Here is a 57671-nt window from a genome sequence, read left to right on the forward strand (position 1 = left end):
CCATTCCTGTTCCTATGGTTGTCGGGCATGAATATATCGGTGAAATTGTTGCGATAGGGCAGGAAGTGAAAGGCTTTAATATTGGTGATCGTGTCTCGGGTGAAGGGCATATCACTTGTGGTCATTGCCGTAATTGTCGTGGCGGTCGTACGCATTTATGCCGTAACACCATTGGTGTGGGGGTAAATCGCCCTGGCTGTTTTGCTGAATATCTGGTTATCCCTGCCTTTAATGCCTTTAAAATTCCAGACAATATTCCTGATGAATTAGCGGCGATTTTTGATCCCTTTGGTAATGCCGTTCACACCGCATTATCTTTTGATTTAGTCGGCGAAGATGTGCTGGTTTCTGGCGCAGGTCCAATTGGGATTATGGCGGCAGCAATTTGTAAACATGTGGGTGCGCGCCATGTGGTGATCACTGATGTTAATGAATATCGCCTTGATCTTGCGAAAAAAATGGGTGTTACCCGAGCGGTGAATGTCAGCAAAGAAAACCTAATCGATGTCATGAAAGAGTTAGGTATGACAGAAGGCTTTGATGTGGGATTAGAGATGTCAGGCGCACCACCTGCGTTTCGTACCATGCTGAATACGATGAATCATGGTGGTCGTATTGCGCTGTTGGGTATTCCTCCTTCTGATATGGCGATTGATTGGGGGCAAGTTATCTTTAAAGGGCTGTTTATTAAAGGTATCTATGGTCGTGAGATGTTTGAAACATGGTATAAGATGGCGGCACTTATTCAGTCTGGCCTTGATCTCTCGCCGATTATTACCCACGAATTCCCAATTGATGAATTCCAAAAAGGCTTTGATATCATGCGTTCAGGTCAATCAGGTAAAGTGATTTTAGATTGGCAGTGATATGTGATCATTAAGCTAAAAAAGAGCCTTCTAAGGCTCTTTTTTATTACGTTACTCTTTTACTTCACCAGTTTCATTTGGAGTAGGTGTTTTCTTTTTTTCTGCGGTGCTAAATCCACGGGATAATGTATTAATTAGCGTACTTTTTTTCATCGAAATAATCGCTTCTTGTGCTGGTTTTAACCATGAAGCGGGTTTTGGCTCTTGCGGCTGTTCTGTTGGAGGTGCAACTTTTGGCGGTTTTGGTTGTTCGGGCTTTTCTTGTTGTGGTTTTAACAAGCGACTTGGTGCCACAAGTTGAATATCTGCAGGTAATAAAGGCAACTGTTGTTGTAATGCTCTAACCGTTGAGGGATGAGGATGACCGATAGCAATTGCAGAGCCATTTTTTCGTGCTAAAGCAATGGCGCGAGCGAGTTGTTGCCTTGTTTCGGCTTCTGTTTGTACGTTATCGAGAAAAACATGACGACGTAAAGAAGGCACTCCCGCAGCTTTAGCCGCAATGGCTGCTTGTGTATTACCAATGGTCACGCTATCTAAAAAATAGAGATTAGAGTGATTAAGCGCTTTAATGACTCTATCCATCGCTTGTCTATCTGATGTCATCGCACTGCCCATATGGTTATTCATACCAACAGCGTAAGGCACATTATTAATAGCGTGTTGAATAATACGATTAATTTCAGCCTGATCCATGGAAGGTTTTAGGGTATCGCGCTCCAGAGGTTGCTTGCTAATGGGGGCCATTGGCATGTGGATCAGAATTTCTCGTCCTTGTGCATGCGCTTTAGTCGCCACCTCTTTACCATGAGGAGAATCAGGCAAAATGGCGATAGAAACTGCAGTAGGAAGTTGTAAAACTTGGTTATCCTCTTTTTTACGATAACCAAAATCATCAATCACAATGGCTAATTTAGCTGCAAATGCAGGCGTGCTCACAACGAGGCTTAGCAACATTAAACTAAGTAAAAAAGAGTGTTTGCGTTGTAATGTGCCAAGTAATTTCAAACCTACCTCCCAAGCCAAGGAACAGGGTTCACTGCTTTTCCTTGACGTCTGATTTCAAAATAGAGTGCTGAACGCTCTTGCCCACCACTGTTACCTACTAAAGCAATAGGCTGACCTGCTTTTACTTGCTGACCGACATTCACTAAAGCACTTTGGTTATAACCATAAAGGCTCATATCGCCTTTACCGTGTTCAACTACCACGACTAGGCCATAACCTTGAAGCCAATCGGCTAATAACACACGGCCATCAGCAATCGCTTTTACTTCTGTGCCTTGTGCTGCGGGTATGACAATTCCTTTCCAACGTAATTCACCAGAGCCAGAAATAGACTCACCAAAACGGTGTAATAAAGAGCCTCTGATTGGCCAAATTGCTTGTCCGGCGGGTTTACCTAAACCGCCAGTACGTGACATCAATGACTGTTCTTCAGCGGTTGGTTTATAGGTTGAACCGCGCTGTTGGGCTTCGCGTTGTTTTGCGGCAATACGTGCCGCTTCTCGGGCTTCACGCTCTGCGCGAGCTTTGGCTTCGCGCTCTGCTTGCGCAATTTTGTTTCTTAATTGTGCTTCGTTAGCTCGCATGGTGGCTAAGTTTTTCTGATCTGCTTTTAAGGTAGATTCAAGCTGAGTCAGTGTTTTTTGTCGTGCGGCTAAGGCATTATCAAGCTTTTGTTTTTCTTGCTGTTGTTTCGTTAAGACTTGTTTTTGTTCATTCTGTTTTGCTTGCTGCGCTGCTTTTTCAGCTTCAAGCTCTTTTGAGGTTTGAGCAAGCTCTGCCATTGTTTCTTTGCGTGCATCATTAATATAGCTGTAATACGCTAAAATACGCTCTTCACGTTGGCCTTCTTCTCCACGAAACAGAAGTTCTATACCTTGGTGTTTACCTTGACGATAAGCGGCATCCATTTGACGCGCCAATAATGCTTGCTGTGACTGATACTGTTTTTGCAGACGCGCAATATTTGCGGTAATGGTTTTTATCTCTTTACCCAATGTTTGTAAGCGGTTTTGGGTTTCATGCACCGATCGACCTGCACTAGAAATTTGGGTTTCTTGTGTTTTTAATTGATTAAGAAGGGCTGTACGTTGTTTTTGTTGTTCTTGAACCTGTTTTTCTTTTTCTGCAATCGTGGTTTGTAGATCTTTTAGCTGATTGCGGTTATCCGTTAATGTGTTAGCAAAAACAGGGGATGCAGAAAAGAGAGCGGTGCTAATAAGCAACGTGATTAACGGTAAAGAAAATACACGATAAGACGGATGTGTTTTTTTTTGAAGATCCATTTTCTCTGCCATCTGACCAACGTACCTTTCATAACAGTTTGTAAGATTATTCCATGCCATAAAACAACTGACCAGCTAACACGAAATAAAGCCGAAATTTCAGATAATACCTAACAGGTAATCTATTCAATTAATAAGAGATTATAAAGCAATAATCATAGGTGAGAGGAAAAAAGAGGTATTCTGTGTGACAGCGCAATAGAATATCACGCTGTCCACGAGAGAGATTATTCGACGATAGTACCCCAAAGGTCATATTCGTCTGCATGTTCAATAAGAACACGAACGATTTGTCCCGGTTCTACATCAAATTGCTCATTGAGATAAACTGCACCATCAATTTCAGGCGCATCAGCCATACTACGACCAATCGCACCTTCTTCATCCACTTCATCAATCATAACAAGCAATACTTTGCCGATTTTTTCTTGCAAGCGTTCCGTCGAAATTTGTTGCTGTAATTGCATAAAGCGATGATAACGCTCTTCTTTCACTTCTTCAGGTACTTGATCTGCCAATTCATTTGCTTTCGCTCCATCAACAGGGCTGTATTTAAAGCAACCTACGCGATCAAGGCGAGCTTCGGTGAGGAAATCCAACAACATTTGGAAATCTTCTTCTGTTTCACCCGGAAAGCCGACAATAAAGGTAGAACGTAAGGTTAATTCAGGGCAAATTTCACGCCAGCGTTTTACTCGCTCTAAGGTACGCTCAACGGCACCTGGGCGTTTCATCAGTTTTAAAATTTTAGGGCTTGCATGCTGTAATGGAATATCCAGATAAGGCAAAATTTTGCCTTCAGCCATTAAAGGAATAACGTCATCAACATGTGGATAGGGATAAACATAATGTAAGCGAACCCAAATCCCTAATTTTGCCAGTTGTTCACATAAACTGACCATACTGGTTTTGACAGGCATTCCATCCCAAAAGCCCGTTTGATGTTTAGTATCAACACCGTAAGCTGAAGTATCTTGAGAGATAACCAGTAACTCTTTTACGCCAGCATTCACTAATCTTTTAGCTTCGCCTAATACTTCACCAATTGGACGACTATCTAAATCGCCTCGCATTGATGGGATGATGCAGAAAGTACAACGGTGATTACAGCCTTCAGAGATTTTTAAATACGCGTAATGACGAGGCGTTAATTTTACACCCTGTTCAGGAACAAGGCTGAGAAAAGGATTATGATCAGGTTTGGGTACATAGTGGTGAATATGAGATAAAACTTGCTCATAACTATGAGGCCCTGTGATCTCGAGTACTTTAGGGTGCACTTCACGAATTTGGTTCTCTTTTGCACCTAAACAGCCAGTAACAATCACTTTACCGTTTTCATCGAGTGCTTCACCAATCGCTTCTAGCGATTCTTGTACTGCGCTGTCAATAAACCCACAGGTGTTGACGATGACTAAATCAGCATCATTATAGGTAGGAACAACTTGATAACCTTCTGTACGCAGTTCGGTTAGGATACGTTCAGAGTCCACTAAATTTTTAGGGCAACCTAATGAAACGAATCCAATTTTAGGCACTTGATTTGTTTGCGACATGCTCGTGTTCTCAATACTTTTAAATAAATAACAGATAGTTGTTGTATCTCAGACAGGTATAAATCTTACGTAATATGGGTGATTTTATACGTAAGTAGCCACTATTAGGGATGTTGATTTATTAATAGCTTGCCTGAAGAGGGATCCTGTAGAGTAAAAAGACAAGGCCTTTTCAATTCATCCTTTTTCACGGAACCGACGCTAATGGTACATAAATCCGTCAATAAAAAAAATGATTGTTGAGAAACTTTCCGCAAAAATAGAAAGAGAAAAGCAGGAATAGGCTGTAATTGCGCCATGACAAAGGTATACTTTGGCTCTTTGATACTATTTTTAACCAACGAGAGTGATTGCATCCTATGCTGCAAGAAGTAATGCAATTTTTCAACCGGCACACCCTGTTAAGCTTTGTCTGGGTCGCGTTGCTGGTGGCGGTCATTGTATTGACCTTTAAAGGGCTTTTTTCTAAGACGAAAAATATTTCCCGTACAGAAGCGATTTCTTTGATAAACAAAGAGAATGCGGTGTGTGTTGATATCCGTAGCCGTGATGAATTCCGTAAAGGACACATCATTGATTCTATCAATTTAACGCCTTCTGAAATCAAAAATAATAATATTGCTGAGCTGGAGAAATATAAATCACAGCCAGTTATTGTTGTGTCACCATCAGGTATTGAAGGTGCTAAACCTGCAGAAAGCCTAATTAAACTCGGTTTTGAAAAAGTCTTTATCTTAAAAGATGGTCTTTCAGGCTGGAGTGGTGAGAATTTACCACTGGCTAAAGGTAAAAAGTAACGAGCGGGCAGATTGAGTTCTATACTTACTGCTATTCAATTAATAAGGATATAAAAAGGTAAGATTATTATGTCAGAACAGCAAAACCAAGAGATGACTTTTCAAATTCAACGTATCTATACAAAAGATATCTCTTTTGAAGCGCCTAATGCCCCACAAGTTTTCCAAAAAGAGTGGCAACCAGAAGTTAAATTAGATCTGGATACTTCTTCTAATACTTTAGCTGAAAACGTCTATGAAGTTATTCTGCGCGTGACTGTAACCGCAACAATGGATAACGAAACAGCATTCCTGTGTGAAGTTCAACAAGCAGGTATCTTTACCGTTGAAGGTATCGAAGGCACTCAACTGGCACATTGCTTAGGTGCATATTGCCCTAACGTTCTGTTCCCTTACGCTCGTGAATGTATCACTAACTTAGTTAGCCGTGGTACTTTCCCACAACTGAACTTAGCACCTGTTAACTTTGATGCGTTGTTTATGAACTATTTACAACAGCAACAAACTGATGCGGCTAATGAAGGGGCTGAAGAAGCTTAATGAACGCTTCTATGACAGTTATCGGTGCCGGTTCATACGGCACCGCTTTAGCGATTACTTTAGCGCGCAATGGTCATGACGTCGTACTTTGGGGTCATGATGCTGAGCATGTTGCTGCGTTAGAGCAAGCTCGCTGTAATCAGGCATTTCTGCCCGATGTTTCCTTTCCTGATAGTTTATACATGGAAGCTTCTTTGCAAAAAGCCATTGAAGCCAGCCGTAATATTCTGGTTGTGATCCCAAGCCATGTTTTTGGTGATGTATTACAACAGATCAAACCCTTTTTACGTCAGGATGCGCGTGTTGTTTGGGCGACAAAAGGACTTGAGGCACATACTGGTCGCTTGTTGCAAGATGTAGCGCGTGAAGTATTAGGTAATGAAATCCCGCTCGCAGTTTTATCAGGTCCTACTTTTGCTAAAGAGCTTGCCGCTGGTTTGCCCACCGCGATTTCTGTGGCATCAACGGATAATACGTTCTCTGAAGAACTTCAACAGCTTTTCCATTGTGGCAAAAGCTTCCGTGTCTATAAAAATCCTGACTTTATCGGTGTGCAATTAGGTGGCGCGGTCAAAAACGTGATTGCTATTGGTGCGGGTATGTCTGATGGTATGGGCTTTGGTGCTAATGCGCGTACAGCGCTGATCACCCGAGGTCTTGCTGAAATGAGCCGTTTAGGTAAAGCATTAGGTGCAGATGCCGCAACGTTTATGGGAATGGCTGGCTTGGGTGATTTAGTGTTAACCTGTACCGATAACCAATCTCGTAATCGTCGATTCGGCATGATGCTAGGCCAAGGTTTTGACGTTGATACAGCCCAAGAGAAAATCGGGCAGGTAGTCGAAGGTTATCGTAATACCAAAGAAGTTCGTGCATTAGCTGAACAAGTTGGTGTTGAAATGCCTATCACTGAACAGATCTACCAGATTTTATATCAGCATAAAGATGCCAAAGAAGCGGCATTATCTTTATTAGGCCGTGCAACGAAAGATGAGATAGACAGCAATCTTTTCTAAGTCTATTTTAGATAATCGCCATGCATTTAGGTATTGGCTTAAGGCATCAGTCTAAGGTATCCATTTCGGTTTTAAACATAAGAAGCCTAAGTATTTACTTAGGCTTCAATGTAAAAAGAATGAGAGTGAGTATGTCGCTAGAAGAACTAAAAAAAGTCTGGGATCATATTAAAAATGAAGCAAAATGTTTGGCAGATTGCGAGCCGATTTTGGCAAGCTTCTTCCATGCGACACTACTCAAGCATGAAAATTTAGGCAGTGCCTTAAGTTATATGCTGGCAAACAAGCTGGCAACTCAAACTATGCCCGCGATTGCAGTACGTGAAATTGTTGAAGAGGCCTATCGTAGTGATGCTTCTATGATTGAATGTGCAGCTTACGATATTTCAGCAGTACGCTTACGTGACCCCGCAGTTGATAAATACTCTACACCACTGCTTTATTTAAAAGGTTTCCATGCATTGCAAGCTTATCGCATTGCGCATTGGTTATGGAGCCAAGATCGTAAAGCACTTGCTATTTACTTACAAAATCAGATATCTGTTACTTTTGGTGTCGATATTCATCCAGCCGCTCGCATTGGTCATGGCATTATGCTGGATCACGCAACGGGCATTGTGATTGGTGAAACCGCTATCGTTGAGAATGACGTTTCCATCTTACAATCTGTCACTTTAGGGGGAACAGGTAAAACGGGAGGGGATCGTCACCCTAAAGTGCGCGAAGGTGTGATGATTGGCGCGGGTGCTAAAATACTCGGCAATATCGAGATTGGTCGCGGCGCCAAAATTGGTGCAGGTTCTGTGGTATTACATGAGGTGCCTGCACACACTACAGTTGCTGGTGTTCCTGCCCGCATTGTTGGTAAGCCGACCAGTGACAAGCCTTCCCTCGATATGGATCAGCACTTTAATGGTGTTGTGCCCGGTTTTGAATGTGGTGATGGGATTTAATGGCATTAACCAAAGTTACACTTTCTGATCTTAAGGCTTGTTTACACGCTGAATATATTGGTGATAACAAGCCTTTTAATTGGATAAGACTTTTTCACCGCGTCTTTTTCTGCCAACGTTCTCGTTATCTGTTTTGGTGGCGCGTCGCCCAATTCTTTTATTTCTCTAAAAATCGGTTTCTTAAAAAATTAGGCATTCGTATTGGTGCTAAAAATAATCGTAAATATTGCAACGATATCTCATTAAAAACACGCATAGGTAAAGGCTTTTCATTACCTCATCCAATCGGGATTGTACTGACGAATTACTGCCAGTTAGGTGAAAATGTGACCTTGATGCAAGGCGTGACTATTGGTGTAAAAGAGAAAGACGGCAAAGCCAATATCCGAGTCGGTAATAACGTTTATATAGGTTGTAACTCTTCGATTATTGGTGGCGAGATAGAGATAGGCGACAACGCTGTGATTGGTGCTCACGCATTAGTATTAAAGGATGTGGGAAAAGGGTGTCGGTATATTACAAAAGTTGTTGCTGAAATAAAACGACTAAAAATAGACTAAACGAAGTTTTAATATCTTTGGATTAAATAGAAAAAAGCGCTTGCTCATTATTAATGATTAGCGCTTTTTGCATTTCAGTCTCTTAATAACGCACCAGGATAACCTAGCTGACGCCATGCCTCAAAAACGACAACGGCAACAGTATTTGATAGGTTCATACTGCGACTATCTGCAAGCATCGGGACTCTGATTTTCTGTTGTGTTGGCATATTATCCAACACATAAGGCGGTAAACCACGAGTTTCAGGCCCAAACAGGAGATAATCCCCATCTTGATAACTTACATTACTATGTGCAGGTGTCCCTTTCGTCGTTAAGGCAAATACACGCGCACCAGTGGGTGATTGTGCATTATCAGGGTTTAGACCTTCACTTTCTAAAAAAGCATAGTAATCGTGATGCTGCTTAATATCCGCAAATTCACGATAATCAAGCCCTGCACGACGTAGACGTTTATCATCCCAAGTAAAACCCAATGGTTGGATCAAATGAAGATGAAAGCCTGTGTTAGCACATAGGCGGATAATATTACCCGTATTCGGTGGAATTTCGGGTTCAAATAAGACGATATTGAGCATGGTTTATTTAACTTGATAATAATTTCTATACCAATCAACGAACTGTTTTACACCTTCATCTACACTTGTTTGAGGCTTATAGCCAGTTGCTTTAAATAAATCCTCAGTGTCTGCCCATGTAGTGTAAACATCACCCGGTTGCATTGGTAACATATTTTTATCTGCAACTTTTCCTAAGTGAGTTTCTAATGCACTAATATAATCCATTAAATTAACTGGAGAACCATTACCAATATTATAAACTTTATAAGGTGCAGAACTATTAGCTGGAGTTCCTATACTCACTTTCCAGTCTTGTTGTGGTGTTGGTATTACATCAGCGATGCGAGCCACACCCTCCACGATATCTTCAACATAAGTAAAGTCTCGTTTCATTTCACCATTATTATAAATATCAATAGGATCATCGTTGATAATGGCTTTTGTAAATTTAAATAATGCCATATCAGGACGACCCCAAGGGCCATAGACAGTGAAAAAGCGTAATCCAGTTGTTGGTATACCATATAAATGAGAATAGCTGTGAGCCATTAATTCATTAGCTTTTTTCGTTGCCGCATATAATGAAACAGGATGGTTAGCCTGATCATGAGGTGAAAATGGCAATTCATCATTTAAGCCATAAACAGAACTTGATGAAGCATAAACAAGATGCTTAACATTGTTATGGCGACATCCTTCTAAAATCGTTAAAAAGCCCGTTAAATTGCTATCAGCATAAGAAAATGGGTTAATTAGTGAATATCTAACACCTGCTTGTGCTGCTAGATGAATCACTCTATCAAATTTCTCAGTTTCAAATAGACTAGCCATTTTTTCCCTATCAGCTATGTCAATAAGAGAAAATGAAAAGTTATTTAATTGATTCAGAATGTTAAGTCTGGATTCTTTTAAGGAAACATCATAATAATCATTGAGATTATCGATGCCAACAACAGTTTCACCTTGTTGGATTAGTTTTTTTATTAGATGAAAACCAATGAACCCTGCTGCACCCGTGACTAAATATTTCATTACGTAATTAACCCGTATTTATTAATTAATCGTTACCAAAGAGGTCGCGAGTATAAACTTTTTCTTCAACATCGTTTAGCACTGATGACATTCTATTGGTAATAATAACATCAGAGATTGATTTAAATTCATTTAAATCACGAACCAATCTTGAGTTAAAGAAGGTCTCTTCTTTCATTTCAGGCTCATAGATTACCACTTCAATCCCTTTGGCTTTAATACGCTTCATAATGCCTTGGATTGAAGATGAGCGGAAATTATCAGAGCCAGATTTCATAATTAAACGATACACACCCACGATTTTTGGCGATTTGGCAATAATAGAGTCTGCAATAAAGTCTTTACGTGTGCGGTTAGCTTCAACGATAGCACTAATAATATTATTAGGAACAGAGTCGTAGTTTGCTAATAGTTGCTTAGTATCTTTTGGTAAACAGTAACCGCCGTAACCGAATGATGGATTATTGTAATGATTACCAATGCGTGGATCTAAACAGACACCTTCAATAATTTGTTTTGCATTTAGGTTGTAAGCTTGAGCGTAGCTATCTAACTCATTAAAGTAAGCAACACGTAATGCTAAATAAGTATTCGCAAATAATTTAATCGCTTCTGCTTCTGTGGAATCAGTGAATAGAACATCAATATCTTTCTTTAATGCACCTTGTTGTAAAAGGTCAGCAAATTTTTGCGCTCTTTCTGATTGCTCACCAATAACAATACGTGATGGATAAAGATTGTCGTAAAGTGCACGGCCTTCACGTAAGAATTCAGGAGAAAAGATAATATTATTCGTATTATATTTTTCTCTCATTTCTTTGGTAAAGCCAACAGGGATGGTTGATTTTATGATCATTGTCGTGTTTGGATTATATTCTAAAACATCACGAATAACTGATTCTACAGAAGAGGTATTGAAATAGTTCGTTTTAGGATCGTAATCGGTTGGTGTTGCAATGATAACAAAATCCGCATCTTTATAAGCAAACTCTTTATCTAATGTTGCAGTAAAATCAAGCTCTTTGGTTGCCAAAAACTCTTCAATTTCTTTATCAGAAATAGGAGAAATTTTTTTATTTAAGAGTTCGACTTTTTCTTTATTGATATCTAACGCAACAACTTTGTTGTTTTGGGAAAGAAGTATTCCGTTAGATAGACCGACATAGCCGGTACCGGAGATTGTGATTTTATACATAGCTTATCTTCTTAAAATGTTTGTTATTCAAAAATTTTCTTGCAAGTTTTATGGAGGGTTTTTCAATGAGAATATAAAGAAAGTAGGAAAATAATATACATAATAATGTTATTGAAAATAGTTTAAGTGTAGCATTCAATTGATTTATATATTTAAATAATAAAAAATTATCTTTTAATATTAATCTATATACTAATAAATGAGATAGATATAAAGAATACGATATATTCCCTAGTAAAATAAGTGGCTTTATAATAATAATGTTATTATTTTTCTCTAAAAAAATCAATGAAAATAAAAGAGCGAAACATCCTAAACCTATATTAAACACACCATGGCCTGAATTTGCAGGACTGATTATTAATACAATAGAAAATAAAAAAACGATACCAATAATTGGCATTAAATATAAGTTTATAGTTATATTTTTATAAATCACATACAGTATCATTCCCAAAATAAATTCAAATATCATTTGTGATGATAAAATTTTTAATAAACCACAAAAAAGACCATTGTAATTAATGGAACCATATGCGCTATAAGCATAATCATTGTTAAAGTATAAATTTATTATAGTAAATAGAAGAGCGATTAAGATAGTACAGATTATAACCCTATATTTATGTGAGATTGAATAAGAAATAAAAAATAAAAAATAAAAAATAATTTCATATGATAAAGTCCAGGCTGGAGTTATCATAGAATAGCCATAGAAAGGTGCTGATTTTAAATAATCAAGATGAATAAAAAATATTGACTTCAATAAATCGCTATTATTAATATGATTCCAATCAAGATATACATAAATAGACAGTATGAATAAATATACAGGGTAAATCCTGAATAGTCTTTTAATTATGAAGTCTTTTTTCTCTGATTTTTTTTCTGTGGATAGGACTATCACAAAACCGCTTATCATGAAAAAAAGATCAACCCCAAAATAACCATAATCAAAAAGAATATCTCCTAGTTTTTTAATTAATAAATTATCATTTAAATATATTCTAAAATGATATAATACTACGTAGATAGCAGCAATTCCTCTTAAATATTGAATAGATAAAAGCATTTTATTATAAATTCTCTTTTCCAATAATTATTTTAGTAATTTGAGGGTTAACATAATCTTTATTAAAATTTTCTTTAGCGAAATTATAGCTATTATTCCCCATCCGGATTATTTCTTGTGGTGATTCTATGAAATAAATCATTTTATCCGATAATTCACAAGGATCAAAAGGAGGAATAATAAAACCATTATACCCATTAATAACGGTTTCTTTACAACCAGGAACATGTGTGGTGATAATTGCTCTGCCTATCGCCATTGCTTCTTGAGTACTTCTAGGAAAACCTTCTCTATATGAAGGAAGAACGAAAACATGAGATGAAGAAATCCATTCATGGATATTTTTAACAAAACCAGGGTAAGTAATAAAATTTGAATTTATTAGCTCATCTAATTCTTCTTTTGATAAGCTAGATGGATTATTTATATCTAATTCGCCTAGAACAATGAATTCAGAAAAAGGATATTTTTCTTTCACAATTTTACAAGCTTCAATAAATTCAAAAATACCTTTCTCTTTTAATAATCGACCTATAAAAATAAATTTTATATTTTTTTTTATTTGAGGTTTTGAGTATTTATACTCAGTTAAGTTTAATCCAATTCCACCTAAAATATTAATCTTTCTTTTAGGAAGATAACAGCTTTTAGATAGATCTACTGGATCATCCTGATTTAAGAAAATTATATCATCAGCTAAGTGAAAACTAATAGAATAAAGAATACCTTGAATAAATTGTAAGATTCTTTTTTTTATATTAAATCCAGTTTTTGTTTTTGTATGAACATATCCTAATCCTTCAAGCATTGGGATTATTCTTGGTACATTTGCTAACTTGGCTGCAATAGTACCAAAAATTACCGGTTTTGAAAAATAGGATAGGGTAATTTCTGGGGAAATATTTTTTATAACTTTAGAGAGTTTAAATGTGTTATTTATATCACTAATAGGATTCAAACCTGTTCTACTAAATTTATATTTTATAGGTACAGCTCCTAGAGATAATAATTTTTTTTCTGCTTCAGCATCTAAATCAATAGCTAGAACAAATACATCATGTTTGTTTTCCACTAAATATAAAATTAAGTCCTTTCTAAAACCAAGTAAACTAGCTGAAGTAGTGCCAATAATAACAATTTTCATTTGTCACCCCAAATTTTATAATAATTTAAAATCATTTTATTGATACTGAAATTATTTAAAATATGTTCTCTACATCTTTTTTTTCTATTTTTCCATAATTCTTTATTATTTTTAAATTGAAAAATAGCATCTTTAATTGCACGTGCTAATTCAATATCATTCATAGGGGGAGTTACCCAGCCTGTATCAGCAATAATTAAAGCTGCATCACCTACATTTGTAGAAATACAGGGCGTGGAGCACGCCATTGCTTCTGCTATGACATTGGGGAATGCTTCTCCAAAAGAGCTAGATAAGACATGTATATCTAGCATGTTCATAATATTAGCAATATTATTTTGTTGATCCAGTAAGATAATATTATTTTCTAGATTTAAATTATTAATTTCTTCATTTAATAACTTGTTATTTAAATTTATATCTCGTCCTACTAGTAAAAATTTAAATTCAATACCTTCATTTTTTAGTAAGTATAATGAATTTAATAAGCCAGTATGATTTTTTTGAGAATCATATCTTCCCACCATACCTAAAATAGGAATGTTTTTATTAATGTTATATTCGTCAATTAGTTTGGTGTTAGCAATAAAACTTTTATATATATTTAAATCATATCCATTAGGAATAATAAAAAATTTATTTTTGTCATAACCGATTTCCTCATGTATTTTTTGAGAGCTTAATGCACAACATATGATTTTTTTTGGTAAATAATAGCTTAAAATAGAGCATGCTTTAGATATTAATCTTGTGGTTATTTTTGATTTCTTTTTATCTAGATTAGTATGTCTAATGTTCCAATAAATGTTTTTTATTCCAGCCATTCTTCCCAATATACCGCCAATTAAATCAGCATGATACATCCATGTTTGAATTATATCGGGAGATGAGTTTTTAATTATCCTATATAGAATAATTATTTTTTTTATATTTTTAAAAAAATTTTTATTTAAACCTAATTCTATTACTTCAATCCCATTTTTTTGTAATAGGGTGCCGTATTTTCCATTTGTTGTTAAAGATATTACTTTATGATTATATTTTTCAACTGTTGATATACATAGACGGTATAGAACGCCTTCTGCTCCACCATTTCCTAATCCTGAAATTATGTGTAAAATATTATTTTTCATCTTTATCTTCATTAAATATTGATGTTTTTAAATTAAAAAACTTTATTATCATTGCTGATATTAATCCATATATAATAACATTAATAAATGTACTAACCCATCCTACTAGAAGAGTAAATATAGCTAAATATAAAACTAACAAATGGTAGTTATATATTTTTTTTAGTATTGGAATATTATGAGCTATTATTAAAAGAGCAGAAAAATATATAATTAAAAATATCGATTGGAAAGGTGATATTATGAACCAAGAGCTTAGTCCTACTTGTACATTCCAGCCAGCATTATTATCTGCTATAAAGTTTTGAACAATATATTGGTTTAGAAGAATATAATCTGTACCTAATAGATTATGAAATAATCGTTGGGGTAAGCCTTCAGAGTAAACAGAAAGAAAGTTATTTTTTAATGGATAAATAGAATCTGAAATATCATATATATAGCTGATTATTGTTATATGCTGTAATCTGTTTATAATATAATTAAAAGTATCAAAAAGAGCTTGAAAATATCCCGTAGAAAAACTAAATAAGTTAACCATTAAGTCCCAATTTATATCTGAAATATTATGTTCTCTAAAAAACCATTTAGCATTAAATAAAAAAGGAAGATTAAGGAAAAAAAATATAGCTAAAGGAAATATTATTCGGATATTTATTTTTGAGGTGCAAAAAAGATAAGTAATAATTGGTAATATTCCCCCCATCCATCCTCTCGAGATTGTTGAAATTAAGAATATTGTTATATTGGTTTTTTTTAATAAGGATTTTTTAGCTATAAATATATAAATAAGACATAAGCTATCGGGATTAAATAATATGAAAAAATAATTTAAATACCAGGGGGAAAGTCCTTTACTATTGTATCCAGCAGTATTTATTTGATATATATAATTGAAGACTACAAATAAACATTGAAGAGTTAAAATAAACAATCCCAGCCTAAAGCTAACTTTATTATTAAGCTGATAACTTACTCTCATTTTTTGAATAAAAAATATAGAAATTAATAATAATAATAATAATAATGATATATATAGAAGAAGAGAAACTATAATTGATTCATAGCTAACTTCGAAAGTTTTATTTTCTAATAAAATAAAATTATTTAACAATGATTGAAATGTTATAACTATATTTGGAATAAAGCTAATTAATAAAATAACTAAAATTAATTTATAGAGTTTTTCTTTGTTCATAGTAAAGGCAACTATAGTTTTATATAATATTTCATCAATAATAAAAATAATTTAAAGTCTAAATGTTTAATTGAAACAAGTATAGATATTAGATTACTTCTAATAAAGGAAATAAAAAAAGATTTTTTATACTTAGGATATTCCTTTAGTAAAAATTTATACATGTTGTTAGATTTTTCTCGATGAGAAATTATTCTATCATGAGAAAGATTTGATTCAGACCATGATCCTATTGATAACTTACGATACACTGAAGATACTATAGGTAAATATATAGCTCCATTATCTATTGAACTCAAGATTTGAAGATAATAATCTCCAATAGGGGCGCTTTTAAACCAATTTGGAATGTTATTGAAAACGTCTTTATTAATAAATAGACTAGCAGTTGGCATGAAAGCCCCTCCATTTATAATTACATCTTCAACAGAAAATATTTTTGCTTTTTTATTATGAAATGCTATAACAGAATTATCATTTTCTGATGATTTTATTGCAGCTGTAAAGCATATTTTAATTCTATTATTTTTTTCTAAAGCTAATACTTGCTTTTGTATTTTATTTTCGTCAATCCAATAATCATCACCTTCACATAAGGATATATATTTCCCAGATGAAAATGATATTGCATTTAAACCAGGATAATTAGCACCATATTCTGAATAAATATTTTTAGCTGGCCTAATTATTTTTATTATATTTTTAAATTTTGATTTATATGAAGAAAGTATTTGTTCAGTTGTATCTGTAGAGCAATCATCATGTATGATGATTTCAAATTTATAGGTTGTTTTTTGAGATAAAAAACTATCTATTGCGTCAGAAATATATTTATCTTGATTAAAAGTACAACATATAATTGACACATAAACTATATCCGTATAAATCCATGATTGCATTATTTCTGTTTCTGATGATGGGGGGGGGAGTTTATTTATTTTCATTTTTTAAATATTCAGTCTCTAAAAGTAATAAGCTTTTTTTTCGTTCTTTAATTCTTTTGGCTGGATTACCAAAATAAATACCCCATGGCTTTGTACTTTTTGTTATCATCGATAAGGCACCGACTGCGGTTCCTTCAGCAATATTTACGCCAGGCATAATAATTGAATTTGTGCCTATAATTGAGTGTCGCCCAATAATAATATTTTTCTCTTTTAATCCTTTATATTCTAATGGTATGGTTGGATTTGTCATTGTTCTGCCACTATAATCATCGGTTCCTGTAAAGACATGACAGCCATATGCTAATCCTGAAAAATCTTCAAATAGAATACTGCATTCACCAGCACTTAAATTACAAAATGCAGCAATGTGAATGTTATTTCCTAAGTGGATTTTGCCAGATAAAATAACAAAATCATCAATACGACAATTATTACCTATCTCAATTTCCTCGGGTCTATATATTGAAGCTTTGCTACTTATTTTACAATTTTTTCCGATATTTTTAAATCCAATCTCTAAAAGTTGCTCTTGTGTATAAAATGACATATTTCACCTATATAACTGTATAATTATTTAGTTGGTTTATTATTTCATCTTTACTACAATTCATTAAAATATCGATCATTGAAGCATTTTTTATAAACTCATTTGAATTTATCTGAGTGTAAGGAGTTGGTATGGAATTTATAAAACCTAACTCAATATTTCTTTTTTTAAATTCATCTTTATCATAAAGAGACATTCCTCCATATGCATTTACATATTTATCTGCATTATTTATTTTACATAATTCATATATTTTTTCTTGGGCACTATTTTCCCGGTTATAATTTATTTTAGAAGAAAAATCATGATACAATTTTAAACCGATATATTGAAAAACTTCAATTATTGATCTTGATGTTATATGTGCAACATTTCTATTGTTGTCATTTAATATTTTTTCAATAAGAGGAAAAATAGAGGAAAAATATGGGGCTTTAGAATACGTTTGAGATATAGAGGTTAGAATTTTTCGAGTGTCTTCTTGAAAAGAAAGTTCATTTATTTTTTTAAAACTAGACGCTTTAATTATAGGAATAGTAAATAACTGAAAACCATTTTTTGTTAGAATATTATTACGATTTATGTATCCACCTTTAATATAGTTTACATCATCATAAAATATAAACATATCACTATGATAGGCAAGTTGATAATACCCTATATATGGAAAAAGGTATGGTTGCATAACAGCTAAAATCATTATTTTAAACTACCTTTAATTATCTCAATAATAAAATTAATATTATTTTCAGTTAAATTATGATGCATAGGTAAGCAAATAACATTATCTGATGTTTTTTTAGAAATACTAAGATCGTATTTTTTATAATCGTGGTTTTTATAAAAATCAAAATCGGTAATTAAAGGGTGAAAATATCGTCTTGATAAAATATTATTATCTCGTAGTCTGAAATATAAACAATCTCTAGATTCACCATATTCTTTTGAATTAACGATAATAGGGAAGTATGAATAATTTAATTTCACATCATCCTGTATATCTAAACAAGAAATACCCTTGATATTAGATAATTCTTTTCTATATAATTCTGCAGAGCGTTTTCTTGAAGCTATAGCATTATCTATATATTTTAAACTAGCTAGTCCATATGCTGCTTGGATTTCATTTACTTTAGCATTAGAGCCTAGCATTGGAATTTCAGTTTCTGATTCATAGCCAAAATTTTTTAACTGATCTAATTTTTTTTTCATTTCAGGGGTATGACAGATAATTGCACCACCTTCAATTGTTGAATAAGCTTTCGTTGCATGGAAACTTAAAATTGATAAATCTCCCCAATTTAGAATAGATACACCATCTTTTTTAACACCAAATGCATGAGCTGCATCATAGATGACTTTTAAGTTATGTTTATTTGCAATTTTTTGTATTGCTTCATTATCACATGGTGTTCCATATACATGTACAGGAAGAATTGCTGATGTTTTATCTGTTATTGCTTCTTCAATTTTTTTAGGATCAAGATTATAAGTATTGGGATCTATATCTACAAAAACAGGTTTTAAATTATTAAGAACAATTGCATGGCTAGTTGCTACAAAGCTATAGGGTGTTGTAATAATCTCACCTTGTAATTCTAATGCTTGTAATGCAGTAATTAGCGCTAATGTTCCATTAGAAAATAAACTAATATATTTAACATCTAAATATTTACATAATTCTTTTTCAAGTAATTGGTGATAATAACCATTATTTGTGAGCCATTTCCTATTCCAAATGTCTTCTAAATAAGGAGTTAACTCTTCTAAAGGAGGGAGTAGAGGAGTTGTAACTGTTATTTTTTCCATTTTTAAATTTTCTTCTTAAAAGTATTGGAGATAATAATATTAAATAAATCGTTTTGGAAAATACGGATAGAGATTATATATATGCTGGGTGTTATTGTTAACATTAATATTAACTGCATATAAATGTTTTTAAAATAAAATGATAAACTCCAGCTTGCTAAACTACAAATGATAGTAATTATCCAAATAGGAAATAAATTTTCAAATTGTTTTTTTATATTTATAGATGTTAATTTACCTGTATAGTACGTATTAATCAATAGTGCTAAATAAGATTGTATAACTATGCCTATACAAATAGCTTCAATACCTAAAGGAACAGTAATTATCAGTATAATAGTAACAAGCATCTTTTTTATTATTTCTAATTTTAGAAAAAGATCTGATCTGCCTTTTACCTGTAGGAGATTTAAATTTATTGCATGTATAGGATATAACATATAGCCAATGCATAATATGCTGAGTAATGTTGCCGCATAACTCCATTTTTCACCTAGTACAATTAGTATAAAAGGTTGCGCAATAATTCCTAAGCCGATTAGTAATGGAAATATTATAAGTGCAGTAAGTCTTAATGTTAAAAGATATATAGAGTCAAAATCTTCTTTATTATTTTTTACTTGGCTTAGCATTGGATATGTCACTCTTTGTATTACTGCAGTTAAAGACATTGCAGGTGTATACGATAAATTATTAGCCTGAGAATATAATCCAAGTTGGTTTGCTGAGAATATTTTTCCAATAATTATTTGATAAAGATTATTGTAAATTGTATCTATTAGGCTAGAAATCAATAATTTAGAACCAAAACCAAATAAATAAGAAAATGCTCTATTGGAAAATTTTTTTCTAGGAAACCATGGTAAATAAATATTTAATAAGATCGTATTAAGAATAGAGAAACTTAATATTTGGATTATTAATGCCCAAACACCAAATCCTAAATATGCAGTATATATTGATAGAACACTACTTAGGCATATACTAAATAATGATGCTTTTGCTTGAGTTTTAAAATCCATGTTTATAGTTAATTTTGTTCTTTGAATAATTGAAAAAGCATTAACTATAACAACTAAACCTTGTATTTTGGTTAGAATTTCTAATTGTGGTTGTTTATAAAATTCTGCGATATAAGGTGATATAATATACAAAATAGAATAACATAAAAATGATATAAATATATTAAAGTAAAAAGTTGTAGCATAATCAGACTCTGTTTTTATTTTCTTTCTGATTAATGCATTACTAAAACCACTATCAACTAATGTTTGTGATATAGCAATAAAAACAGCCAGCATTCCAATTAAGCCAAATACAGTTGGTCCTAGCATTCGTCCTAAAATCAACATAACACTGAGTTGTACTGCTTGTGTTATTAGTCTTTCTATTGCACTCCATTTTAATCCATTAGTTGTTTTTTGTTGTAAGTCATTCATTAGGCTATTTCACTAAAGTTAACAAATATTCACCATAGCTGTTTTTGGCCATTAATTGTGCCCGTTTTAATATATCATCTTTAGTGATCCATTTATTATTAAATGCAATTTCTTCTAGACAAGCTACTTTAAATCCTTGCCTTTTTTCAATAGTTTCAACGAATTGTGCTGCTTCAAGAAGGCTTTCATATGTTCCTGTATCTAACCAAGCAAATCCTCTTCCTAGCATTTCAACATTTAGTTTATTTTTATGTAAATATAATTCATTTAATGTTGTTATTTCTAATTCACCACGTTCTGATGGTTTGATTTTTTTAGCTAGGCTAATGACATCATTGTCATAAAAATATAGCCCAGTTACAGCATAATTGGATTTAGGTACTGCAGGTTTTTCCTCTATTGAAATAACTTTTTTGCTTTCATCAAATTCTACAACACCAAATCTTTTGGGATCTTTTACCTGATAACCAAATACTGTTGCTCCATTAGTTTTTGATGCCGCTTCCCTTAGTTTTGGTGAGAATGATTGACCATAAAAAATATTATCTCCTAAAACTAAGCAGACACTATCGCTACCAATAAATTCTTCACCAATAATAAATGCTTGTGCTAATCCTTCTGGTTTAGGTTGAATAGCATATTGAATAGAAATACCGAATTGTGAACCATTATTCAGCAGGCGTTGAAAACCATCTTGATCTTCAGGTGTTGTAATAATAAGAATTTCTCTAATACCTGCGAGCATTAATACCGATAATGGATAGTAAATCATGGGTTTATCATAAATAGGCAGTAACTGTTTAGATACACCCATTGTGATTGGATAAAGTCTTGTTCCTGAACCACCAGCTAAAATAATACCTTTCATTTTTAAACCCTAAGAAGGTATGTATATTTATTTTATATAAAAAATAAAATACATAAAATATTTACTAATTTCGTATAATTTAAATATTTTCTATTAAAGAAACTATAAATTTGATATAGCCTTTTCTACAAAGCTACCGCACTGGGTTTACGGCCCCCAGAGCGCCAAAATTTATCTTGAAAAAACCCTATCTATATGTAATGTAAGAGTTTTGTTATATAAGCATACTTTAACAATATGCGAAAACCGCAGTGAGAGTAGACTCTTCAAACCAGACGGTCAAGTAATAACTGGGTATTTTAGCATTGATTGAGGATATATAAATACTGGAATAGCACTCGATTCAGCCAGATCATTCTGAATTGCATCAACAAACGCTAACTAAAAGAATATGCCACCTATTCTTCAATAGATGGCAGTATATTTTGATACAACAGTTTAATTACTTGTTTTAAAACTTCGAGTGGTACTGATTACTCTTGAAATTGGTGCTAAATCTTAATGATAATGAGATATGGATTTGTGATAGTATTTGTTAGTTATGGTGTATCTTTATTGCGATTTAAGTCGTTTTTAGAAGTATATATTAAACACAAGATATCAATTTAAAGGTAAATTAAAAAATATATAAGTAATAACAGTGAATTAATAAGATATAGATATCTCTTTTTAAGTGAGGGACGTGAGTGAAAAGTGTAGGTACTAAGGCTCAAAGTGTAATTAATAAAATGTGATAGCATAAATCATTTATCATAAAAGAAATTATTCTTATATTAGTAAGGTAACTCGTTTTAAAAAGGTATTTGTAAGTAATAGATTATTTATTATGATTTTTTTTACTTTCTAAGTAATTTTTTTCTAAATCTAATAAGTCTTTTTTTCGTTCTTTAATTCTTTTGGCTGGGTTACCGAAATATATTCCCCATGGTTTTGTACTCTTTGTAACCATCGATAAGGCACCCACAGCTGTTCCTTCTGCGATGTTAACACCTGGCATAATGATTGAGTTTGTTCCTATAATCGAATGTTTCCCAATTATGATGTCTCTTTCTTTTAACCCTTTGTATTTCAATGGTACTGTTGGGTTTGTCATAGTTCTACCACTATAATCATCTGTACCAGTAAAGACATGACAGCCGTATGCTAATCCTGAAAAATCTTCAAATAGGATACTGCATTCACCAGCACTTAAATTACAAAATGCAGCAATATGAATATTATTTTTTAAATGGATTTTTCCAGATAAAATAACAAAATCATCAATACGACAGTCATTTCCAATTTCGATTTCTTCTGGTCTATATATGGATGTTTTTGTGCTTATTTTACAATTTTCACCGATACCTTTAAAACCAATTTCTAATAATTGTTCTTGAGTATAGAATGACATACTTAGCCTATATAATTTTAAAGTTATTGAGTTGATTAATTATTTCATCTTTGCTACAGTTCATTAGAATATCAATCATTGATAAATTACCTATAAAGGTCGATGAATTTATTTGTGGGTAGTTTGTGATTGATGATTCGATAAATCCTAACTCTATATTTCTTTTTTTAAACTCATCTTTATTGTAAAGTTGCATTCCTCCAATTGCATTTATGTATTTTTTTGCATTATGTATCTCACATAAATTATATATTTTTTCTTGGGCGTTATTTGTTCGAATATAATTTATAGTTGAGGAAAACTCATAGTTGAAACTTAATGATAGGTATTCAAATACTTTAATAATTGATAATGATGTGATATTGGCAATATTTCTATTATCAGTGGTTAATATATTCTCAATTATAGGGAATGCAGAAGAAAAATAAGGTGCTTTGGAATAGGCTTGAGATATAGATGCTAAAGTTTTTCGAATATCTTTTTGAAAGTGAAGTTCATTAATTTTTTTAAAACTAGAAGCACCAATTACAGGAATGGCAAATAATTGAGGGCCATTCTTTGTTTGAATCCTATTTCTGTTTATATAGCCACCTTTAATATAGTTAACATCATCATAGAATATAAATGTATCGCTATAATGAGCTAATTGATAGTATCCTATGTATGGGAACAAATAGGGTTGCATAACGGCTAATTTCATTATGATTTTATCCTGATATTTATTTAAATTTTTATTCTTTTTAATGATTTTTTTATCTTTTCTCGTAAAAACAAAATAGGTAAAAAATTCCTGTAATAATATATTTTTTTTTGATTTCTATTTATATTTTTATAAATGTTCCAAGATTTTATAATTAATGACTTGCAACTATTCCATTCTTTTTTAATGAATAACTCATTAGCATTTATTCTCATGAGATCCGCTAAAGCAAAATCTATATCTGTTTTATCTGCACCTAAATTAATTAATTTATATAGATATTTCTCGTATTCATTTATTTCTAGAATTAAAGTTTCTTCACTAATTTTTTTTCTACCTTCAGACCAAGAGCCTACAGCGTTGATACGATAGACACACGTAATGTCAGGTAAATACATAGCACCTTTTCCTATACTACCGAGTATTTGGCAGTAATAGTCGCCAATAGAGGCTTTTGAAAAATTATCTTTAAATAAGATAAAAATTTCCCTTCTAAATAAAATAGATGCAGTAGGCATGTATGCTCCACCTTGACGAATAACAGTGGAAAGAGGAGAGCAAAAGATATGATTATGATAATTTGCAATAATATCTAACTTTCCATTTGGCTGTAGTGTATATGCTGAGCTAAAACATATATTACACTTTTTTTCTGCTTCTAAAATTTCCACTTGTTTTGTTATTTTATTTTCATCTATCCAAAAATCATCACCTTCACATAGAGCAATATACTTACCTTTGGTAAATGAAAATGCATTAATACCGGGTTGTATTCCCTGTGAGTAAATATTTTTAGGTGGAATGATGTGTTTAATTATATTAGGGTAGTGATCTGCATATTCTTTTATTATATTTGACGTTGAATCTGTAGAACAATCATCATGTATAATAAATTCATATCTATAAGTTGTATTTTGGCAAAGTACACCAAGTATAGTGTCTTCTATATATTTCTCTTGATTATATGTGCAGCATATTACACTGACGATAACCTCTTCAGAGTTCCAATTACTGATTATTTCTTTTTCAGGTAGAGGCGTTTTTAATTTATTTATTTTCATTATTTTTAATAATGCTTATAATTTTATTTAAATCGTTATCACTTAATAAGTGATGAATTGGCAAGCAAATAACATTTTCAGATGTTTTTTTTGCTATTGGAGTTTCTACTTTATATTGATTGTAAATATTAAAATCAGTGATTAATGGATAAAAATATCGACGACTTATTATATTATTCTCTTTTAGTTTTAGATAAAGCTCATCTCTTTTTTTACTATATTTATTTTCATCGATTATTATAGGATAGTAAGAATAATTCCATATTAAGTTTTCTGGTATATTAGGTAAAGTAATGCCAGAAATATTACTCAAGTGAGAGTGATAATATTCAGAGACTTTTTTTCTTTTATCTATTGCTTCATCGATATAATTTAATGTGGCTAGGCCAAATGCAGCTTGTACTTCATTGAGTTTTGCATTGAAGCCTAGTTCATTAATTTCTGTTTCATTTGTGTAACCAAAGTTTTTATATCGATCTAGCTTTTCTTTCATTTCTTTGGTGTGGCAAATAATGGCTCCACCTTCAATGGTAGAATAGGTTTTAGTCGCATGAAAGCTTAGAATAGATAACTTGCCTTCATTTAATATTGATTGATTATTTTCTTTAACAGCAAAAGCGTGAGCTGCATCATAAATCACAGGAATATTATACTTATCTGCAATTTTTTGTATTGCTTTATGATTACATGGGCGACCATAAACATGAACAGGTAAAATAGCACTTGTTTTCTCTGTAATAGCAGCCTCTATCTTACTTGGATCTATATTGTAGGTATTAGGTTCTATATCTACAAAGACAGGAGTAATATTACTATGCAATAAGGCGTGGCTTGTTGCTACAAAGCTATATGGTGTTGTTATTACTTCACCTTTCAGCTCCAAAACATTTATTGCTGCAATTAAGGCCAATGTTCCATTGGAATATAAACTAATATAAGGAACATTTAAATATTCACAGAGTGCGTTCTCAAGACATTGATGATAGTGACCATTATTAGTTAACCATTTTTTATCCCATATATCTTTTAAGTAAGGCTCTAGAGCTTCTAGCGGTGGGAATAATGGACTTGTGACTGTTATTGTATTCATAAACATCTTCTCTGAAGGAAAAGCATAGCTACCGCACTGGGGAAGTACCCAGAGTTCATAATATGCATAATCCTCATATTATACATGATCTAAATACATTAATCTTAAAGAGTATTATTTGAAAGTATAATTATTAGTTTAGAAAAGTATTAATAAATTAATAAGTTAGGGAGGTTGAGGTTTCAAGTATAGTATTTGATAAATCTTTATTAAAATTAAGTAGCTATTGGATGTTTATATATAAAGTAAGAAGCTATTCAATTACTTATAGCTGAATAGCTTCTTGTCAGTTAATGATAGATTAATTTGGGTTTGATTTATTCACAACACTCCCCCTCGGCAACCAAATCTCAACCCTCAGCCCACCTAATGGGCTATCGTCGGCTTTAACATGGCCTCTGTGTTGACTGACGGCTGTCTCCACAATGGCTAAACCTAAGCCTGTGCCACCTGATTCGCGATCTCTTGCTTCATCAGTGCGATAGAATGGTCGGAAGATATGCTCTCTATCTTCAGGGCTAACACCTGGGCCATCATCATCAACAATAATGGTGATACCTTGATTTTGTTCAGTAAAGGCAACTTCAATGCGAGAGTTGGAATAACGCAAGGCATTACGAACGATATTTTCAAATGCACTCGCCAGAGAATAGGGATTGCAGTAAATCGGCCATGCTCCCGGCGGTGTTGTCACTTGTAGTGTTTTATTACTTTGTTCGGCCTCAAATTTAGCGTTATCTAAAATATCATCCCACAATTCATTGGCTTTTACCGTCTCACGTAATAATTCGTTTTTATGTTGATTACGAGAAAGAACCAGCAAGTCATTAATCATGCCATCAAGGCGCTGAGTTTCAGTTTCAATACGCTCTAACTCCTTACTTTCTCCACTGCGACGACGTAACAATGCGCTAGCTAATTGTAAGCGAGTTAATGGGGTACGTAACTCGTGAGAAATATCAGAAATTAAACGTTGCTGTGCTTCAACCATACGTTCAAGAGCACTTATCATCTGATTAAAACTGGTGCCTGCCGCTAAAAACTCTTGAGGACCCGTCTCTAGCTCTGGGTGAGGGCGTAGGTTGCCTTTAGCCACATCATCAGCCGCATTTTTAAGTTGCCTTGCGGGTTTTGCCAAGCTCCAAGAAAGCCATACTAATAATGGTGTGCTGATAAGCATGGTGAATATGAGTAGCAATAACGGTTTATCAAATAATAAGTTGATAAAGTCAGATTGAGGGCTACTTGAAGGGCGTACGAGATAAAGTTGGTAATGATCTTCACCGTCTCTTACAGAAAAGGGGCCTAACATTTCTGAACGACCATATTTTTTCTTTTTAGGGTGATCGGCGTTATCAGATTGACCAATAAAGTTTCTGACAACCTGCATCTCATTACGTTGAGCACCAATAATACGGCCTTCGCTCGTAACAATAATTAAGCGTTGACCAGGAGGTGCCCATTTATCAATGGCACGAATTAATCGACGCCACCAAAGAAGATCGTTAGCAGGATCTTGAGCTAATTCCGCTTCGATATGTTGTTCTAGCATAACGCCTTGACGGTATTCACTCTCTAAAAGAGGGGTAAGCTGGCGCGAGTCCAGCTTTGGAACCATCATAACTAGCACGAGAACTAATGCTAGCGTCAGCCAGAAAATTGCGAAAATGCGCGCTGACAGACTATTTATCATAAAGAATATTTATCAAGTTATTGAAACCATCAGATAACCGCGGCCACGTAATGTTTTAAACCAAGGTTGTCCATCTGTTCTTTCTGGTAATTTACGGCGTAAATTAGAAATATGCATATCAATCGCTCTATCAAACGGTGTTAAGCGCTTGCCAAGGACTTCTTGGCTTAGATGTTCACGTGATACGACTTGTCCTAAATGCTGAGCGAGAAGATAAAGCAAGGTAAACTCAGTTCCCGTTAACTCTAACGGTTCATTATCAAAACTCGCTTCTTGTCGACCAGGATTAAGTTGTAACTTATCGACCTGTAATGTTGGAGATGTATTGCTGTCAGTCTGTTTTTGTTCGCTCCAGTTAGAACGGCGTAAAATAGCTCTGATACGAGCAACCAACTCTCTATCATTAAACGGTTTTGGTAAATAGTCATCAGCACCTAGCTCTAAGCCAAGTACTCGGTCAAGATCACTGCCTCTTGCCGTTAACATAATGACAGGGGTCTGGAAATTTTGGCGTAACTCTTTGAGTGTCTCAATCCCGTTTTTACGTGGCATCATAATATCCAGTAATAACAAGTCGATAGAAGCATCCAAAAGTTTAAGTGCTTGTTCGCCATCAGAGGCGATTACAACATTAAAGCCTTCCATTTCAAGCAGTTCTTTCAATAGCGATGTTAATTCGCGATCGTCATCCACTAATAAGATTTTATGCATTCGTCAATTCCTCCAAGAGAAAAATACGATAATAAATAGCGCGAATCTATGACTTTACGTTCTTTTACACGCTCTGACGCTAGTTTGCAGCCGCAACGGTATAGTAATCCACATAGCAAAGAATTACACATATTTAGGTAGCATTAATTAGGTCGGTATGAAATTACCGAATTAGGAGTGAAAGCAATGCGTAAAGTAGCAGTAGTTGCATTAGCATCAATGTTTTTGGCAGCTCCGACGGTAGTGTTAGCTGAAACCGCCAACACCAACCCGCCTACTGAGCAACAGTATTCTAATGGTAATTATCACTGTGATTATGGCTATGGTATGCATGGTGACCGTGATGATCGAGGCCACCGCGGACAACGTGGCCATATGATGAACAACGGTGGACATATGATGGATCGTGGTTATGCCGAATCACGTATGTTTAACGGTATCACATTAACTGAGCAACAACGTACTCAAATGCGCGATTTAATGCGCCAGCATCATCAAGATAGATACAACGGAAACTACCGTCAACGTCATGAGAATATGCATAAATTAGTCACTGCACCTCAATTTGATGAAGCGGCTGTAAGAGCACAAATGCAAGATATGGATAAACAAGCAATTGAGCGCCATGTTGAAATGGCAAAAGTCCATAACCAAATGTACCAGTTATTAACCCCAGAACAGAAAGCGCAGTTGGAAAAGAATTACCAGCAGCAAATGTCATACTTTGACCAACAAGGTCAACAGAATCAGTAATGAAGTAAGAGTGTAGTAAAGCAGTACCTAGTTAGAGAGTAAGTAGCAACAACGAAGTTTTTTCCTTGCCATAGACACCATCCCTGTCTTTTGCAGCCCCTCTGGAGAGGGGCTTTTTTTTGCCCTTTTGTTTATGATTCTTTCTCAAGGGAATAATTGATCTTATCTTCAGGTAATGAATTATAGTCAATGTGTTCTTTTTGAAAATTAATAACCGTATCTTGATCATCACAAATATCATTAGAGATCATATGGCAATGATTAGGAATTTTTGAGTCAGTGATACCTGTCCATTCAGAAAAAAGTGACATAAAATATCTTCCATTTCTTCTTTCTGTAATATGTTTTTTTTCTTTGCTATCACTTGATAGAATAAATAGAGGGATTTCAAAGTTTTGTTTAAACTTATCATCATGAGTAAGTTTGGCATAACTTTCCCCTTTATTTTCATAAGATAATCCATGATCAGAAAAATAAAGTAAAGACCATGATTTACCTGTGTTATTTGACATGGTAACTATATTCTCTAATAACTTATCTGTATTTTTGATGCTTTGAATATAGCAAGATAGTTCAGTCGATTGAAAAAATTCATCATATTTATCTTGAGTTCGTGCGCAAGCTTGGGAATGTGAGCCTATTAGATGAACAACAATAAGTTTATTCTTTTCATTATTATTAGATAGTGCTTTTTGAATATCGGGCAATAAGTCATTATCAGTCGTTAAGCCATTATTATGATAATCACCTTTACTCAAAAAATGATAGGTATCAGCTCGTTTACCTATAGTAGAAATAATCGAATCTGAACCAATCATAGCGCCTTGATTTGAAAACCAATATGTATTTAACCCTGCTTTTTTTGCAAGTGTGATAATATTGTTTTGTAATTCAGTATTATTGGTATTTTTATCTGTTAATGTTAATGAGGGTGGTAATGAAAATAATGTTGAAGGAGCTGCTGAAATATAATTATTAAATTGAATAACAGGGCTTTTTTCTAAAAATGGCGTGTTATTTATAGGGAAACCATAGCTCTGCATAAAGTCTCTTCTAACACTTTCACCAATAACTAAAATATAATTATCATACTGTTCCTGTTTAATAGGATCCCAGTTATCTTTCTTTTTTAGCTCCACATTGATCCATTCACTTTCTATTTTTACACTATCATAATGTTTTTTTATATCATTGAAAAAACGCAGTATTGGCAACTTGACTTCAATATCATAACTACCATTATTCAAGAAACTTTTTATTGGCCAAGTCACACTCGTTATAATAAAAATAAAGGTGATGAAAAGAGCAGGTTTATTTTTAATAAAAATGCTAACTTTTAGGCTGAGAAAGCCAAATACAATAATAAAAAAACTAAATATTAGGTTTACGGGTGAAAGAGTCTGAATAAATTCTAGGGTCTCATTCGTATTTGTATAGAAAAATGAAATAACAGAATTAATGTTAGGTGAACCGTATTTTAAACCAATAGGGGTATAAATTGCCCCAATGATTGAAAGTAATATTATACAGATAGAATAACTTTTCTTAAAACGAGCTGATAAACATAAAAGAAAAGCAGTAAAACTTAGAACGTAAAAAAAACGAAGCTTATAACCTAGAGAGATATGTAGCAATAATACAAAAGTAAGCAAAATAAGGCACTGTATGACTTTGTTTTTATATAATATTTTCATGATTGGATTACGAATGATGTTTATTTATTAATTATGGCGATATGGGTGTCGTATTATAGTTTTTTTTTGTAAAGAGGAGAATAAAGGGAATACAATTATTCCCTTTATTTGAATGTAATCTACAACAGCGCCTCTGGAGATTCAGGTAAAATCTGTCCGCCATCGACGATAATTGTCTGGCCTGTAATATATTTTGCTTCATTCGACGCAAAGAATGCGGCGGCGTAGCCAATATCTTCAGGTTCGCCTAACGTGTGTGTTGGGATAGATGCTTTCATTTGGTTCAAATACGCTTCGCCCTGAGCTTGTAAGCCTTCGGTGAGGATATTTCCCGGCATTACAGCATTTATCGTAATACCATGACGTGCATATTCTAGTGCTGCACTACGCATAAAGCCCAATTGTCCTGCCTTACTTGCACCATAGTGGCTCCATCCGGGGTAACCCGTAATAGCCCCTGTAATGGAAGACGTAATAATTACACGACCTTGTTTTTGTTTCTCCATTACACGCAGTGCCGCTTTAACTAAAAAGAACATACCTTTTAAGTTAACAGTGTGCATTTTATCCCAGTCAGCTTCTGTCATCTCTTTAATGGTGGCTTGAGGGAAAATACCAGTATTGGAACAAAGAATATCGAGTTTACCATGTGCTTTTACCACGTCATCGACCACTTTTTCACAGGCTGTTTGATGAGTGACATCAAGATGCATAAAATCAACACCTAACTCATTTTTTGTTTTATTGCCTGCAACGTCATCAATATCGGCGATAATCACATGAGCACCGCTATTCTTCAGGGCAATGACAATGCCTTTACCAATCCCTTTTGCGCCACCTGAAACCAAAGCGATTTTACCCGTTAAATCAAACATAAAACCTCCTATTAAGTGTGTGAGTTTCACTGTATCAGTCTAGATTGAAAAGCGGTAAATCAACCAAAGAACTTTGTTGTTGGTCACAAATGTACCTTAGAACATTTTTTTCTTTGAAAGGATGACGTCACAAAATAGAGAGATAAACGGTAGATAGAACATCCCACCCGAGAAAACTGAATATTTATCAAAATATGCCGATGCTATTTTTTAGCATAAATAGCGTTTTTTTGAGATGAATGCAAAAAGGCAGTAAAGTGTCTGTATAAAAAGTGTTAACTTATTAGTGAAACATATTTGAGATAGACTAGTATAATCTTTATACAGGCTATCTGATTAGTTTAATACGCATCAAGTTTATGAAAAAAAATGTACGATAATGATGAACTGGCAAAAAATATGCGTACAATGGTATTGTTGAATCAATTCAGCATTTGCGATATCGGCACATAACACCAGACAAGCCGGTATTGAGATAAAAAGTTATTCCAACAATTTTGCAATAATTACATCGAATAAGAATCAGAGGTAATCATGGTCAATGGGATCAAAAGAATTGGGGTTTTAACAAGTGGTGGTGATGCACCAGGTATGAATGCCGCGATCCGTGGTGTTGTTCGTGCTGCACTAAGTGAAGGTTTAGAGGTTTATGGGATTATGGATGGCTATATGGGGCTATACGAAAATCGCATGAAAAAACTCGACCGATTTAGCGTGTCAGACATGATCAACCGTGGTGGTACATTCCTTGGTTCTGCTCGTTTCCCTGAGTTCCGTGAAGACAGTGTGCGTGCTGTTGCTATCGAAAACATGAAACAAAATGAGCTTGATGCCTTAGTCGTTATTGGTGGTGATGGTTCTTATCTAGGTGCAAAAAAACTCACGGAAGCAGGTTTCCCATGTATCGGGTTACCGGGCACCATCGATAATGACGTTGCCGGTACTGACTACACGATCGGTTATTTCACGGCATTAGAAACGGCAGTTGAAGCAATTGACCGCTTACGTGATACCTCCACTTCTCACAAACGTATCTCTATCGTAGAAGTCATGGGACGTTATTGTGGTGACTTAACACTGTCTGCGGCAATCGCCGGGGGGTGTGAATTTGTTGTTCTGCCTGAAGCTGAGTTACCTTTTAACCGTGATGAACTGCTGGCAGAAATCAAAGCAGGTATTGAACGTGGTAAACGCCATGCAATCGTTGCTATTACAGAACACGTTTGTGATGTGCATGAATTAGCGCGTTTTATTGAAGCTGAAACTAAACATGAAACGCGTGCAACGGTATTAGGTCATATCCAACGTGGTGGTTCTCCAGTTGCTTACGACCGTATTCTTGCTTCTCGCATGGGGGCTTACTCTGTACAACTGCTATTAGAAGGCTATGGCGGTCGTTGCGTCGGTATTCAAAACGAAAAACTGGTTCACCATGATATTATTGATGCGGTTATGAATATGAAACGTGTCTTTAAAGCTGACTGGTATGAAACAGCGAAAAAACTGTATTAATTAATAGATTTTCCGCAATACCAGAGCCTGTCTGAGTTCTATCCTTATTCGTGAACTGTTCTGATGCATTTTTCTTGTGTCAGAGCAGCTTCTCGAGTGAAAACATTTCATTTAGCGGTCTCTACCCTCCTTTATTTCTTCTTATCCCCTTTATATTGATAGCCATATTCCTGTTGTGTATATCTATCGGCTTTTTGTTATTTCATCGTTATAAAACTTTCTGTCAGCCTAGTTAAATACTTAATGATAGGGGGTGGATAGATATGTTTAAACAATGGGGCTTATTATCAACGGCTGTAGCGACATTACTTTTTTCCAATATTTTATGGGCTAAAGATATTCAATTATTGAATGTCTCTTACGATCCAACGAGAGAACTTTATCAGCAGTATAATCAAGCGTTTAGTCAGTATTGGGAGCAGAAAACGGGAGATAGAGTCACTATTCGTCAATCGCATGGTGGTTCAGGAAAGCAAGCAACATCCGTTATCAACGGTATTGAGGCGGATGTTGCCACATTGGCACTTGCCTATGATATTGATGCAATTGCACAGCGAGGAAGTATCAATAAGCAATGGATAACGCGATTACCAGATAACTCGGCCCCTTATACTTCAACAATTGTTTTTCTGGTGAGAAAAGGAAATCCTAAGCAAATAGTCGATTGGGACTCATTAATCAAACCGGGTGTTTCAATTATTACACCTAATCCAAAAACCTCAGGAGGTGCAAGATGGAACTATCTTGCGGCATGGGGCTATGGATTAAAAGCTAATCATCAAGATAGTGAAAAAGCCAAAGCCTTCGTAAAAGCGCTTTATCAACAAGTTGAAGTATTAGATTCCGGTGCGAGAGGCGCAACAAATACCTTTGTTGAGCGAGGAATTGGTGATGTATTGATTGCATGGGAAAACGAAGCTTTATTAGCGATTAATGAATTAGGCGCAGATAAATTTGAGATAGTGACACCATCAGTATCTATTCTTGCAGAGCCTACGGTGTCAGTAGTTGATAAGGTTGTCGATAAACGAAGAACACGAGAAATTGCTACCGCGTACTTAGACTATCTTTACTCACCAGAAGGACAAGAGATCGCGGCAAAAAACTATTATCGTCCCAGAGATAAAGTAATAGCAGAGAAATACCAAAGTAGTTTTCCAAAACTAGAACTCTTTACACTTAATGAGGTTTTTGGTGATTGGCAATCTGCTCAGAAAATACATTTTGCGACAGGCGGTGTATTTGATGAAATAAGTCGTCGCTGATCAAACGACTCGAAATAAAAAAATCACCTTCTGTTTGTTACCCAGTAAGGTGATTCTCTCTATTTTTTATCTCTTAACGGCAGAAGCCAAAAAGATAAAATTATTTTTTCGCTTTCGCAGCAGCAGCTGCTTTAACGATAACGGCAAATGCGTCAGCTTTCAGTGAAGCGCCACCCACTAATGCACCATCGATGTCTGGCTGACCAAACAGTTCTGCGGCATTTTTATCGTTAACAGAGCCACCGTATTGAATAATAACTTGTTCAGCAATAGCCGCATCTTTCTTCGCGATATGATCACGAATAAATTTATGAACAGCTTGAGCTTGTGCTGGCGTTGCAGATTTACCTGTACCGATAGCCCAGATTGGCTCATAAGCAATAACCGCATCTTTAAATGCTGCTGCACCATGTGCATTTAACACTGCATCAATTTGGCGAGCACAGACTTCTTGAGTTTTGCCAGCTTCGTTTTCTGCTTCGGTTTCACCAATACATAATACTGGGGTTAAACCTAACTCTTTTAACACGCCGAATTTTTGAGCGATAAACTCGTCAGATTCTTTATGATAAGTACGACGCTCAGAGTGACCGATGATAACGTATTTAACATCAACGTTTTTCAGCATTTCTGCTGAAGTTTCACCAGTAAAAGCACCTGATAAGTTAACACCTGTATCTTGAGCACCTAAGGCAATACGGCTTCCACCAATTTCATGGCGTGCTTGGCATAGGTAAACTGCTGGTGGTGCGATAGCAACATCACAACCTGCAACACCGCTAACTTCTTTACGTAATGCAGCAATTAATTCATGAACCATATGAATGCTGCCGTTGAGTTTCCAGTTACCCATGACTAATGGATGGCGCATAACTTTTCCTCCAACCGAGTGGTTTAAATTTAGTTTGCTAATAAACATGAATTCTGTTGATACACAACAGTATAGAGAACTCTGAATAGAATAGCTTTGTTTTTTATCACGGAATAGCTGAAACGATCTTGCTGTTTAAAGAAAGCTTAATCGGTTCAATAGCAAAGGTCGTTAATTGTTCACCTTCATGGGCAATAATATAGCGAATAGCACCCACATCGTGGCTAATATAATCAGAAGTTTGATTTTTAAAGGCGAATAAATTGAGAGCCTCTTGAATTTGCTCTTGGGTTATTGATGAGTCAAATTGAGCGACCAAAGTGATAATGTATTGCGTTGTGATCTCGCGATTTATCTTTTCTAATTCAGGTGAATCAGAGGCGTGGATCAGCGTAAGTTGCAAACTTTTTATTTTTTCGCTACCACGTTCTAATATTGCAGATGAATAGAGATAGGGCGTGATACGCGTTGCGGCTCTGACAAGAGGGATCGCAATATCGTGATTAGTGATAATTTTATATTCATTCAGCGATAACAACGGATTTTGTTGATTGAACTTAGCTCTTAGCTCCGGAATAGTTATCTCAAAAACAGGGGCATCTTGTTTAAGATAGGCAATCTCATCTTTAACGGGCTGTTTTTGTGCGACAGACATCTCTGTTGCAAAAACAGAAGTTGGCAAACAAAGAGCAATGCTTATGATTATCAGGTATAACGTAGAAAGTGTGTTTGCTTTTATCATCTGTCCTCCGCTTGTCTGTGCTGTTATTGGCTAGTCTGTATGATTTGATACTAAATGGACAGTGTAATTCACAAATTAAGTAAATTATTGAGAATTTATGACCTTACAACATTGGGCATTTTCATTCAAAGGACGAATTGGACGTCGTGATTTTTGGGCTGGTTTAGGTGCTTGTTTTGCTCTTTTTTTAGGCCTGTTTATTATCAATGATATGATTTATCCATTACCTGCCATTGTGACGTGGATATTGATTTTCTTTATTTTTTATCCATTTTGCGCCATTTTTACAAAAAGACTTCATGACAGAAATAAAAGAGGGATATGGCTTTTATTACTCTTACTCGCCGTGATGTTAGGATTAGCCGATACCAGTAGTTTAGAACCCTTTTGGCAATGGGCGATAGGTCGTTTTCTTCCTTCTTTTATTGGCATGATTATATTGCTTGATTGCGGCGTATTTGTCGGTAATGACGGTGAAAACTATTTTGGTAAACAGACTGAGCAAGTGGACTATCGTCGCTGGCGTTAATTCATGTTATTAAAATTAAATAAATAAGGGTGAGCTAAATAAGCTCACCCTTATTTTTGCCTGATTACCAATATTGCTCACTGGTGATATGCCCGGGTTTTCGTCGTAAGTGCTTACGCATTCCCCGTTGTTCTTTTAAGCGTTGTTGAGTGTCTCTGACCATTTGAGGATTACCACACAACATAATATGACTCTCTTCTGGGCTGATGGTTAAGCCAACTGTTTTTTCTAAAGCGCCACTTTCAATGAGTGCAGGAATACGTCCGGTTAATGAGCCAATATGATTTTCACGGCTGACAACGGTTTGAATGCGTAATTTGCCTTGATAACGTTCAACGAGTTTTTCCATTAAAGGTAAATAACTTAAGTCATTAGCATATCGAACAGCGTGAACAAGAACGATATTTTCAAATCGCTCGAGATCGTGCCCTAATTGCAAAATAGAGAGAAAAGGGCCAATGGCTGTTCCGGTCGAAAGCATCCAAAGTGTATTTGTTGTGGGAACTTCTTCTAATACAAAGAAGCCACTGGCTTGCTCCGTGACTAGTATTTCATCACCGATTTCAAGTGTGCTTAATTTAGGGCTTAATTTTCCATCGGGTACTGTCACCAGATAGAACTCTAAATTGGGATCATCTGGTGCGTTTACATAAGAGTAGGCTCGTTGGACTCGCTCGCCATCAATATCTAGCGCTAATTTTGCAAATTGCCCTGCTGTAAATTTATCAATAGGCGCATTGACGACGAGACTCATTAACGCATCAGTCCAGTGATGAACTTGAGTCACTTTTCCATTCACCCAATTAGCCATAGAGATTATCTCCTTTTGATAAATATGCTTATGTTGCTTATTTATTCTAAATAGGAAGCGGTTTTTTATTTATCAAGATGGTGTGGTGATGTGATTAATCTAAGATTTTGTCGATAAATGACACAATATGTACATTTATATTGACAACTATGGTGTATTTCTCTGACATTAATCTTTATACAAAAATTGCTGGCTATCTCGCAAATTTCTCCAAATTTGTTAACTTAGTCTCATTCTGAAAAGGCATGCATTTTGCGGAGTTTATTTTTATAAATTCTCTGTAGTGTGCGCCTGTCCGTTAATTTATTTATCTGAAATTCTTGAGCAAAGAAAAGAAATGAGAAAGTTAGAGCATGCAAATCTATTATTATTGATAATTGCACTGGTTGCTGTGGGTCAAATGACTCAAACGATTTATGTTCCTGTTATTGCTGATATGGCCGTTTACTTTGGTGAACCCACTGGGGCGGTACAGCAAGTCATGGGCGCTTATCTTTTTTCTTATGGTTTTTCACAGCTAATTTATGGGCCTATTTCTGACAAAATAGGGCGCCGCCCTGTTATTTTAGTTGGAATGACGATTTTTTGTTTATCAACGCTGGTGGCGATTTTCTCGCAAAATTTAACCACTCTGGTTATTGCCAGTACCTTACAAGGAATGGGAACGGGTGTTGCAGGTGTAATGACACGTACTCAACCTCGTGATTTATATACAGGAACAGCATTACGTTACGCCAATAGTTTGTTAAATATGGGGGTTTTAGTTAGCCCATTATTAGCGCCGATGATTGGTGGTGTTGTCGCTCACTTCTTTGGCTGGCATGCGTGTTATATCTTCTTATTATTATTGGGAAGTAGCGTTCTTTTCTGTATGTATCGTTGGATGCCTGAAACGCGACCTGTACAAGTTGAAAAACGTAAAATGTTGTCATCATTTTACTTACTGCTTTCAAATAGTACCTTTAGTGCATTTTTGATTATGTTGATTTGTGCATTATCTGGTATTGCGGTTTTTGAAGCATCAAGCGGTGTGTTAATGGGCGGAGTATTAGGATTAAATAGTATTACTATCAGTATACTATTTATTTTACCGATCCCTGCGGCATTCTTTGGGGCTTGGTATGCGGGTCGTGAAGGTAAAACTTTTGTGCAACTGATGTGGCACTCTGTTTTTTGTTGCTTATCTGCGGGTATCTTAATGTGGATCCCCGGTTGGCTAAATATTATTAATATCTGGACATTACTGGTACCTGCGGCACTGTTTTTCTTTGGCGCGGGTATGTTATTCCCGTTGGCAACGACAGGCGCAATGGAACCATTCCCTTATTTAGCGGGCTCTGCAGGTGCGCTGGTGGGGGGATTACAAAATGTAGGTTCTGGTGTGGCAACATGGTTTTCTGCTTTACTGCCACAACATAACCAATTTAGCTTAGGTATGATTATGTTTGCTATGTCAGTGGCGATTATACTTTGTTGGCTTCCTTTGGCTCATCGTTTTAGCCATGAAGAACATACTATTTAGTTGATTGATGCAGTGACTGAAATAAAAAATGCCGAAATAAAATTTCGGCATTTTGGTTTTGTAGCCTAGGCTACTTCTCTCTCAAATCGTTGTATCAATTAAGCGCGATCTTCCCACTCCTGAGCGCGAGCGACAGCTTTTTTCCAGCCGTTATAGCGATAATTACGCTCAGTGGTTTCGATGCCAGGGCGGAATTCTTTATCAATAGCCGCTTTATTCTTCACTTCTTCTAAGTCATTCCAGAAACCGATAGCAAGACCCGCAAGGAATGCAGCACCTAATGCCGTACTTTCACGAACAACAGGGCGTTCTACGCGAGTACCTAAAATATCGGATTGGAACTGCATTAAGAAGTTGTTGGCAACAGCGCCACCATCAACACGCAGTGATTGTAAACGCGCACCTGAATCGGCTTGCATTGCATCAAGCACATCGCGTGTTTGATAAGCGATAGATTCTAAGGTTGCACGAATAATGTGATTACGGTTAGCACCACGGGTTAAACCAAAAATAGCACCGCGGGCATACGGATCCCAATAAGGTGCGCCTAAACCGGTAAATGCAGGAACAACATAGACGCCATTAGTATCATTAACTTTAGTTGCGAAGTATTCAGAGTCAGTGGCTTCATCAATGAGTTTTAGCTCATCACGTAGCCATTGAATAGAAGCACCACCAACGAATACCGCACCTTCTAGTGCATAGTTCACTTCACCACGAGGACCACAACAGATTGTTGTTAACAAACCATGATTAGAACGAACGGCTTCTTTACCTGTGTTCATCAGTAAGAAGCAACCTGTACCATAGGTATTTTTCGCCATACCGCTTTGTACGCAAAGTTGCCCATAAAGTGCGGCTTGTTGGTCACCTGCCATACCTGCGATAGGAATACGTGTTCCGCCTTTACCACCAATGTTTGTTTGGCCATAAACTTCTGAAGATGGCACCACTTTTGGTAGCATATTGCGAGGAATATCCAGCAGATCGAGGATTTTTTGATCCCAATCTAAAGAATGAATATTAAATAACATGGTACGAGAAGCATTGGTGAAGTCTGTAACGTGTACGCGACCTTGCGTCATTTTCCAAACTAGCCAAGTATCAACAGTACCAAATAGCAATTCGCCTTTTTCTGCTTTTTCACGAGCACCTTCGACGTTGTCGAGGATCCATTTTAATTTTGTACCAGAGAAATAAGGGTCAACCATTAAGCCTGTGTTTTGGCGAATATATTCTTCAACACCTTCTTTATCTTTTAAGCGAGTACAGAAATCCGCAGTACGACGGCATTGCCATACAATGGCGTTATAAACAGGTTTACCCGTTTCTTTATCCCATACAATAGTGGTTTCACGTTGGTTTGTGATACCAATACCAGCAACGTGGTCAGATGGAATATCTGCTTTTGCTAATACTTCAACTAAGGTTGCACTTTGTGTTGCCCAAATTTCCATTGGATCGTGTTCAACCCAGCCTGGCTTAGGATAGATTTGGGTAAATTCACGTTGTGAAATACTGACGATATTTGCATCGTGGTCAATGACTACGGCGCGTGAACTGGTTGTGCCCTGATCCAGTGCAACAATGTATTTTTTCTCGGTATTCGATGTATTTGTTTCTGTTGTCATGTTAGTAACCTGTTCTGATAATCAACAATATTGCTCTTAACTTTATTTATCGTCTTCGATTTTGCAGGTATCGCAAGGTAAGTGACGGCCAATTAATTTACGGTAAGCCAATGCACCTAAAATACCACCGATAAAGGGAGCAATCATTGGAACTAAGAAATAAGGGATATCACGTCCACCAGTCAGTGCAATATCACCCCAGCCAGCAAAGTACGCAACTAGTTTTGGACCAAAGTCACGAGCTGGGTTTAAGGCGAATCCGGTTAATGGACCAAATGCACCACCGATTACGGCAATTAAGATACCAATTAATAAAGGTGCTAATGGGCCTTTAGGTACACCGTTACCATCATCAGTTAAGGCTAAAATTAAGCCAACAAGGATAACGGCAATGATAACTTCGACAACAAAGGCATGTGCAACGGAAATTTGAGCTGCGGGATAAGTAGAGAATACACCGGCAGTGAAGAGACTTTCTTGTGAGCCCCTGACAATGCCATTAACTTGTTCATAGTCAATAAAAACATTGTAGTACATAAAGTACACAATGGCTGCGGCAAAGAAACCACCTAACATTTGTGCAATAATATAAGGAACAACTTTTCTGCGTTCAAAGCAAGCAAATAGCCAAAACGCAACGGTAACAGCAGGGTTCAGGTGTGCACCAGAGGTGCCAGCGGTAAGATAAACGGCTAAGGCAACACCCAGCCCCCAGATAATACTTATCTCCCATAATCCTAGTTGAGCACCTGCAATACGTACTGCGGCAACACAACCAAGACCAAAGAAGACTAGCAACGCAGTTCCGATAAATTCAGAAATGCATTGACCCATAAGAGAGGTTTTCGTCTGGCTCATATATTCTATCCTGAAAGAGGGTTATTTATTGTTAGTATTCTTTTCGAATTGAAAAGATAACTGTAAATTTATCGTTAATGAGCGTAAACGAGAATAAGCGAAATTGAAATTTGTGTGTCCCATCAAGAAAATGAGTGAAAACGCTCTTAATTAGTGACTTGTTCGACATTTGTAATGTGATCTGACCAGTGTTTTTGATAAATTGAAAAAAGAATGTAATTCCTCGGAAGATGCTAGACAGTTGTTGATAGGCTACTTACAATCGGAAGTATCGATTATATGGGGGATTACAGTATGTCATTTGAAGTTTTCGAGAAGTTAGAATCAAAAGTACAACAAGCAATTGATACCATCACGTTATTACAGATGGAAATCGAAGAGCTAAAAGAAAAAAATGATGCGCTGAACCAAGAAGTTCAAGAAGCGAAAGGATCGCGCGAAGCCCTTGTTCGTGAAAATGAAGAATTGAAACAAGAGCAATCAAGCTGGCAAGAGCGTTTACGTGCGCTGTTAGGTAAAATGGAAGACGTGCAATAATTGTCTTTGTTTGCTTAATGCCTAAAAAACAAAAGCCACCGTGAGGTGGCTTTTGAGTATTGAAATCGTAAGAACATAGATAAAAAGTTACAATTACTCTTCAATCAAATCTTCATCTAAGCCTAATGGCTCTTCAGATAAAATGATCCCTGTGTTATCAGCATAAAGATAATCACCAGAGAAGAAAGTAACACCACCGAAGTTAACACGGATATCACTTTCACCAATGCCTTCACTTTGGCAACCTGCGGGGATAGCTGCCATTGCTTGAATACCTAAATCAAGCTCTGATAATGCATCAACTTGACGTACAGCACCGTAAACGACAATGCCTTCCCATTCATTAGAAACAGCAAGTTGTGCTAGCTCAGCATCAACTAAGGCTTTACGTACAGAGCCACCGCCATCGACCAAAAGAATACGACCTTTGCCATTTTCTTCAAGTAAGTCATAAAGCAGGCCATTATCTTCAAAACATTTAACGGTGATGATTTGCCCGTTAAAGGCACTTTGACCACCAAAGTTTGAGAAAAGCGGTTCTACGACATTGATATCTTCTTGATAGATATCACAGAGTTCAGAAGTATCATATTTCATAGGAGATTACGTCAGGTTGCCACAGGAAAGTTCAGTATATCCCTTAACAGGGGCAGTTGGCAAAAGACTCACTGAAAATTCAGTGAGTCAAATCAACAATCGAGTGAAATTATTCTAAAATTAAACCTAAAGAGAAAAGAACGTTAGTTAACAGTGCTGCTTTTACCATGTGTTCGAGTAGAGGACGCATCGCCTCACCGGAATGATCGGCATTCACACGTTTGATATGCAGTAAAAGCATAGGGGTGGCGAGTAAAAATAACCACGCGGTCCAGCGATGCATATAAAGTAGAGTGAAGATAATTAAGCAAGCAATAGAGAGAAAAATAACACACGTATGGTAAGTTCGTGAGCCAGCAGGACCTAAGCGAACAGCTAATGTATTTTTACCTGCCTGAATATCACTTTCTAAATCGCGCATATTATTAATGTTTAGAACAGCGACAGAAAGTAAACCACAGGCTGTGGCAGGAAGTAGGGTAACAATATCAAAGGTATTGGATTGTAAGTAATAAGTTCCGATGACACTTAACCAGCCAAAGAAAATTAAAACAGAAATATCACCCAGTCCCATATAACCATAAGGGCGCTTACCCACGGTATAAGTAATCGCGGCAACAATAGCGAGTAAACCCATCACTAAGAAGCCAATAGCGTCTTCTGGCTTTTTACAGGCGACAATAATCAGTGCAATACCACAAATACAGGAAATAATGACATTGAGGATCAGCGCTTTTTTCATTTGAGCCGCTGTTATGATGCCTTTTTGCATTCCACGAAGTGGCCCTAAACGCTCTTCAGTATCCGTTCCTTTTACGGCATCACCATAGTCATTGGCAAGGTTTGATAGGATCTGTAACGTTCCCGCTGTCAATATCGCAAGCAGTGCAATAGGTAGCTCAAAATGCCCCATCCAATACGCTAATGCGGAACCAGTGACAATGGCAATTAACCCTAAAGGCAGTGTTTTGGGTCGTAAACTTTCAAGCCAGGCTTGAGTCCGGCTAGTGGAATTTAGAGAGCTCATGCTGAAATTCGATACTCATGTTCGTTGTTATTATAAAAATAAGAATGGGAGGCAAGCCTCCCACGTAAATATTGCTGATAAGGATCGCACAAGTTGATTATAAAATAAATCGACTCAGATCTTCATCTGCGACAAGCTCATCCAGATGCTGTTTCACATATTCTGCATCAATCAATACTGATTGACCTTGACGTTCACTTGCATCGTAAGAAATTTCTTCCATCAAACGCTCTAAAACAGTATGCAAACGACGAGCACCGATATTTTCAGTGGTTTCGTTTACGCGCCATGCTGATTCAGCAATTTTGCGAATACCGTCTTCGGTGAAGCTAATAGAGACACCTTCGGTCGCCATTAATGCTTCATACTGTTTTGTTAACGATGCATTCGGTTCCGTTAGAATACGCTCAAAATCTTCTGCTGTCAGCGCTTGAAGTTCAACACGAATTGGCAGACGTCCTTGTAATTCAGGAATTAAATCAGAAGGACTTGAAACTTGGAAAGCACCTGATGCAATAAACAGAATATGGTCTGTTTTTACCATACCGTGTTTTGTTGAAACTGTACAACCTTCAACCAATGGTAAGAGGTCACGCTGTACACCTTCACGAGAAACGTCAGGGCCAGAACTTTGTCCACCACGTTTACAGATTTTATCTACTTCATCAATGAAGACGATACCGTGTTGTTCTACTGCATCAATAGCTTGCTGTTTAAGCTCTTCAGGGTTAACTAATTTAGCCGCTTCTTCTTCAACAATAAGCTTAAACGCATCTTTGATTTTCATCTTACGCGCTTTTTGTTTCTGACCCGCTAAATTTTGGAACATAGATTGTAATTGATTCGTCATCTCTTCCATTCCTGGAGGAGCCATAATTTCAACACCCATTGGTGTTGCAGATAATTCAATTTCAATCTCTTTATCGTCTAATTGGCCTTCACGTAATTTTTTACGGAAAGATTGACGTGCTGCTGAAGGTTCTGATGCTTGTTCTGTTACGCCCCAGTTATTTTTTGCTGGTGGAATAAGGACATCAAGGATGCGTTCTTCAGCCATTTCCTCAGCGCGGAAGCGATTTTTTTCAATTGCTTGGCTACGTACCATTTTGACCGCAGAGTCGGTTAAATCACGGATAATCGAATCGACTTCTTTACCCACATAACCCACTTCGGTGAATTTAGTGGCTTCAACTTTGATGAAAGGTGCATTTGCCAATTTTGCTAAACGGCGTGCAATTTCAGTTTTACCGACACCTGTCGGTCCAATCATCAGAATATTTTTAGGTGTTACTTCATGACGCAGCGCTTCATCAAGCTGCATACGACGCCAGCGGTTACGTAGGGCAATCGCCACAGCACGTTTCGCTTTATCTTGACCAATAATAAATCTATCGAGTTCGCTGGCAATTTCGCGAGGAGTCATTTCAGACATGCTCTCTAATCCTTACTCTTTTGAAGAGAGTTCTTCAAAGTTGACATTATGGTTAGTGTAAATACAGATATCTCCTGCGATGCTAAGTGCTTTTTCAGCAATTTCTCGTGCAGAAAGTTCAGTATTCTCTAACATAGCTCTAGCCGCTGCTTGTGCATAAGGGCCACCAGAACCGATAGCAATTAAATCGTTTTCTGGTTGAACCACATCACCATTACCCGTGATGATAAGAGATGTATTTTCATCTGCAACAGCAAGCAACGCTTCTAATTTGCGTAGCATTCTGTCTGTGCGCCAATCTTTAGCAAGTTCTACCGCAGCTTTAGTTAAATGCCCTTGGTGAAGTTCTAATTTGCGCTCAAACAGTTCAAAAAGAGTGAAAGCATCAGCAGTGCCGCCAGCAAATCCCGCAATGACTTTGTCGTTATAAAGACGGCGTACTTTGCGAACATTGCCTTTCATGACGGTATTACCCATCGTCGCCTGTCCATCACCACCGATTACAACTTGGCCCTTACGGCGAACACTTACGATTGTAGTCATGAGTCAGCCCCTGGTTTAATCAATAAAAAAATGAGACGGGACGTGCCTTTATTTAAGATAAAGCACGGCCCGTTGTGAGAATTAGAATTATAGGTGGGGGAGAAAATTTATTTTTCAACCCCCAGAAGAGCGAAGAATACAACCTGATACGCCAGCTCCCGCCGCTTGTCTACTCACGGAATTGGCCTGTTCTTTACTGTAAGGACCTGATAAGACGCGGATCCAACCATCATTACCTTTTGTTACTCGGCTTTCAACACCCGAAAAAGCCAGAGTTGCTCTCACTGATTCAGCTTGTTCGGTATTTTTAAATGAGCCACATTGCACTAAAAAGTTTGCTTCAGTAACCGCAGGTTTAGGCGGTGTAACAATCGCAGGTGCAGGTACTTGCGATTGTTGAGTTTGTACAGGATGTTGTACAACAGAAGGCGTTGTTGTTGCAGGTGGTGTTACAATCACTTGTGAGCGCGGTACTTCACCGTTGTAAGGCACTTCTGGCAGTTGAACGGCAGGTTGGCGCTTATCCGCTTCAATTTGTTGTAAAAAACGCAACTGCTCAGGCGAAAGTGTTGCTTTCGGATTAATCTGGCTACCCGATGAAGGATATTCAGGCTGTAAAGGTGTACCTACCTGACGATTTTCCAATTCTTTAATATATTGCCAACGCTCTTGCGGTTTTGGCGGTAGGCTATTCGCTGGATGTTGCCCAGTGACGGTTGGCGTTGTTTCTACGGCTTCTTTTTTATTATGTGTAATAAAATAGAGGCCGCCGACAAACAGCGCCACAATAGCGATTGCCGCAATAAGCGTCGTTAAAGGCAGCCCTTTAGCAGCCTTTTTGCTTTTACTTTTCGTTGTCTTTTTACGACGAGCAGATGTCTGCCCTCGTCCCACATAGTCTCGTTGTGCCACAGTTCGATTCGCTGATAATTAAAGGAATAGGTATCACAAACGATATGTTACTTAACATAGTGTGTTTTGCCTAGCTTTTCAGCCGACAGACACTGTCTCTTATAATTAACTCACAATCTAATAAGCGAGAGCCGGGTGCAACAGGTCTACCTTGTAGTTGATCGAGTAATAGCAGCATAGATTCACGACCAATTTGATAACGAGGTTGTTCCATGGTTGTCAGAGCCGGTTCGCTATAACGTGTGATATCAAGATTATCAAAACCAATCACAGAGAGGTCTTTAGGGAGCTCTAATCCTAATTTTTTCGCCTGCCACATAACACCAATTGCCATAATATCACTATGACAGAACACGGCTGTCGGTGGCTCAGGTAAAGAAATCAGCTTTTTCAGACTTTCTGCACCGCTTTCATGGGTAAAATCACCACGAATAATATAATCTTCGCGTAAAGGTACGCCTGTTCTACGCATAGCTTGAATATAGCCTTGTAAGCGATAACGACATAAAGGCATATCTTCAGGGCCCGTAATGCACGCAATACGTTTATGCCCCATCTGCTGTAAATAATGTGTTGCTCTAAAAGATGCGGTGAGATTATCAATATGAACGGTAGGTAATTCGAGTTCAGGTGCAAACTCATTCGCCATGATCATCGGCGGTAAATTTTTCTGTTCTTCTTTGGAAACATCAAAAGGAATGTGTGAGCCAAGAAGTAACATACCGTCAATTTGTTTGGTGATAATCAGATTAATAAAGGCATTTTCATGCTTTTGCTGATGCTTACAATCACCAATTAACACGAGATAACCATGTTGTGCAGCGGTTTCTTCGATGCCACACACCACATCAGTAAAAAATGGATCGCTGATGTTAGGGACGATCACAAGGATCGTTTTTGACTCGTTACGCTTAAGGTTTTTTGACAGGTTATGTGGGTAATAGCCCACATCAAGAACAGCCTGTTCAACTTTCTGACGGGTTTGTGAGGATACTTTTTCCGGATTCATTAAAGTACGTGACACAGTTGCTGTGGACACGCCGGCTGCAAGGGCAACATCTTTCATTGTTGCTTGCGTATTATCTTTATTATTCTGTTGCAAACCCCATACCTCCCTTTTGGATGGTTTAGTTAAACGATTGCTTTTTTATTGCAAAAAAACCGCCAATATTAAAAAAAGATTTTATCGACGGTTTTTAATTCAAGAAATATTCTAAATTGTTATTCTACCCGCTTTTTAAATAGATACTGTTACCTAGTTTGCATAAAAAGTGTGATACCAATCGTTTTTATGAGGTAGTTCGCAAAATTGATAAATAGTCTAGGGTGGTAACGAGTATTCAAGCAAAATTGTATCTTAAACATAAGTCTGGCTAAAATAGACTTAATTTATACAGAAATGATCCTTAACAATCTGTTGGGTCAACATCAATATTCCATTTCACTTTTTTACTCTCAGGTAAGGCGACAATCTGAGGATAAGTGACAGACATTAATTTTTGTAAATAACCTCGAGAAGGATGCTGGAGCAATAATTGCCAACGATAATTTCCACCTCGTTTAGCTTGAATTGCAGGAACCGGCCCCATTACCCATAAATTAGCATCTCGCATTGGGTGTTGTTCAAAAAACTGTTTGAGTTGTCGCAAGAACTGAGGCGCACGCTGATTATTGTGATCTTCAGAGCGGATCATAATATGGCTAGAATAAGGCGGTAAAAAAGTCGCTTGTCGCTCTAGCAAAGCTTCTTTAGTGAAAGCGTCATAGCCTTTTTCTAATAGTGTCAGCAACAGAGGGTGATCAGGCTGGTGAGTTTGTAAATACACCGCGCCTTGTTTACCGGCACGACCCGCACGACCTGATACTTGTATATAAAGCTGCGCAAAGCGTTCGGCTGCACGAAAATCACTGGAGAACAGTGCGCCATCTACATCAAGTAAAGCCACTAAAGTGACATCAGGAAAGTGATGTCCTTTGGCTAACATCTGTGTACCGATAAGAATACGTGAGCCACCTTGATAAATATCTTCCAGTTGCTGCTCCAAAGCGCCTTTGCGACTGGTTGTATCTTTATCAATTCGCGTCACTGGTGTATCAGGAAATAATTCACCAATTCCTTGTTCAAGCTGCTCTGTACCTAATCCTACGGGCATTAAATTGGTTGAGCCACATTGCGGACATTGTGCTGGAATTCGTCGCTGACTATCACATTGATGGCAACGTAACATGCTATGTTTTTGGTGGATCGTATAATAGTGATCACAGCGAGGGCATTCTGCTATCCAACCACATTCATGACATAACAATGCGGGCGAAAATCCTCGTCGATTTAAAAAGAGCATCACTTGGTTACCCGCATTAAGGTGCTCTTTTATTGCTTTAATAAGAATTGGAGACAGCCCTGTTGTCAGCGGTTGCCCTTTTAAATCAATTAAATGCTCTGTTGCGGGTTTTGCATTACCTGCACGTTGAGTCAGTGTGAGTTGTTGATATTTTTTTTGCTCAACATTAAAACTGGTTTCAATTGATGGCGTTGCGGTTCCCATCACGATAGGAATATTTTCTTGTTTTGCACGGAAAACGGCGAGATCACGAGCATGGTAACGCCAACCATCTTGCTGTTTATAAGAGCCATCATGCTCTTCATCGATAATGATAATACCAAGATGCTGAAAAGGGGTTAGAAGTGCAGAACGTGTACCAATAATAATGGCATTATCACCTCGTTTGGCTCGTAACCAAACGGTTAAGCGTTCAGTATCATTTAATCCTGAATGAAGCACATCCACAGGCGCATTAAAACGAGCCTTAAAACGACGAATAGTTTGAGGTGTTAAGCCAATTTCGGGCACCAATACGAGTGCTTGTTTACCTTGTGCGAGAATTTTTTCTAAAACACTTAAATAAACTTCAGTTTTACCTGAACCTGTAATACCCAGCAATAGCCAAGGTGAGAATTGATCGGCCTGTGCTGTGATTGCACCTACTGCAATAGCTTGCTCTGTGTTTAATTTAAAACGTTCGCCTTGAACCGCAAGATCATTGTGCCAGTGTATAGGCGCAGGTTGAATAGGGCGAAGATCGACAAACTCTTTCTTTTTTAAGTTATTGAGTGTTGCCGTCGTGATCTCAAATTCATCAAGTTGATGGCGATATAAAGGTGTACGGCGAAGGGCCGCTAGTGCTTGTTGCTGTTTTTTTGCCCCTTTTAAACTATTGAGATCGAGATTAATCCCCTCTTCAGTGGCATACCATTGCCATAATGGTGTGAATTCTGCGGGTTTTCCTTGTCGTAGCAAAATCGGCATAGCATGAAATAGCACTTCCCCTAAAGGATAGTGATAATAAGCTGATGCCCAATTTAACATATCCCATAAAACACCCGGAAAGAGAGTTTCACTATCAAGGATCTCATCAATAGGCTTTAGCTTTTCGATAGGAAACTCACTGTGTGTACTGAGCCCTTTGACAATACCAAGAGAGCGGCGTTTATGACCAAAAGGCACGATCACCCGGCTGCCGATAACAGGCGCATCGATCCCTTCTGGTAACAGATAATCAAAAGAGGAGAATAGTGGTACAGGTAAAATTACCTGAACTATGGTCATATCAGGGGTTCCGAGAGTTTTAGCGAAAAGATGGCGTTAAGAATATCACAAAAAGTGTGCAGATTTCATTGCGCGTTTAGTGGATATTCTGTATGATCCGCCCCCTTTGGTAGATAAATTACCAAACACTTAATTTCAATCAACACGACGTGTGGTGTTCGGCTGTGGGCTGAATGGCGACACGGCCTTAGTAGAGGTTTTCCATGCAAAAAGATATCCATCCTAAATACGAAGAAATTACTGCATCTTGTTCTTGCGGTAACGTTATGAAAATCAACTCCACTGCAGGTCATAACCTGAATCTGGACGTTTGTGACAAATGCCACCCATTCTATACTGGTAAACAACGTGATGTTGCAACTGGTGGTCGTGTTGATCTGTTCAACAAACGCTTCAAAATTCCAGGCAGCAAATAAGATATTTGTTGTCACAAGATGTCAGCCTAGTCTGGCATCTTGCAGACAGTTCGGAATTGAGAAAAAGCCCAAAGTTTTTGCTTTGGGCTTTTTTTATGGGCAAAGTCCTCTCTTTTTAGATAATGTTTTTGGTAGTGACAAGCCAGATCACAACTGATAAATTATCTATTCATTCATCTATTCACTTACCTATTCATAAAGCAATTAATATCATGACAATACGCTCTGAATTGATACGGCAAATACTACGTAATGAACCTAGGTCAGCAAGGCAACTTATTGATATTATGAATGTTAGTCAGCCAACATTGTCACGGGCATTAAACTCGATAAGTGATGATATTGTGCGAATTGGTTCAGGATCTTCTATTCAATATGCTTTACGCGATAGTTCCCGTGAGTTTAATTCAGTTCCTATTTATCGCATAAATGAAGAAGGTAAGGTCAAGCCACTAGGTAAATTGACGCCAGTTTTCCCAGAAGGTTTCGTCATGGAGCGGATAGACAATGTGAACCGACATAGTGAAGGTTTGCCGTGGTGGTTATTGGATATGCGCCCCCAAGGATATCTTGGGAGAGCTTATGCTTCAGCCTATTCGGCTGAGCTTGGTTTGCCCCAAAACCCAGATCGTTGGTCTGATACCGATATAATCAGAGCATTACTGACTCATGGACATGATGCAGTGGGAAATCTGCTAATAGGAGAGCAGGCAAGAGATCAATTTTTGGGTATGCAGACACCAGAAATTGTTGAGCGTGATAAAACTTATCCCACATTAGCACGAGCTGTTAGTTCGGGAGAGGATCCTGGTTCATCCGCTGGCGGGGAGCAACCCAAATTTTGCACCTATACAGAGAAAGGCCATGTTATCGTAAAATTTACGGCGCCTGACGATAATGCTGTTAGTGAGCGTTGGCGTGATCTGCTTCAAGCTGAGCATCTGGCATTAAAAGTACTTGGAGTTGAAACAGAGGTATTTGATTTTGAAGGGCAACGCTTCCTCGAAATCCCACGATTTGATCGTGTAGGCCCACTAGGCCGTATAGGTCTTTTTTCTTTACAAGCACTAGATGCTGAGTTTATAGGACGGGCAAGGGAGCCTTGGCCAGTATTAGTTAATGAGCTAATTAAGCAAAAACGAGTTCATTCAGAGGCTGCGATTAGCACGGCACGCCGTTGGGCATTTGGTATGTTGATTGGAAATACTGATATGCATCATGGCAATTTGTCGTTTATCAGTAGACATGGCCGCCCATATGAGCTTTCACCTGCCTATGATATTTTACCAATGGGATTTGCGCCTAAGTCTGGTGGTGAAATAGTCAATACACTTCGTCCAGTGACATTACTTGATGGGATCAGCTGTGAAATCTGGCAGGAATGTTTAGAGTTGGCCGAGCAGTTTTATACTTTAGCTGAGAGCTGTAATTGTTTTTCTGACAATTTTTCTCCATGCCTTAAAGCGTTACGTAGTCATCTTGATGAAGCAAGTTCGCGTATATCTCGTCTAGGATGATGACAAATAGACCTAAAAAATTAATTTAAGATGATGTGTTGCTGGATTTTGTTCATGCGGTTGATGAGAACAATCTTCGATACATACCGAAAGAACCCCCCTCTCGCTAAAAGCTAGGGGGGCATAATCTGAAGCCCAAAGTTTTTGCTTTGGGCTTTTTTGTTCGTGTTAATCAAGCAATAAGTCAAAAACTGACGCTGATTAATACTCCCAAGTATCGGGATCAACCCCGCGCTGGCGCATTATTTCTTTTGCCTCTTCAGGGATTTCATCGTTACGTTCTTTACGTAAGTCTTCATCATTTGGGAGAGGCTGTCCGGTAAATGCGTGCAAAAATGCTTCACACAATAATTCACTATTGGTTGCATGTTTTAGGTTATTAACCTGACGGCGAGTGCGTTCATCAGTCAAAATTTTTAGCACTTTCAATGGAATTGAAACTGTAATTTTTTTAACTTGCTCACTCTTTTTGCCATGCTCAGCGTAAGGGCTGATATATTCACCGTTCCATTCAGCCATGGATTACCTTAATTAATATCATTTAGTTGAAGTCAGAATAGGGTTAACCCACATTCTGATGGGCAATACCAGTTTATCATGACTTTTCTAAAACCACCGACTCTTCTGGCTGAAGGTGAGAGAAAAAGTAACAGTCACTGGCGATATTCTTAATTTGGGTATTATTCCATTACTTAATCTATCCGTAAAGGAGTTTAGATGTCTAGATGTATTGACGTCTTGGTGTCTAATTGGATATGCTGTTGCAGACTTCTCCACTTATCGCTGTGACAAGGTGCCTGTATGACGAAGAAAACAGCAACAATTGCTATCCATAATGGGATAAATGAAGACACTCAATTTGGTTGTGTCGTACCGCCTATCTATCTTTCTAGTACCTATAATTTTTTAGAATTTAATCAACCTCGTGAACATGATTATTCTCGTCGAGGCAATCCAACGCGCGATATGGTACAAAAGGCATTAGCTGAGCTAGAAGGTGGCGTGGGCGCTGTTGTCACGAGTAGTGGAATGTCAGCCATTCATTTAATTTGCACCGTTTTTCTAAAACCTGGTGATGTGATTGTTGCACCTCATGATTGTTATGGGGGAAGTTATCGCCTGTTTAACAGCCAACAAGAGCGTGGTGCTTACCGTGTGATTTTTGTTGATCAAAATGATGATATTGCACTTAAGCGGGCTTTAGCGCATCAGCCTAAAATTGTTTTTATCGAAACACCAAGTAATCCTCTTTTAAGAATCACGGATATTCAAAAAATCAGTGAACTTGCCCATCAACAAGGCGCTTTAGTGGTTGCTGATAACACCTTTATGAGCCCTGTCTTGCAAAAGCCGTTAGCATTAGGCGCTGATATTGTTGTGCACTCATGTACAAAATATCTCAATGGACACTCAGATATTGTCGCTGGGGTTGTTATCTGTCAGTGTCAGAAACAGCTTGAGGCGCTAAACTGGTGGGCGAATAATATTGGCGTCACATCTGGCGCATTTGATAGCTATTTATTATTACGTGGCATAAGAACATTAGTGCCTCGAATTCGACTTCAACAAGAAAATGCACAGGCATTAGTGGCGTTTTTACAAACACAGCCTTTAGTCGAAAAAATGTATTACCCTGCACTGGAAAATCATGTTGGTCATCAAATAGCAAAAAAACAGCAACAAGGTTTTGGTGCAATGTTAAGTTTTGAGTTAAAAGGGGGGTTGGATGTGATTAAACTCTTTTTATCTCAATTAACACTCTTTACACTGGCAGAATCTTTAGGTGGGGTAGAGACCTTAATTTGTCACCCCGCCACCATGACACATGCAGGTATGTCAGAAGAAGCGAAAAAAATAGCAGGGATCAGCCCCTCATTACTTCGTATCTCGGTGGGTATTGAAGATAGCCAGGATTTAATCAACGATTTGCAAAGTGCGTTTGATGCAGCAACTAAAAGGTAACCATGGATCATGAGCGTAGTGGCGATTAAACAACAGGCGGAGCCGATTTGCCGTCAGTTACATAAATTCGGTGGTAGCAGTCTTGCGGACATAAAATGTTATCAACGTGTCGTGAATATCATGACAAACTATAGCCAACCTAATGACCTAATGGTGGTTTCTGCGGCAGGCTCGACAACGAATCAGTTGATTAGCTGGCTGAAACTTAGCCAAAATGATCGTATTTCTGCCCATCAAGTTCAGCAAACGTTGCGCCGTTACCAGTTATCTTTAATTGAAGGGTTGCTTTCAAAAGAGAATGCAGAATTACTTTCTTACGCCTTTATTGCTGATCTTGAACGCTTAAGTTATTTATTGGATAAACCTATTACAGACGCAACTTATGCAGAAGTTGTCGGTCATGGCGAAATTTGGTCTGCAAGATTAATGGCGACCTTGCTGTCAGAGCAAGGTTTACCTAGTGTATGGTTAGATGCGCGTGAATTCTTATGTGCTGAAAGAGCGGCTCAGCCACAAGTCAACGAAATGTTATCTCGCCCATTACTCCAATCACTGTTAGCTAAACATCCTGAAAGCCGTTTTGTTGTAACTGGTTTTATTAGTCGCAACCAACAAGGTGAAACGGTCTTATTAGGTCGTAACGGCAGTGACTATTCTGCAACACAAGTGGGCGCTTTAGCTGATGTCGGTAAAGTTACAATTTGGAGTGATGTTGCGGGTGTTTATAGTGCAGATCCTCGCAAAGTAAAAGATGCTTGTTTATTACCCTTGTTGCGTTTAGATGAAGCGAGTGAATTGGCTCGATTAGCCGCCCCAGTATTGCATACACGGACACTGCAACCTGTTTCAGGCAGTAATATTGATTTGCAACTTCGCTGTAGTTATCAACCAGAACAAGGTTCAACGCGCATAGAACGTGTTTTGGCATCAGGAACGGGTGCTAAAATCGTGACTAGTCATGATGATGTTTGTTTGATTGAACTTCAACTGTCATCTCATCAAAATTTCGAACAAGTGGCGAAAGAGGTTGATGAATTACTTAAGCGTGCACAAATTCGGCCTTTAGCTACTGGTGTGGATAAAGACAGCCAACTTTTACAGCTTTGCTATACCAGTGAAGTCGCTAACAGCGCATTAGATGTACTACAAGATGCCGTTTTACCGGGTAAATTACATTTACGGGAAGGCTTCTCATTAGTGGCTTTAGTGGGGGCGGGTGTCTGTAAAAATCCATTACATTGCCATCGTTTTTACCAACAACTGAAAGATCAACCCGTTGAATTTATTTGGCATGCTGAAGATAACATCAGCTTAGTTGCGGTATTACGTAATTATACCGAGCATTTACTGCAAGGTTTGCATCAAACATTATTTAGAGCTGAAAAACAAATTGGCTTAGTGCTATTTGGTAAAGGGAATATTGGTTCACGTTGGTTAGAATTGTTTGCTCGTGAACAAGAGCCTTTATCGGCGCGTAGTGATTTTGAGTTTATTCTTGCGGGTGTTGTTGATAGCCGTCGTAGTTTACTTGATTATCAAGGTATTAATCCAAGCCGTGCATTGGCTTTCTTTGATGAAGAAGCCACTGAGCATAATGAAGAGTCGCTTTATCTTTGGATGAGAGCACACCCTTATGATGATTTAGTGGTTGTTGATATTACTGCCAATGAGTCTCTTGCTGCATCTTATGAAGATTTTGCTAGCTACGGTTTTCATGTTATTAGTGCAAATAAAATTGCTGGTTCAGCTTCAAGTTTACGCTATCGTGCCACACGAGATGCTTTTTCTAAAACAGGTCGCCATTGGTTATATAACGCCACAGTGGGTGCGGGTTTGCCAATTAATCATACGGTGCGTGATCTGCGTGAAAGTGGTGACACTATTTTATCCATTAGCGGTATTTTCTCTGGCACACTCTCTTGGTTATTTTTGCAATTTGATGGCTCCGTTCCTTTCAGTGAGCTGGTGGAACAAGCTTGGCAACAAGGATTAACAGAGCCTGATCCACGAATTGATTTATCAGGGCAAGATGTGATGCGTAAACTGGTTATTCTGGCTCGTGAAGCGGGTTATGACATCGAGCCAGAACAAGTACGCGTGGAATCTTTAGTACCGCTACAAGCGGAAACTGGTTCGTTAGAGGCGTTCTTCGATAACAGTGCATTGATCAATGAACAAATGGTACAACGATTAGCTGCCGCAAATGAAATGGATATGGTATTACGTTATATCGCCCGTTTTGATGCTAATGGTAAAGCCAAAGTCGGTGTGGAAGCCGTGAGAAAAGATCATCCTCTCGCTTCACTATTACCAGGGGATAATTTATTTGCGATTGAAAGTCGTTGGTATCGTGATAACCCGCTGGTCATAAGGGGGCCGGGAGCAGGCAGAGATGTGACCGCAGGCGCAATTCAGTCAGATTTAAACCGCCTTTCTCAGTTACTGTAATTTAATTTTTTCTCTTTTATAAAGATTATCAGTGGGTTATTTTTTGCTGATAATCTTTTGTCATTTTTGTGTCATATCACCCAATTTTTTTAATTTCTTTGGCTATACTTAATTTATCTCTAGTCACAAAGGAGCGATTGATGTCAAAGGTAGTAAGACAGATTGTCCCACTAAGAAATGAAATGACGGAGGTGAACCATCAAGCTAAAGAGAACTTTTGTCAGTCGCTCATGATGTGAAATTTAAGCGTCTTGAGTGGAAGTTGAAGTATGGTTACAACGTGTTAGAACGTTATTGAGAGTATAATTCGATTAACCACATTATTTACAACAGACAACTTAATTTACTGAAAGACAATTCGTTATTCTTAATTTAAAGCGCTGATATTCAGCGCTTTATTCGTTTTTATCTCATGAAAATCTTAATCGGAAATATTCATCTCGTAAAAATGTAAAAGAGAAGAAAAATAAGGAAGGAAATAGAAACATAAATTATAGCCCATCCGAGAAGTAAGCTAAAAATCAAAAAATAGACCAGACAATTTATCAATATTAAAAAAAATCATCTAAATTTCTCGCCAGATAAATTTTCACGTATCTCCCTCTTTCTAGTAAAAAACTCTTCGCAGTGGAAAAGAAACGAAAAAATGTCCTTATTCTTAATAAAATTGAGCTAGAAAAGCATGAATATTAGCCATTCTTATAAGACTAAAGCCGTAATTAAATTTCAGAAAAATCCCCCAAACCGATTATTTTCTGATATGAATAGTAGGCTAAGTAAAAAAAAGCAGTGTGGCTTATCACAAAAATCAAAATAAAGTCACATCAGAAATGAAAGTTAATTACACAACTGGGAGGACATGACTTTTCTAATAAGAAGGAGCATGTTGTTACCGCCACAAAGACAAGGTCAGGAGTCTTATGAATCAACAATATTCTGCGATGCGTAGCAATGTCAGTATGCTTGGCAAGCTACTTGGAGATACGATAAAAGAAGCACTCGGTGAAGAAATTTTAGATAAGGTTGAATCTATTCGAAAATTATCTAAATCGTCACGAGCGGGTAATGAAGTTCAGCGACAAAAACTGTTGTTGACGTTACAAAATCTGTCTAATGATGAATTATTGCCTGTTGCTAGAGCATTCAATCAATTCTTAAACCTGACGAATGTGGCAGAACAATACCATAGCATTTCGCCTCACGGAGAAGCAGCTAGCAATCCTGTGGCATTGGCAAAACTGATCACCCGACTAAAAGATAAGAATTTTACCGATGAGCAATTAAAAGAAGCCGTAGAGCAAATCTCTATTGAGCTGGTATTAACGGCACACCCAACCGAAATTGCACGTCGTACACTTATTCATAAATTGGTTGAAGTAAATACCTGTTTATCTCAACTCGACCATGATGATTTAGCAGATTACGAGCGTACGAATATTAT

Annotated in this window: 54 protein-coding genes (2 of these 54 running past the window's edge); 17 read left to right on the forward strand and 37 right to left on the reverse strand. The window is 36.8% G+C overall.

Annotation, left to right across the window (positions count from 1 at the left end; genetic code table 11):
* Window positions 1-866, forward strand: partial view of an L-threonine 3-dehydrogenase gene (gene tdh, locus B6258_RS02380; protein ID WP_099073934.1) — the 3' portion only. Its footprint begins 160 nt before the window's first position; only the last 866 of its 1026 coding nucleotides appear in the window; its start codon lies off the left edge, out of view; the stop codon is at window positions 864-866.
* Between the two features lie 51 nt (window positions 867-917).
* On the opposite strand, the gene B6258_RS02385 is transcribed toward tdh, so the two are convergent.
* The 3 genes from B6258_RS02385 to rimO all read right to left on the reverse strand — a co-directional run bounded on the left by B6258_RS02385 (window position 918) and on the right by rimO (window position 4713).
* Entirely contained in the window at window positions 918-1874 is a 957-nt protein-coding gene (locus B6258_RS02385) for a divergent polysaccharide deacetylase family protein (RefSeq protein ID WP_099073935.1), read from the reverse strand.
* A gap of 2 nt (window positions 1875-1876) precedes the next feature.
* The gene (gene envC / locus B6258_RS02390; RefSeq protein ID WP_099073936.1) at window positions 1877-3169 is read right to left on the reverse strand and encodes a murein hydrolase activator EnvC; all 1293 of its coding nucleotides are present in this window, start codon (window positions 3167-3169) and stop codon (window positions 1877-1879) included.
* A gap of 215 nt (window positions 3170-3384) precedes the next feature.
* Complete coding sequence (rimO, locus tag B6258_RS02395) at window positions 3385-4713, reverse strand: 30S ribosomal protein S12 methylthiotransferase RimO (protein WP_099073937.1); 1329 nt, start codon at window positions 4711-4713, stop codon at window positions 3385-3387.
* Window positions 4714-5072: 359 nt separating this feature from the next.
* Here rimO and B6258_RS02405 point away from each other — a divergent pair, with 359 nt between their 5' ends.
* From B6258_RS02405 to B6258_RS02425, 5 genes are all read left to right on the forward strand, one after another.
* A complete protein-coding gene (locus B6258_RS02405; protein ID WP_023583406.1) occupies window positions 5073-5510 on the forward strand; it encodes a rhodanese-like domain-containing protein in 438 nt (145 codons plus the stop codon).
* 69 nt (window positions 5511-5579) lie between these two features.
* Window positions 5580-6050, forward strand: a complete 471-nt coding sequence (secB, locus tag B6258_RS02410; protein WP_006534205.1) for a protein-export chaperone SecB — start codon at window positions 5580-5582, stop codon at window positions 6048-6050.
* Window positions 6050-7066 (forward strand): NAD(P)H-dependent glycerol-3-phosphate dehydrogenase, encoded by a 1017-nt coding sequence (gene gpsA / locus B6258_RS02415; protein ID WP_099073939.1) that lies wholly within the window; start codon window positions 6050-6052, stop codon window positions 7064-7066. Before secB ends, gpsA begins: the two co-directional genes overlap by 1 nt.
* 131 nt (window positions 7067-7197) lie before the next feature.
* A complete protein-coding gene (cysE, locus tag B6258_RS02420) occupies window positions 7198-8019 on the forward strand; it encodes a serine O-acetyltransferase (protein WP_099073940.1) in 822 nt (273 codons plus the stop codon).
* On the forward strand, window positions 8019-8579 hold the full coding sequence (locus B6258_RS02425) for a serine acetyltransferase (RefSeq protein WP_099073941.1): 561 nt from the start codon (window positions 8019-8021) through the stop codon (window positions 8577-8579). Before cysE ends, B6258_RS02425 begins: the two co-directional genes overlap by 1 nt.
* A gap of 74 nt (window positions 8580-8653) precedes the next feature.
* Here the strand turns inward: B6258_RS02425 and trmL are convergent, their stop codons facing one another.
* From trmL to cpxR, 19 genes are all read right to left on the reverse strand, one after another.
* Window positions 8654-9157: a tRNA (uridine(34)/cytosine(34)/5-carboxymethylaminomethyluridine(34)-2'-O)-methyltransferase TrmL gene (gene trmL / locus B6258_RS02430; protein WP_036933349.1), complete on the reverse strand. Its 504-nt coding sequence runs from the start codon at window positions 9155-9157 to the stop codon at window positions 8654-8656.
* Between the two features lie 3 nt (window positions 9158-9160).
* Entirely contained in the window at window positions 9161-10171 is a 1011-nt protein-coding gene (locus tag B6258_RS02435; RefSeq protein ID WP_099073942.1) for an NAD-dependent epimerase, read from the reverse strand.
* Between the two features lie 25 nt (window positions 10172-10196).
* Entirely contained in the window at window positions 10197-11366 is a 1170-nt protein-coding gene (locus B6258_RS02440) for a nucleotide sugar dehydrogenase (RefSeq protein ID WP_099073943.1), read from the reverse strand.
* Entirely contained in the window at window positions 11359-12438 is a 1080-nt protein-coding gene (locus B6258_RS02445) for an acyltransferase family protein (protein ID WP_099073944.1), read from the reverse strand. Before B6258_RS02445 ends, B6258_RS02440 begins: the two co-directional genes overlap by 8 nt.
* 4 nt (window positions 12439-12442) lie before the next feature.
* The gene (locus B6258_RS02450; protein ID WP_099073945.1) at window positions 12443-13582 is read right to left on the reverse strand and encodes a glycosyltransferase family 4 protein; all 1140 of its coding nucleotides are present in this window, start codon (window positions 13580-13582) and stop codon (window positions 12443-12445) included.
* Complete coding sequence (locus tag B6258_RS02455) at window positions 13579-14715, reverse strand: glycosyltransferase (protein WP_164996125.1); 1137 nt, start codon at window positions 14713-14715, stop codon at window positions 13579-13581. The genes B6258_RS02450 and B6258_RS02455 overlap by 4 nt, the downstream gene beginning before the upstream one ends.
* Complete coding sequence (gene wzy / locus B6258_RS02460; protein WP_099073947.1) at window positions 14705-15913, reverse strand: oligosaccharide repeat unit polymerase; 1209 nt, start codon at window positions 15911-15913, stop codon at window positions 14705-14707. Before wzy ends, B6258_RS02455 begins: the two co-directional genes overlap by 11 nt.
* An 11-nt stretch (window positions 15914-15924) precedes the next feature.
* Entirely contained in the window at window positions 15925-16857 is a 933-nt protein-coding gene (locus tag B6258_RS02465; protein WP_099073948.1) for a glycosyltransferase, read from the reverse strand.
* Window positions 16844-17407 (reverse strand): acyltransferase, encoded by a 564-nt coding sequence (locus tag B6258_RS02470; RefSeq protein WP_099073949.1) that lies wholly within the window; start codon window positions 17405-17407, stop codon window positions 16844-16846. The genes B6258_RS02465 and B6258_RS02470 overlap by 14 nt, the downstream gene beginning before the upstream one ends.
* A gap of 7 nt (window positions 17408-17414) precedes the next feature.
* Window positions 17415-18107 (reverse strand): WbqC family protein, encoded by a 693-nt coding sequence (locus B6258_RS02475; RefSeq protein ID WP_099073950.1) that lies wholly within the window; start codon window positions 18105-18107, stop codon window positions 17415-17417.
* Complete coding sequence (locus tag B6258_RS02480) at window positions 18107-19216, reverse strand: DegT/DnrJ/EryC1/StrS family aminotransferase (protein ID WP_099073951.1); 1110 nt, start codon at window positions 19214-19216, stop codon at window positions 18107-18109. Before B6258_RS02480 ends, B6258_RS02475 begins: the two co-directional genes overlap by 1 nt.
* 2 nt (window positions 19217-19218) lie before the next feature.
* Window positions 19219-20655 (reverse strand): lipopolysaccharide biosynthesis protein, encoded by a 1437-nt coding sequence (locus tag B6258_RS02485; protein WP_099073952.1) that lies wholly within the window; start codon window positions 20653-20655, stop codon window positions 19219-19221.
* Between the two features lie 4 nt (window positions 20656-20659).
* Window positions 20660-21523: a glucose-1-phosphate thymidylyltransferase RfbA gene (rfbA, locus tag B6258_RS02490; RefSeq protein WP_099073953.1), complete on the reverse strand. Its 864-nt coding sequence runs from the start codon at window positions 21521-21523 to the stop codon at window positions 20660-20662.
* Between the two features lie 817 nt (window positions 21524-22340).
* Window positions 22341-22913, reverse strand: a complete 573-nt coding sequence (locus tag B6258_RS02495) for an acyltransferase (RefSeq protein WP_099073954.1) — start codon at window positions 22911-22913, stop codon at window positions 22341-22343.
* Between the two features lie 7 nt (window positions 22914-22920).
* Window positions 22921-23613, reverse strand: a complete 693-nt coding sequence (locus B6258_RS02500) for a WbqC family protein (protein WP_099073955.1) — start codon at window positions 23611-23613, stop codon at window positions 22921-22923.
* 23 nt (window positions 23614-23636) lie between these two features.
* Window positions 23637-24674 carry a glycosyltransferase gene (locus B6258_RS02505; protein WP_099073956.1) on the reverse strand — a complete coding sequence of 346 codons (1038 nt, stop codon included), beginning with the start codon at window positions 24672-24674 and terminating at the stop codon, window positions 23637-23639.
* On the reverse strand, window positions 24661-25764 hold the full coding sequence (locus B6258_RS02510) for a DegT/DnrJ/EryC1/StrS family aminotransferase (RefSeq protein ID WP_099073957.1): 1104 nt from the start codon (window positions 25762-25764) through the stop codon (window positions 24661-24663). The genes B6258_RS02505 and B6258_RS02510 overlap by 14 nt, the downstream gene beginning before the upstream one ends.
* 301 nt (window positions 25765-26065) lie before the next feature.
* The gene (gene cpxA, locus B6258_RS02515; RefSeq protein ID WP_099073958.1) at window positions 26066-27457 is read right to left on the reverse strand and encodes an envelope stress sensor histidine kinase CpxA; all 1392 of its coding nucleotides are present in this window, start codon (window positions 27455-27457) and stop codon (window positions 26066-26068) included.
* A gap of 12 nt (window positions 27458-27469) precedes the next feature.
* Window positions 27470-28168, reverse strand: coding sequence for an envelope stress response regulator transcription factor CpxR (gene cpxR / locus B6258_RS02520; RefSeq protein WP_023583423.1), 699 nt, complete (start codon window positions 28166-28168; stop codon window positions 27470-27472).
* 186 nt (window positions 28169-28354) lie between these two features.
* Here cpxR and cpxP point away from each other — a divergent pair, with 186 nt between their 5' ends.
* The gene (cpxP, locus tag B6258_RS02525) at window positions 28355-28921 is read left to right on the forward strand and encodes a cell-envelope stress modulator CpxP (RefSeq protein WP_099073959.1); all 567 of its coding nucleotides are present in this window, start codon (window positions 28355-28357) and stop codon (window positions 28919-28921) included.
* A gap of 131 nt (window positions 28922-29052) precedes the next feature.
* On the opposite strand, the gene B6258_RS02530 is transcribed toward cpxP, so the two are convergent.
* On the reverse strand, window positions 29053-30615 hold the full coding sequence (locus B6258_RS02530) for a phosphoethanolamine transferase (RefSeq protein WP_099073960.1): 1563 nt from the start codon (window positions 30613-30615) through the stop codon (window positions 29053-29055).
* 119 nt (window positions 30616-30734) lie between these two features.
* Entirely contained in the window at window positions 30735-31490 is a 756-nt protein-coding gene (fabG, locus tag B6258_RS02535) for a 3-oxoacyl-ACP reductase FabG (protein ID WP_099073961.1), read from the reverse strand.
* A 534-nt stretch (window positions 31491-32024) separates the two neighbouring features.
* Here fabG and pfkA point away from each other — a divergent pair.
* Window positions 32025-33002: a 6-phosphofructokinase gene (pfkA, locus tag B6258_RS02540; protein ID WP_099073962.1), complete on the forward strand. Its 978-nt coding sequence runs from the start codon at window positions 32025-32027 to the stop codon at window positions 33000-33002.
* A gap of 263 nt (window positions 33003-33265) precedes the next feature.
* Window positions 33266-34267: a sulfate ABC transporter substrate-binding protein gene (locus tag B6258_RS02545; protein ID WP_099073963.1), complete on the forward strand. Its 1002-nt coding sequence runs from the start codon at window positions 33266-33268 to the stop codon at window positions 34265-34267.
* Window positions 34268-34367: 100 nt separating this feature from the next.
* Here B6258_RS02545 and tpiA read toward each other — a convergent pair whose 3' ends face one another.
* Both tpiA and B6258_RS02555 read right to left on the reverse strand, forming a co-directional pair.
* Window positions 34368-35138 carry a triose-phosphate isomerase gene (tpiA, locus tag B6258_RS02550; protein WP_099073964.1) on the reverse strand — a complete coding sequence of 257 codons (771 nt, stop codon included), beginning with the start codon at window positions 35136-35138 and terminating at the stop codon, window positions 34368-34370.
* A 106-nt stretch (window positions 35139-35244) separates the two neighbouring features.
* Window positions 35245-35880, reverse strand: a complete 636-nt coding sequence (locus tag B6258_RS02555; RefSeq protein ID WP_099073965.1) for a DUF1454 family protein — start codon at window positions 35878-35880, stop codon at window positions 35245-35247.
* Window positions 35881-35977: 97 nt separating this feature from the next.
* Here B6258_RS02555 and B6258_RS02560 point away from each other — a divergent pair, with 97 nt between their 5' ends.
* The gene (locus tag B6258_RS02560; protein ID WP_099073966.1) at window positions 35978-36409 is read left to right on the forward strand and encodes a DUF805 domain-containing protein; all 432 of its coding nucleotides are present in this window, start codon (window positions 35978-35980) and stop codon (window positions 36407-36409) included.
* A 64-nt stretch (window positions 36410-36473) separates the two neighbouring features.
* Here B6258_RS02560 and fpr read toward each other — a convergent pair whose 3' ends face one another.
* Window positions 36474-37220: a ferredoxin--NADP(+) reductase gene (fpr, locus tag B6258_RS02565; protein ID WP_099073967.1), complete on the reverse strand. Its 747-nt coding sequence runs from the start codon at window positions 37218-37220 to the stop codon at window positions 36474-36476.
* A gap of 337 nt (window positions 37221-37557) precedes the next feature.
* Here fpr and emrD point away from each other — a divergent pair, with 337 nt between their 5' ends.
* Window positions 37558-38742, forward strand: a complete 1185-nt coding sequence (gene emrD / locus B6258_RS02570) for a multidrug efflux MFS transporter EmrD (protein WP_099073968.1) — start codon at window positions 37558-37560, stop codon at window positions 38740-38742.
* Window positions 38743-38840: 98 nt separating this feature from the next.
* Here the strand turns inward: emrD and glpK are convergent, their stop codons facing one another.
* Window positions 38841-40373 carry a glycerol kinase GlpK gene (glpK, locus tag B6258_RS02575; protein ID WP_099073969.1) on the reverse strand — a complete coding sequence of 511 codons (1533 nt, stop codon included), beginning with the start codon at window positions 40371-40373 and terminating at the stop codon, window positions 38841-38843.
* A 42-nt stretch (window positions 40374-40415) separates the two neighbouring features.
* Window positions 40416-41231 carry an MIP/aquaporin family protein gene (locus tag B6258_RS02580; RefSeq protein WP_075672993.1) on the reverse strand — a complete coding sequence of 272 codons (816 nt, stop codon included), beginning with the start codon at window positions 41229-41231 and terminating at the stop codon, window positions 40416-40418.
* A 294-nt stretch (window positions 41232-41525) separates the two neighbouring features.
* Here B6258_RS02580 and zapB point away from each other — a divergent pair, with 294 nt between their 5' ends.
* Window positions 41526-41768, forward strand: a complete 243-nt coding sequence (zapB, locus tag B6258_RS02585) for a cell division protein ZapB (RefSeq protein WP_036933299.1) — start codon at window positions 41526-41528, stop codon at window positions 41766-41768.
* 93 nt (window positions 41769-41861) lie between these two features.
* On the opposite strand, the gene rraA is transcribed toward zapB, so the two are convergent.
* The 7 genes from rraA to priA form a co-directional block, all read right to left on the reverse strand.
* The gene (rraA, locus tag B6258_RS02590; RefSeq protein ID WP_006534154.1) at window positions 41862-42365 is read right to left on the reverse strand and encodes a ribonuclease E activity regulator RraA; all 504 of its coding nucleotides are present in this window, start codon (window positions 42363-42365) and stop codon (window positions 41862-41864) included.
* A 109-nt stretch (window positions 42366-42474) separates the two neighbouring features.
* Window positions 42475-43392, reverse strand: a complete 918-nt coding sequence (locus B6258_RS02595; protein WP_099073970.1) for a 1,4-dihydroxy-2-naphthoate polyprenyltransferase — start codon at window positions 43390-43392, stop codon at window positions 42475-42477.
* Window positions 43393-43489: 97 nt separating this feature from the next.
* The gene (gene hslU, locus B6258_RS02600) at window positions 43490-44824 is read right to left on the reverse strand and encodes an HslU--HslV peptidase ATPase subunit (protein ID WP_099073971.1); all 1335 of its coding nucleotides are present in this window, start codon (window positions 44822-44824) and stop codon (window positions 43490-43492) included.
* 12 nt (window positions 44825-44836) lie between these two features.
* A complete protein-coding gene (hslV, locus tag B6258_RS02605; protein ID WP_006534149.1) occupies window positions 44837-45367 on the reverse strand; it encodes an ATP-dependent protease subunit HslV in 531 nt (176 codons plus the stop codon).
* Window positions 45368-45481: 114 nt separating this feature from the next.
* Window positions 45482-46279 carry an SPOR domain-containing protein gene (locus B6258_RS02610; RefSeq protein ID WP_099073972.1) on the reverse strand — a complete coding sequence of 266 codons (798 nt, stop codon included), beginning with the start codon at window positions 46277-46279 and terminating at the stop codon, window positions 45482-45484.
* Between the two features lie 70 nt (window positions 46280-46349).
* Complete coding sequence (cytR, locus tag B6258_RS02615) at window positions 46350-47381, reverse strand: DNA-binding transcriptional regulator CytR (RefSeq protein WP_072064648.1); 1032 nt, start codon at window positions 47379-47381, stop codon at window positions 46350-46352.
* Between the two features lie 304 nt (window positions 47382-47685).
* Complete coding sequence (gene priA, locus B6258_RS02620; protein WP_099073973.1) at window positions 47686-49887, reverse strand: primosomal protein N'; 2202 nt, start codon at window positions 49885-49887, stop codon at window positions 47686-47688.
* Window positions 49888-50090: 203 nt separating this feature from the next.
* Here priA and rpmE point away from each other — a divergent pair, with 203 nt between their 5' ends.
* Together rpmE and yjjJ are read left to right on the forward strand one after the other, a co-directional pair.
* Entirely contained in the window at window positions 50091-50303 is a 213-nt protein-coding gene (gene rpmE / locus B6258_RS02625) for a 50S ribosomal protein L31 (protein ID WP_006534140.1), read from the forward strand.
* A gap of 212 nt (window positions 50304-50515) precedes the next feature.
* Window positions 50516-51820 carry a type II toxin-antitoxin system HipA family toxin YjjJ gene (yjjJ, locus tag B6258_RS02630; protein WP_099073994.1) on the forward strand — a complete coding sequence of 435 codons (1305 nt, stop codon included), beginning with the start codon at window positions 50516-50518 and terminating at the stop codon, window positions 51818-51820.
* Window positions 51821-52021: 201 nt separating this feature from the next.
* Here the strand turns inward: yjjJ and metJ are convergent, their stop codons facing one another.
* Window positions 52022-52339 carry a met regulon transcriptional regulator MetJ gene (metJ, locus tag B6258_RS02635; RefSeq protein ID WP_006534139.1) on the reverse strand — a complete coding sequence of 106 codons (318 nt, stop codon included), beginning with the start codon at window positions 52337-52339 and terminating at the stop codon, window positions 52022-52024.
* A gap of 282 nt (window positions 52340-52621) precedes the next feature.
* On the opposite strand from metJ, the gene metB reads away from it, so the two are divergent.
* The 3 genes from metB to ppc form a co-directional block, all read left to right on the forward strand.
* Window positions 52622-53782 carry a cystathionine gamma-synthase gene (gene metB / locus B6258_RS02640; RefSeq protein WP_099073974.1) on the forward strand — a complete coding sequence of 387 codons (1161 nt, stop codon included), beginning with the start codon at window positions 52622-52624 and terminating at the stop codon, window positions 53780-53782.
* A gap of 9 nt (window positions 53783-53791) precedes the next feature.
* Complete coding sequence (locus B6258_RS02645) at window positions 53792-56230, forward strand: bifunctional aspartate kinase/homoserine dehydrogenase II (RefSeq protein ID WP_099073975.1); 2439 nt, start codon at window positions 53792-53794, stop codon at window positions 56228-56230.
* A gap of 920 nt (window positions 56231-57150) precedes the next feature.
* Window positions 57151-57671: the 5' end (the start) of a phosphoenolpyruvate carboxylase gene (gene ppc, locus B6258_RS02650; RefSeq protein WP_099073976.1), read on the forward strand. The gene runs 2116 nt beyond the window's last position; 521 of the gene's 2637 nt are visible here — the first part of the coding sequence; its start codon is at window positions 57151-57153; the stop codon falls past the right edge of the window.

The organism is Proteus alimentorum (assembly GCF_002607735.1).
In the GTDB taxonomy this organism is placed as follows: Bacteria; Pseudomonadota; Gammaproteobacteria; order Enterobacterales; family Enterobacteriaceae; genus Proteus; species Proteus alimentorum.

Excerpts from the sequence above, each read along its gene's own strand:
- envC (WP_099073936.1), bottom strand. The coding sequence starts at position 3,169 with ATGGCAGAGAAAATGGATCTTCAAAAAAAAACACATCCGTCTTATCGT.
- rimO (WP_099073937.1), bottom strand. The coding sequence starts at position 4,713 with ATGTCGCAAACAAATCAAGTGCCTAAAATTGGATTCGTTTCATTAGGT.
- B6258_RS02405 (WP_023583406.1), top strand. The coding sequence starts at position 5,073 with ATGCTGCAAGAAGTAATGCAATTTTTCAACCGGCACACCCTGTTAAGC.
- secB (WP_006534205.1), top strand. The coding sequence starts at position 5,580 with ATGTCAGAACAGCAAAACCAAGAGATGACTTTTCAAATTCAACGTATC.
- gpsA (WP_099073939.1), top strand. The coding sequence starts at position 6,050 with ATGAACGCTTCTATGACAGTTATCGGTGCCGGTTCATACGGCACCGCT.
- cysE (WP_099073940.1), top strand. The coding sequence starts at position 7,198 with ATGTCGCTAGAAGAACTAAAAAAAGTCTGGGATCATATTAAAAATGAA.
- B6258_RS02425 (WP_099073941.1), top strand. The coding sequence starts at position 8,019 with ATGGCATTAACCAAAGTTACACTTTCTGATCTTAAGGCTTGTTTACAC.
- trmL (WP_036933349.1), bottom strand. The coding sequence starts at position 9,157 with ATGCTCAATATCGTCTTATTTGAACCCGAAATTCCACCGAATACGGGT.
- B6258_RS02435 (WP_099073942.1), bottom strand. The coding sequence starts at position 10,171 with ATGAAATATTTAGTCACGGGTGCAGCAGGGTTCATTGGTTTTCATCTA.
- B6258_RS02440 (WP_099073943.1), bottom strand. The coding sequence starts at position 11,366 with ATGTATAAAATCACAATCTCCGGTACCGGCTATGTCGGTCTATCTAAC.
- B6258_RS02445 (WP_099073944.1), bottom strand. The coding sequence starts at position 12,438 with ATGCTTTTATCTATTCAATATTTAAGAGGAATTGCTGCTATCTACGTA.
- B6258_RS02450 (WP_099073945.1), bottom strand. The coding sequence starts at position 13,582 with ATGAAAATTGTTATTATTGGCACTACTTCAGCTAGTTTACTTGGTTTT.
- B6258_RS02455 (WP_164996125.1), bottom strand. The coding sequence starts at position 14,715 with ATGAAAAATAATATTTTACACATAATTTCAGGATTAGGAAATGGTGGA.
- wzy (WP_099073947.1), bottom strand. The coding sequence starts at position 15,913 with ATGAACAAAGAAAAACTCTATAAATTAATTTTAGTTATTTTATTAATT.
- B6258_RS02465 (WP_099073948.1), bottom strand. The coding sequence starts at position 16,857 with ATGAAAATAAATAAACTCCCCCCCCCATCATCAGAAACAGAAATAATG.
- B6258_RS02470 (WP_099073949.1), bottom strand. The coding sequence starts at position 17,407 with ATGTCATTTTATACACAAGAGCAACTTTTAGAGATTGGATTTAAAAAT.
- B6258_RS02475 (WP_099073950.1), bottom strand. The coding sequence starts at position 18,107 with ATGATTTTAGCTGTTATGCAACCATACCTTTTTCCATATATAGGGTAT.
- B6258_RS02480 (WP_099073951.1), bottom strand. The coding sequence starts at position 19,216 with ATGGAAAAAATAACAGTTACAACTCCTCTACTCCCTCCTTTAGAAGAG.
- B6258_RS02485 (WP_099073952.1), bottom strand. The coding sequence starts at position 20,655 with ATGAATGACTTACAACAAAAAACAACTAATGGATTAAAATGGAGTGCA.
- rfbA (WP_099073953.1), bottom strand. The coding sequence starts at position 21,523 with ATGAAAGGTATTATTTTAGCTGGTGGTTCAGGAACAAGACTTTATCCA.
- B6258_RS02495 (WP_099073954.1), bottom strand. The coding sequence starts at position 22,913 with ATGTCATTCTATACTCAAGAACAATTATTAGAAATTGGTTTTAAAGGT.
- B6258_RS02500 (WP_099073955.1), bottom strand. The coding sequence starts at position 23,613 with ATGAAATTAGCCGTTATGCAACCCTATTTGTTCCCATACATAGGATAC.
- B6258_RS02505 (WP_099073956.1), bottom strand. The coding sequence starts at position 24,674 with ATGAAAATAAATAAATTAAAAACGCCTCTACCTGAAAAAGAAATAATC.
- B6258_RS02510 (WP_099073957.1), bottom strand. The coding sequence starts at position 25,764 with ATGAATACAATAACAGTCACAAGTCCATTATTCCCACCGCTAGAAGCT.
- cpxA (WP_099073958.1), bottom strand. The coding sequence starts at position 27,457 with ATGATAAATAGTCTGTCAGCGCGCATTTTCGCAATTTTCTGGCTGACG.
- cpxR (WP_023583423.1), bottom strand. The coding sequence starts at position 28,168 with ATGCATAAAATCTTATTAGTGGATGACGATCGCGAATTAACATCGCTA.
- cpxP (WP_099073959.1), top strand. The coding sequence starts at position 28,355 with ATGCGTAAAGTAGCAGTAGTTGCATTAGCATCAATGTTTTTGGCAGCT.
- B6258_RS02530 (WP_099073960.1), bottom strand. The coding sequence starts at position 30,615 with ATGAAAATATTATATAAAAACAAAGTCATACAGTGCCTTATTTTGCTT.
- fabG (WP_099073961.1), bottom strand. The coding sequence starts at position 31,490 with ATGTTTGATTTAACGGGTAAAATCGCTTTGGTTTCAGGTGGCGCAAAA.
- pfkA (WP_099073962.1), top strand. The coding sequence starts at position 32,025 with ATGGTCAATGGGATCAAAAGAATTGGGGTTTTAACAAGTGGTGGTGAT.
- B6258_RS02545 (WP_099073963.1), top strand. The coding sequence starts at position 33,266 with ATGTTTAAACAATGGGGCTTATTATCAACGGCTGTAGCGACATTACTT.
- tpiA (WP_099073964.1), bottom strand. The coding sequence starts at position 35,138 with ATGCGCCATCCATTAGTCATGGGTAACTGGAAACTCAACGGCAGCATT.
- B6258_RS02555 (WP_099073965.1), bottom strand. The coding sequence starts at position 35,880 with ATGATAAAAGCAAACACACTTTCTACGTTATACCTGATAATCATAAGC.
- B6258_RS02560 (WP_099073966.1), top strand. The coding sequence starts at position 35,978 with ATGACCTTACAACATTGGGCATTTTCATTCAAAGGACGAATTGGACGT.
- fpr (WP_099073967.1), bottom strand. The coding sequence starts at position 37,220 with ATGGCTAATTGGGTGAATGGAAAAGTGACTCAAGTTCATCACTGGACT.
- emrD (WP_099073968.1), top strand. The coding sequence starts at position 37,558 with ATGAGAAAGTTAGAGCATGCAAATCTATTATTATTGATAATTGCACTG.
- glpK (WP_099073969.1), bottom strand. The coding sequence starts at position 40,373 with ATGACAACAGAAACAAATACATCGAATACCGAGAAAAAATACATTGTT.
- B6258_RS02580 (WP_075672993.1), bottom strand. The coding sequence starts at position 41,231 with ATGAGCCAGACGAAAACCTCTCTTATGGGTCAATGCATTTCTGAATTT.
- zapB (WP_036933299.1), top strand. The coding sequence starts at position 41,526 with ATGTCATTTGAAGTTTTCGAGAAGTTAGAATCAAAAGTACAACAAGCA.
- rraA (WP_006534154.1), bottom strand. The coding sequence starts at position 42,365 with ATGAAATATGATACTTCTGAACTCTGTGATATCTATCAAGAAGATATC.
- B6258_RS02595 (WP_099073970.1), bottom strand. The coding sequence starts at position 43,392 with ATGAGCTCTCTAAATTCCACTAGCCGGACTCAAGCCTGGCTTGAAAGT.
- hslU (WP_099073971.1), bottom strand. The coding sequence starts at position 44,824 with ATGTCTGAAATGACTCCTCGCGAAATTGCCAGCGAACTCGATAGATTT.
- hslV (WP_006534149.1), bottom strand. The coding sequence starts at position 45,367 with ATGACTACAATCGTAAGTGTTCGCCGTAAGGGCCAAGTTGTAATCGGT.
- priA (WP_099073973.1), bottom strand. The coding sequence starts at position 49,887 with ATGACCATAGTTCAGGTAATTTTACCTGTACCACTATTCTCCTCTTTT.
- rpmE (WP_006534140.1), top strand. The coding sequence starts at position 50,091 with ATGCAAAAAGATATCCATCCTAAATACGAAGAAATTACTGCATCTTGT.
- yjjJ (WP_099073994.1), top strand. The coding sequence starts at position 50,516 with ATGACAATACGCTCTGAATTGATACGGCAAATACTACGTAATGAACCT.
- metJ (WP_006534139.1), bottom strand. The coding sequence starts at position 52,339 with ATGGCTGAATGGAACGGTGAATATATCAGCCCTTACGCTGAGCATGGC.
- metB (WP_099073974.1), top strand. The coding sequence starts at position 52,622 with ATGACGAAGAAAACAGCAACAATTGCTATCCATAATGGGATAAATGAA.
- B6258_RS02645 (WP_099073975.1), top strand. The coding sequence starts at position 53,792 with ATGAGCGTAGTGGCGATTAAACAACAGGCGGAGCCGATTTGCCGTCAG.